This window comes from Brachybacterium sp. ACRRE (genome assembly GCF_022346485.1).
In the GTDB taxonomy this organism is placed as follows: Bacteria; Actinomycetota; Actinomycetes; order Actinomycetales; family Dermabacteraceae; genus Brachybacterium; species Brachybacterium halotolerans.
In genome coordinates this window covers 1-40,669 of sequence record NZ_JAKRMO010000040.1, presented here as the reverse complement: position 1 = coordinate 40,669, position 40,669 = coordinate 1, and the positions used below count along the sequence as shown (strand labels likewise).

Here is a 40,669-nt window from a genome sequence, read left to right as displayed (position 1 = left end):
GAGCGCATCTTGACGGATTCCTCCGCCGACAACCCGACCCCTGCACCCGGCACCTCGTCGGCCGCGGCCCCCGCGCCCGCGGCCGACGAGGTGCCGGGTGCAGGGGTCGGGTTCTCGGCGGAGGAATCCGTCATGATGCGCTCCTTCCGATGTGCGGCCTCCTGGGGAGACCGTTGCGCGTGGTCGTAGTGCGCGGCGCGAGGCGCGTGGTGCGGGGCAGCCGGTGCGGCTGCAGCGCCACGATCTCGCGAGAGGTGAGTTGTCGTCCTCAAAAGGGGCTGTTGACGACGACAACTCACCTCTCGCGAGTGATGGAGACCCGACGGGATCAGAAGAAGCCGAGCTCGGTCTCGGAGTAGGAGACCAGGAGGTTCTTGGTCTGCTGGTAGTGGTCGAGCATCATCAGATGGTTCTCGCGGCCGATGCCCGACGACTTGTACCCGCCGAAGGCGCTGTGCGCGGGATAGCTGTGGTAGTTGTTCACCCACACGCGACCGGCCTGGATGGCGCGGCCCGCCCGGTAGACGATGTTCTGGCTGCGCGACCAGAGACCCGCGCCGAGCCCGTAGAGGGTGTCGTTGGCGATCGAGATCGCGTCGTCGTAGTCCGTGAACGAGGTCAGGGCCAGCACGGGGCCGAAGATCTCCTCCTGGAAGATGCGCATCGAGTTGTCGCCCTCGAAGACCGTCGGCGTGACGTAGTAGCCGCCGGACAGGTCCCCGCCGAGGTCGGCGCGCTCGCCGCCGGTGAGGATCTTCGCGCCCTCCTGCTTCCCGATGTCGATGTAGGACAGGATCTTCTCGAGCTGGTCGTTGCTGGCCTGCGCGCCGATCTGGGTGTCCGTGTCCAGGGGGTTCCCCTGCTTCGTGGCCTTCACGCGCTCGAGGCCGTCGGCCACGAACGAGTCGTAGATGCCCTTCTGCACGAGCGCGCGCGACGGGCAGGTGCAGACCTCGCCCTGGTTCAGCGAGAACATCGCGAAGCCCTCGAGGGCCTTCGAGTAGTAGGCGTCCTTCTCGCTCGCGACGTCGTCGAAGAACAGGTTCGGGCTCTTGCCGCCCAGCTCGAGGGTCACCGGGATGAGGTTCTGCGAGGCGTACTGCATGATCAGACGCCCGGTCGTGGTCTCGCCCGTGAACGCGATCTTCGCGATCCGGCTGTTGGAGGCGAGCGGCTTGCCCGCCTCGGCGCCGAAGCCGTTGATGATGTTCAGGACGCCCTCGGGCAGCAGGTCCCCGATGAGGTCGATGAGCACCATGATCGAGGCCGGGGTCTGCTCGGCGGGCTTGAGGGCGATGCAGTTGCCGGCCGCGAGGGCCGGGGCGAGCTTCCACGTCGCCATGAGCAGCGGGAAGTTCCAGGGGATGATCTGGCCGACCACGCCCAGGGGCTCGTGGAAGTGGTACGCGACGGTGTCGTCGTCGATCTGGGAGAGCGTGCCCTCCTGGGCGCGGATCGCGCCCGCGAAGTAGCGGAAGTGATCGACCGCGAGCGGCAGGTCCGCGTTCAGGCACTCCCGGATGGGCTTGCCGTTGTCCCAGGTCTCGGCGACCGCGAGGGTCTCGAGGTTCTCCTCGATGCGATCGGCGATCCTGTTGAGGATGACGGCGCGCTCGGCGACCGACGTCTTCCCCCAGGCGGGGGCGGCCTTGTGCGCCGCGTCGAGCGCGAGCTCGACGTCCTCGGCGGTCGAGCGGGCCACCTCGCAGAACACCTCGCCCGTCACCGGGGTCGGATTCTCGAAGTACTCGCCCTTGACCGGGGGCACCCACGTGCCGCCGATGTAGTTGTCGTAGCGGGAGGCGAAGGAGACCTTCGCCCCGTCGGTCCCGGGTCGTGCATAGACGGTCATGACTCTCCTCGTCGAGATCGGTTCCATCGGTGGTCGCGCCCGGGGAGCACATCGCATCCTCGGGACGTGACCGGCATCACCACTCTACGGCCCCGGAGCGCCTGGCGGGGAGGCGGATTCTCGCCAGGCGAGAGCACACGGACCGCAGGTCCGCGGCGGACGAAGGGAGCCGCGTCACGCCGCGCGGCGGCGGGTGTGCACGCGCGGCGCAGGATCGCTAGACTCGTGCGCGACCCCTCGTGCGGTGTCACCTCACTGAACTCCCCCAGGGCTTGACGGCAGCAAGGGCAGGTGGGCTCTGGCAGGTGCGCGAGGGGTCCTCTCATGCCCGGAGCCGGTGCGTGGCACGGCGTCCCGACGCACGGCGGATGCGGCGGCGACCGGGGGGTGTGGAGAGGTTCGGCGACGACGCCGGGCGCGCTCCACGGAGGTCTCGATTGCGCAACGGGACGCGGAAGTGCGCACCCTCAGGGGAGTCGTGCGTCACACTCGTGCGTGCTGCACATCCCCTGCCCCCTCCTCAGGAGCCTCCTCGCATGAGTGATTTCATCGCCTGGCTGTCCGGAAACATCCAGGGCGCGCCGTTCATCATCCTGTGCCTGGGTGCAGGTCTCTACTTCACCGCGAGGACCCTGCTCCTCCAGGTCGTCAACATCCCCGACATGCTGCGGCAGATCATCAGGGGCGAGAAGTCGGAGAGCGGCGTCTCCTCCTTCCAGTCGCTGATGATCTCTCTCGCCGGCCGCGTGGGCACCGGCAACATCGCGGGCGTCGCGACGGCCATCGCCTTCGGCGGGCCGGGCGCGGTGTTCTGGATGTGGGCGATGGCCTTCCTGGGGTCGGCGACCTCCTTCATCGAGTGCACGCTCGGCCAGATCTTCAAGGAGCGCGACCGCGACACCGGCGAGTACCGCGGCGGCCCCGCGTTCTACATCGAGAAGGCCTACAAGCACACCGGCGCCAAGGGCATCTCCCTGGTCTACGCGATCGTCTTCTCGCTCGTCACCGTGCTGGCCATGAGCTTCTTCCTCCCGGGCGTGCAGGCCAACGGCATCTCCGTCTCCGCCTTCGGCGCCTGGGGCCTCCCGCAGTGGATCTCGACCGTCGTGATCCTGGTGCTGCTGATGCTCATCGTGGTCGGCGGCGTCAAGCGCATCGCCACCTTCGCGGGCCTCGTGGTGCCCGTGATGGCGGTCATCTACATCCTCGCGGCGATCGTCGTGATGTTCGTGAACGCCGACCAGATCGTGCCCGTCTTCTCCGAGATCTTCTCCTCCGCCTTCGGCATGGACTCGGTCTACGGCGCGATCGTGGGCCTCGCCGTCCAGTGGGGCGTCAAGCGCGGCCTGTACTCGAACGAGGCCGGCCAGGGCACGGGCCCGCACGCCGCTGCCGCCGCGGAGGTCTCCCACCCCGCCAAGCAGGGCTTCGTGCAGGCCTTCGCCGTCTACGTCGACACCCTGTTCGTGTGCTCCGCGACCGCCTTCATGATCCTGTCCACCGGCATGTACCGCGTGTACTCCGATGCGGTCGAGGATCCCTCGCAGATCCTCACCCAGGGTCCCGGCGGTCTGGCCGACGACGTCCCCGTGGGTCCCGGCTTCGCGCAGGCGGGCTTCGACACCTTCCTGCCGGGCGTCGGCGCCTCGTTCATCGCGCTGTCGCTGTTCTTCTTCGCCTTCACCACGATCGTGGCGTACTACTACATGGCCGAGACCAACCTGACCTACCTCATGCGCTGGGTGCCGAGCCACCAGGTGCGCCGCGCGCTGGTGTGGGTGCTCCGCGTCCTCATGATCATCGCCGTGGCGATCGGCGGCCTGGCCACGACCACCGGCAACGCGTGGGCGCTCGGCGACATCGGCGTGGGCGCGATGGCCTGGCTGAACATCATCGCGATCCTGGTGCTGCAGGTGCCCGCGATGAAGGCGCTCAAGGACTACCGGCGCCAGAAGCGCGATGGCCTGGATCCGCAGTTCGACCCGCGACCACTGGGCATCCGCAACGCCGAGTTCTGGGAGGAGCGGGCCGACGCCCGTGCCGCGGGCGGCGACGGCGGTCGGCCCAAGGTCGACGCGCTCGACTGACCCTGCCGCTCCGCCGCAGCAGGTCGGACGCCGACGTCCGACCAGCGGGAGCGCGTACCGTGGCGCATCACCGCGAACACCCGCGACCGACGCCGGGAGGCACCGATGCGCATCGAGGCACGCACCCCACTGGACCATGGCGTCGACGAGGTCCTCGCCTGGCACGAACGGCCCGGCGCTCTTGTCCGGCTCACGCCGCCCGGCACAGCCAGGATCGAGGATCCCGACGCGGGCGGGCTCGAGGTCGGCCGACGGGTCGCCGTGCGGCTCGGCCCTCCGCTGCTGCCGACGGGGCTCAGCCCCCGCTGGGAGCTGCGGCACGCCTCCCGCGAGGATCGCGGGAGCGGCGCGACGGCCGTCCACTCCTTCGTCGATGCCCAGGTCACCGGGCACTTCCGCACGTGGCGGCACCAGCACGAGATCGCCGGGACCGGGCCCGGCAGCTCGGAGATCCGCGACCGCATCGACCTCGAGCTGCCGGGCGGTATCGGCAGCACCGGCGAGGCGGCCGGAGGCGGCGGCGCCGGCGAGGCGAGCGGGGTCGGCGGCCTCCCGGCGCGCGAGGCCCGTCGGACGATCGAGCGCATGCTCGCCTTCCGCGGCGCGCAGCTGCGCGAGGACCTCGCCTTCCACGCCCGCTATGCCGGCTCCCCGCGGCTGGTGGTCGCGATCGCCGGGGCGTCCGGTCTGATCGGCACGCAGCTCGTCGCGCTGCTGCGCACCGGCGGCCACCGGGTGATCCGCATGGTCCGCGGCCGCGCCGAGGGACCCGACGAGATCCCCTGGGACCCCGAGCACGGCGAGCTCGACCCCGCCGACCTCGAGGGCGTCGACGCCGTCGTGAACCTCGCCGGCCGGCCCATCTCCACGCGTTTCACCGCGCGCGCCGAGCGCGAGATCCTCACGTCCCGTGTGCGCGGCGGCGACCTCATCGCGCGCACGCTCGCGCGCATGCAGGACGGATCGGACGGTGCATCGGCCGGCCCCAGGGTCCTCGTGCAGGCCAGCGCGATCGGCGCCTACGGTGCCCAGCGGCCGGGCGAGGTGCTCACCGAGGACGACGCCTTCGGCGACGACGTCCTCGCCCGCGTCTGCGAAGAATGGGAGGCCAGCAGCGCCCCCGCGGCGCGGGCGGGCGTGCGCGTGGTGCACCTGCGCACGGGCATCGTGCTCTCCGACGGGGGAGGGGCCCTGCTCCCCCAGATCCCCATGTTCCTCGCCGGGATCGGCGGTCGGCTCGCGGCACCGGACGCCGTGCTCTCCTGGATCACCCTGGACGACATGGCCCGCGCCTATGCCCACGCCCTGTGCGCGGACGAGCTCGAGGGGCCCGTGAACGCGGTCGCCCCCGCGCCCGTCACCTCGCGGGAGTTCGCCCGGACGCTCGGACGCGTGCTGCACCGGCCTGCGCTCGTGCCGGTCCCCGGCTTCGGGCCCGCCCTGCTGCTCGGGAGCGAGGGGGCGAAGGAACTCGTACGGGCCGACCAGGACGTCGACGCGTCGCGCCTGCTGGGAAGCGGGTTCGACCCCGCCCACACGGAGCTCGAGCAGGCCCTGCGGCACGTGCTGCGTCGGCCGATGGTCTGAGGGCGAGACCGTCGTCGCCCCTGGCCCCATGCTTCCGCATGATCCGCGGCCCCGCGCGGCCCGGCACGATGGAGGGCATGCAGGACGAGGGGATGCACGCCGAGGGGCCCGAGGACAGGGAGCCGGCCGTCGAAGGGACGGACGGCGCGACGGAGAGCGACGCGACCGAGGGCGACGAGGAGTTCGGGGCGCACCGCACCACGCGCTTCGGCGCCGACGTGCGCTACGAGGGCCGACGCGACGGCCACGAGTACGTCGCCGAGGTGCGCCACCGCACCCTGGACACCGAGGCCGTCATCCTCATCGACGGCGTGCGCCACGTCCCGAAGGCCGAGAAGGCGCTCGCGAAGGCCGACCGCGCGGAGGACGTCACCACGGCGGACGGCCTCGCGCTGAAGCTCGACGACGGCTTCTTCCGCACCACGATCACCGTGCGCAGGCCCACCGCGAGCGGGACGATGAAGGACCGCGAGAAGCTCGTCGTGCGCACCACGACGCTCGGCGGCGCCGGTGAGGTGGACGTGGTCCGCGCGGACGAGATCGTCGGCGCGCCGCTGGTGCCCGCCGAGGGATCGCCCTCCGCCGCCCGCGAGGCCCGCAAGGCCGATCATCCCGTGCGCTTCGGCCTGATCGCCGCCGGCGCCCAGGCCGCGCGCTATCTGGTGCCCCTGCTGGGACTCGGAGCGCTCTTCTCAGGACTGCTCGATCCGGTCAAGCGCTGGATCGGCCGACTCGTCGAGCCCGTCGTCACCTGGATCGACGAGGCGACCCGCGGCATCCGCACCTGGATCGGCGAGGTCACGCGTCCCGTGCGGGAACTCGTCGACGCGCTCCTCGAGCCGATCCGTCGGTTCCTCGGCTGGCTCTGGAACCTGCTGTTCGGATGGATCCCGGACATCCATCTGGGCATCGACGTGCCGGACTGGATCGTCGACTACCTGGTGCCCGTCCTCGTCGTCGTGGTCGTCTTCGTGGTCACGATCGGCACGATCCGCGACCGCAGGGAGCGCCTGGAGAAGGCGCGGCGCGGAGAGGATCCGACGCGGCCGGAGTCGGAGGACGCGCCCGATGGCGGCACCGACGAGCGCGACGAGGGCGACGATCCCGACGCCGAAGGGAATGACGGTGCCGACGCCGACGGGGCCGATGTCCACGGGGACCGCGAGCGCGACGTGCGCGACGACGAGGTTCGCCGCTGAGGGAGCCCCGGAAGGACGGCGGCCGGGCAGGAGCCGGGCGGTTCGGCGCGGGTCAGGCCGTCGCCTGGTGCACGTAGCACCAGCGCCAGGTCTCACCGGGCTCGGCGGACTGCATGACCGGGTGGCTCGTGTCGTGGAAGTGCGCGGTCGCGTGCTGGCCGGGGGAGCTGTCGCAGCAGCCGACCTCCCCGCACTCCAGGCACTGGCGCAGGGCCACGGTGGTGGTGCCCTCCTCGCGGCAGCGCCGGCAGAAGGCGCGCTCCGGGGCGGGCGTGCCGACGGCGGGATAGCGCCGCAGGTCCTCGCACCAGCCGCCCTCGCCGCTGCCGGTCGCGACGATGTCCTCGCGGGCCTCGGTGCCGGAGTCCAGCAGCGACTCCTCGAAGTCGAGCATGCCCAGCACCTCGCGGACCACGTGCGAGGGCACCTTGCCCTTCGAGCGGATCTCGAGCACCCGGGCCCGCTCGGCCGCGAGCATCCGGGTGCGGATGCGAGTGAAGGCGTCGCTCGGGCTCTCCTGGCCCACCTGCGTGGACAGCCGCTCCCAGGCGGCGAAGGTGCGCTGGTCCTGCCGGTCGCGGATCATCTGCACGACCGCGGGATCGTCCTGCTCCTCGCACGAGGCGAGCACGGTATTGCCGGCGTCGGCTGCCTTCTGCAGCAGGGTCGCGCGGGCGAGGGCGTCGGCCGCCGGATCGTTCGGGACCACGCGCAGCACGCGGGTGAGCCACGGCAGGGTCAGGCCCTGCAGGTAGAGCGTGCCCAGCACGGCCACGAGCGCGATCAGCACGAGCACGTCGTGGTGCGGCACGGACGCGGGGATCACGAACACGGCGGCGATGGTGACGACGCCGCGCATTCCGGCCCAGCCCGTCACGACCACGTTCGGCCAGGGCGGCCTGCGGTCCGCGGGCACCCACAGCGTCATCACCAGGCGGCTCGCGCACATCCAGGCGAGCCGGGTGAGGATCACGACCACGAGGGCCGCCGCGCACACGCCCAGCACGAAGCCCCAGCTCAGGGAGTGGCTGACGCCCGCGATGATCTGTGAGAACTGCAGACCGATCAGCAGGAACACCGCGTGCTCGAGGAGGAACGCGATCGAGGTCCAGGTGGCGTTCTCCGTGAGGCGCGAGGTCGAGGTCTGCACGAGCGGCGCCTTGTGGCCGATGAGCAGGCCGGCGACGACCACGGCGATCACGCCGGAGGCGTGCAGCTCCTCGCCCAGCAGGTACGCGGCGAAGGGGACGACGAAGGAGATGCCGGTGTCCACGGCCGGGTCGTGCACCCAGCGCCGCACGGTGAGCACCGCGAACGCGACAGCGAGGCCGACGATCACGCCGCCTCCCGCGGCGATCAGGAAGTCCAGGCCGATCGAGCCGACCGCGACCGTGCCGGCGATCGCCGCGACCGCGGCACGCAGCGCCACCAGGGCGGTGGCGTCGTTGAGCAGGGACTCGCCCTCGAGCACGGTGACGATCTGCCGCGGCAGGCCGATGCGCCGCGCCACCGCGCTCGCCGAGACCGCGTCGGGCGGGGCGACGACGGCGCCGACGGCGAGGGCGACCGGCCAGGGGACGTCGGGCATGAGCAGGTGCACGGTCGCGCCCACGGTCACGGTCGTGACCACCACCAGGGCGATCGACAGCATGGCGACGGTGCGCAGGTTCGCCCGGATGTCCACGAGGGAGGTCTTCAGCGCCGAGGAGTAGAGCAGCGGCGGCAGCAGACCCAGCAGCACGAGCTCGGGGGTCAGGCGCACCGCCGGCACGAAGGGGAGGTAGGAGGCGATCACGCCGATGACGATGAGGACCATCGGCGCGGGCAGCCGCAGGCGGTCCGCGATCGCGGAGCCCGCCAGGACGGTCACCACCAGCAGGACGATGAACAGGACGATGTGCACGTGCGCATTCTCCTCCAGGGACTGCGCGCACGACCCGACGGGGCGCCGGGCCGACGCATCGGCCCGGCGCGTCGGCCCACCGCCCCGGGGCGGTCCCTCGGGCTCAGATGTCCTCGGCGTCCTCCGCGGCACGCTGCGGGAGGAAGCGCAGCAGGCCCATCGCCAGCAGGATCAGCACCACGTTGATCGCGAGCGCGGCCTCGAGACCGTGGGCGAAACCCAGCACCGGGGACGCGGCGCCCGAGGCGATCGCGAAGAAGAGCGAGCCCAGCGTCGAGACGCCCAGGGCGGTGGAGATCTGCTGCACCGAGGTCAGGGCGCCGGAGGCCGAGCCGGCCTCCGCATCGGAGACGCCGGTGATGATGATCGAGAACGTCGGCCCCATCGCGATGCCGATGCCGATCCCGGCGATCAGCATCATCGGCGTCAGCAGCCAGGCGTCGACCGCCGTGCCCTGGGCCGCGATGCCGAGCAGCGTGAGCAGCTGGCCGAGCGCCGCGATCACCATGCCGATCGCCATCGTGCGGCGCGTGCCGCCGAGCTTCGCCGCCGCGGCCATGCCCAGCATCATCCCGAGCGCCTCGGAGATGGTGACGATCGAGGTGAGCAGCGGGCTCATCCCGAGCCCCATCTGCAGGAACAGGGCCGTGATCATGCCGATCGCCCCCGTGCCGCCGAAGAACACGAGCATGATCGCGAGGCCGGCGAGGAAGGTGCGGTTGCGGAACAGGCTGGGCTCGACCAGGGCGTCGCGGCCGGCGCGCGAGCGCCGACGCTGCTGGACGAGGAAGACGCCGAGCAGCGCCACGCCGCCCGCGAGCACGACGAGGGTCCAGGCCGGCCAACCGAGCTCCCGGCCCTCGACCAGCGGGTAGACGATCGCCGCCATCCCGGCCGCGCTGAGCACGGCGCCCGTCCAGTCCAGGCTGAGGGAGCGGGTGGAGGACTCGCGCGGGAGCAGGCGCAGGCCCGCGACGATCGCGAGCACGCAGGGGATCACGTTGACCGCGAACAGGGAGCGCCAGCTGAGGCCGAAGGGATCGAGGTCCATGAGGACGCCCGCGAGGATCGGGCCGCCGATGCCGGCGACCATCATCATCGGACCGAACAGGCCGAAGGCCTTCGCCGCGTGCTCCCCGGGGAACAGAGTGCGGATCATGCCCATGCCCTGCGGGAGCATGAGCGCGCCGAGCAGGCCCTGGAGCACGCGTCCCAGGATGAGCACCCAGGCGACGGGAGAGCAGGCCGACAGCAGCGAGCCGAGCGTGAAGCCGACCATGCCGATCAGGAACAGGCGGCGCTTGCCGAACATGTCGCCGAGGCGCCCGCCGATCAGCAGGCCGGAGGCCATGGACAGGGTGTAGGCGGCGGCCGTCCACTGCAGCAGGGCGGGGCCGCCGTCGAGGTCGGCCAGCAGCGCCGGGCCGCCGATGGACGTGATGAGGGCGTCGAGCCCGTCGAGCATCTCCGCCACCAGGATCACGACGAGGGCGAGCCAGGACGAGCGGGGGATCGGGGGAGCGGAGGAGGGCGGTGCGGCGACCGCAGGATCGGTGAGGGGCGAAGTGGTCATGAGGGGCTCCTGGAAGGGGTGGGGTCGGCCATTGGAGAACGCTGTTCTTCCGTAGCCGAACACTGTTCGGAAAAGACGAACAGTGTTCTACTCCTGAACGGTGTTCGGCGCAAGGGGTAGGGTCGGCCCCATGGATCGCCGTCAGTTCCCGCTCCCGCCGCGGACCCCCGGCCCGCCGCCGAGGCCGCCGCGTCCGCCCAGGTCGCGGCGGGTCCTGGACGCCGAGCAGATCATCGATGTGACCCTGCGCATCATCGACGTGGACGGGACCGACGCGGTGACCATGCGCCGACTCGCCTCCGACCTGGGCGTGACCGCTTCGAGCCTCTACCAGCACGTGCGCAGCCGGGAGGACCTGCTGGCCCTCGCCCACGGCCGGGTCAGCGAGGAGGTGGGGCCCGTGCCCGACACCGGTGATCTCCGCGCGGACCTCCACGAGCACTATCTGCGCATGCACCGGGTGCTCACCGCCCACGGGGACATCGCGCGCCTGGACTTCGCGGCGGTGCCCTCGGGGATCGGCGACTTCGAGGATCTCGAGGTGCTGCTGGGGCGGCTGCTCGACGCGGGCATCGGGTCCCGTCGGGCGATGTGGGCGGTGGATCGCCTGCTCCTCTACACGGCGGCCGACGTCTACGAGAACTGGCTCTTCCGCACCCGCACAGCGCCCGAGATGGAGGCCTGGACCACACGCGTCCGCGCGCATCTGGAGAGCGGCGGGGAGAACCCGTTCCCGCGCGTCACGTCCCTGATGGGGACGATGGCCGAGGGTGACGTCGAGGAGCGCTACCTGCTGGGCCTCGACCTCCTGCTGGAGGGTCTGCTGCCGTAGGGCCGGGGCCGACGGCCGGGGCCCGGGCCGACGGGCGGGGCCCGCGGGTCCTCCCCATGGCACCGTCGCCCACAGCGGTCCCGTGGGTCCCACCGCCCCGTTAGCCTTGTCGGGTGGTCACCGCTCTGTACCGTCGCTACCGCCCTGAGTCCTTCGCCGAGGTCATCGGCCAGGACCACGTCACCGTGCCGCTCATGCGCGCCATGCGCAACGGCCGGGTGGGCCATGCCTACCTGTTCTCGGGGCCGCGCGGCTGCGGCAAGACGACATCGGCCCGCATCCTCGCGCGCTGCCTGAACTGCGAGCAGGGGCCGACGGACACGCCGTGCGGCGAGTGCGACTCGTGCCGCGACCTCGCGCGCAACGGCCCCGGCAGCCTCGACGTGGTCGAGATCGACGCCGCGAGCCACGGCGGTGTGGACGACGCCCGCGAGCTGCGCGAGCGCGCGACCTTCGCGCCCGCGCGCGACCGGTACAAGGTCTTCATCATCGACGAGGCGCACATGGTGACCTCGGCCGGGTTCAACGCGCTGCTGAAGCTCGTCGAGGAGCCGCCCGAGCACGTGAAGTTCGTGTTCGCGACCACCGAGCCGGACAAGGTCATCGGCACCATCCGCTCGCGCACCCACCACTACCCGTTCCGGCTGATCCCGCCGCAGATCCTCACCCCGTACCTCGAGCAGGTCTGCGCGGCCGAGGGCGTGCAGGTCGGCGAGGGCGTGCTGCCGCTCGTGGTGCGCGCGGGCGGCGGCTCCGCGCGCGACACCATGTCGGTGCTCGACCAGCTGATGGCCGGCGCCGGCGAGGACGGCGTGGACTACGAGACGGCGATCAGCCTGCTCGGCTTCACCGACACCTCGCTGCTGGACGAGGCGATCACCGCGATCGGCCAGCGCGACGCCGGGACCCTCTACCGGGCGATCGAGCGGGTCCTGGAGACCGGCCACGAGCCGCGCCGCTTCGTCGAGGACCTCCTGGAGCGACTGCGCGACCTCATCGTGCTCGCGGCGGTCCCGGAGCGCGGCCATGAGCTGCTGCCCGAGGTCCCCGACGCCGAGCTCGAGCGCATGCGCGAGCAGGTCGGTTGGTTCCCCGTCGCCGACCTCTCCCTCAGCGGCGATCTCGTGAACCAGGCGCTCAGCACCATGTCCGGTGCGACCAGTCCGCGTCTGCACCTCGAGCTGCTCGCGGCGCGGCTGCTGCTGCGCGGCCAGCAGGTCGCCGCGGTCCCCGTCGCCGGTGCCGCCCCCGGCGGTGCGCCGGGCGGAGCCGGAGGTTCCGGCCCCGGAGCCCCCGGGTCGGGTGCTGCCGGTGCGGGAGCGACCGGCAGAGCGCCCGCGGGCCGCAGCGGGGCCGCTGCGGCGCGCGCCGCGCTGCCGAACGCGGGCGGGAGCGCGCAGGCCGGCGAGGAACAGGGCCGCGGCGCACAGGGCGGCGGGACGCAGGCCGGTTCCGGTCGCGAGGAGGCCCGCAGGATCGCCCAGCAGCACTCCGCCTCGGGGCAGGGTCGCAGCGCGAGCGCGGCGTCGGCCGCGCCTGCTCCGGCCGCTGCCCCTGCTCCGGGACCTGAGTCCTCGCGTCCGGGCGCGGAGGAGCCGGCGCGTCAGACGGTGGACGAGCCGTCGTCCGCACGGTCCGCGCAGCCCGCGCCCGCGGCCGCGCCGACCGCGCAGGGGGCGGAGAAGACCCAGCCCGAGTCCGGCGCATCCGCCGGTGCTGTGGGCGAGCAGTCCGCGCCCGCGGCTGACGACGACTGGGGCCCGGTCGCGGCGATCCCCGGGAGCGCGACGACTGACACCCGACCCGTCGAGGCGTCCGGGTCGGACGCACCGGAGCCGGAGGCGGCGCCCGCGCAGCCGTCCGCTCCTGCCCAGGGCGCTGACGGCCAGCCCGACCAGGCGGCGCAGCCCGCATCCGGCGGTGGTGCGCAGGAGGTCCGCGAGCACTGGTCGGCGATCCTCGAGGAGCTGCAGCAGATCCGTCGGCCCTCGTGGGCGCTCGTCTCCCAGCACGCGCACGTCGCCGACCTGAGCGGGGGGAGGCTGACGATCTCCTTCCGCTCCGGCGGCCTGCTCAGCGCGTTCGGGCGCGGCACCGGTGCGGAGAACCTTGCGCAGGCGGTGCGGAAGATCATGCACCAGGACGTCACCGTGGAGGCGGTGCTCGACGAGAATCCCTCGGACGACGGCCCGGCCGGCGGCGACGGCCCCGCCGGTGGCAGCGGGCCGGGCGGCGCGCCCAGTGGTCCCGACGCGGGAGCGTCGGGCGCATCCGCCGCCCCGGCTCCGCGGGGTGCGCAGGGCGAGGCGCAGAACGTTCCTCGCGGCGCGGATGCGCCCGGCCGGCAGGATCCGCGATCGCAGGGGTCCCCGGCGCGCCCGCAGGCGTCGTCGCAGACCTCCGCCCAGTTCTCGCTGCAGTCCGCGTCGCAGAATCGTCCCGCCGCCGAAGCCGGTGGCCGGGCGCCGCGTGGCGGAACCGCCCCGTGGGGCGACGCGGCGCCGCATGACGACTTCCCGCCGGAGCCCGACGACGACCCCTATCCGCCCGAGCCGGAGGACTCCTACCCGCCGGACCCGCGGGATTCCTTCGCGCCCGGCCCTGCCGATCGGCCTGTGGCGCGGCCCGCCTCGGCACGGGGGACCGCGGCGCCCGGGACGCCGGGGTCCGAGACCACGAGGACGTCATCAGCCCCGTCGGGCGGTTCCCCTGCGCAGGGGAGTGCTGACGCGCAGGACACGTCAGTGCCGGACGCGACCGCGCAAGACGCCGCGGAGACCAGCCCCGCGCAGACCGGTGAGGTGCTCGAGGTCCATGACGAGGGCCGTGACACGCTCTCCGGTGACGTCCCGCGCACCCACGGGCAGGCCGCGCTGAAGAAGGCGATCGAGTCCGGGCGCCCCGTCCGCTCCCTCCCGCCCGTCGGTGGGCAGAGCGACAGCGCGAGCGATGCCAGCGGTGGCGACAACATCGGTGGCGACGACGTCGCCGGTGGCATCAGCGGCAGCGGCAGCGGCATCAGCGACAGCGGGGACGTCGCGCAGCCCCCGGAGGTCGGAGACGCTTCCGCTCCGGATCCCGAGCCGGTCCCTGCGCCGTCTGCGCCTTCGGCATCGTCTGACGCGGACTGGTCGTCGGCCCTGTCCTCGGTCGCCCCTCCCGCCGGGTCCGCGACCTCCGCGGCCCCGGCTCCTTCGGCGGCGTCGGCCTCGTCGGCGTCCGCCCCGCCGTCCGCGGCGTCCGCGGCGTCGGCCGCACCGGCCTCCGCGCCGTCGGCCCCCGCCCCGTCCGCACAGTCCGCCGCATCGGCGTCCTCGGCAGCTCCCGCCCCGGCGACCCGCTCGACGGGCGCCGCGCTCGCGCGCGAGGCCGTGCTCGCCTCCCGCAGTCAGCCGGTGCAGCGCCGCGGCTCCGCCGCCGAGGCGCCGCCCGAGCCCGATGCGCAGGACGAGGACCCGACGGGCGGCGCCACCTGGTACGACGAGGACGTGGACGCCGGGCAGGTCGCCACGCGCAGCGGACGCGAGATCGCCGAGACCGTGCTGGGCGGGAAGGTTCTGGAGATCATCGACGAGACCCGGTGAGGCGCGCCGCTACTCCTCGAGCAGCGAGAACAGGTCCGTGCGCAGCGTGGACGGATCCTTCGTCTCCGCGGGGTTGGACACGTAGAGCTCCCAGATCGGGAAGCGCGACTGCTCGCCCGCCTCGCCGACCGCCTCCATGAACGCGCCCCACGCGTCGCCCAGTGCGCCGTAGCCGCCCAGATGGCTGAGCATCGCCACGCGACCCGTGGGCAGGCTCGAGGCCTGTGCGGTGAAGCCGCTCGGCAGCTCGAGCGGGCTCTCGAGCAGGCCGTCGACGGGGAAGCCGACCTCGAGGTCGGCCGTGTCCACGGGGAAGCGGTGGTGCAGGGCGAACGCGGCGCCCGTCGGGTGGATCCCGCGCTCCGCGAGCGCGCCTGCGAGATGCGAGAACACGCCGTCCATCAGCTGCGGCAGCTTGAACACGGGGAAGTCCTCGCGAGAGACCACCACGGTGCGCACCACGGGCGCCTCCGCGATGCGCAGCTCGGTCACCGGGGCGTCGGCGTCGTACGGGGCGGGCAGGGACATCGCGGCTCCTTCGTCGATCCTGCGCCCACGGTAGCCGCGTGATCGGCCCCTCGCGAACGCGGGGCGCGCATGCTCTGGGACGTCGGCCCCCTCGCCTAGAGTGGCAGGGTGTACGAAGGCATCGTCCAGGACCTGATCGACCAGCTCGGCAAGCTGCCCGGGATCGGTCCCAAATCCGCGCAGCGCATCGCGTTCCATCTCCTGGACGCCGACGAGCAGTCCGTGCGCGCGCTCGCCGACGTGCTCATCCGCGTCAAGGAGACCGTGCGCTTCTGCGAGATCTGCGGCAACGTCTCGGCCGAGGAGCGCTGCCGGATCTGCACCGACCCGCGCCGCAGCGACGCCGTGATCTGCGTGGTCGAGGAGTCCAAGGACATCGTCGCCATCGAGCGGATCCGCGAGTTCAAGGGCCGCTACCACGTGCTCGGCGGCGCGATCGACCCGATCGGCGGCGTCGGCCCCAACGACCTGCGCATCGCCGAGCTCATGAAGCGCCTGGGCAGCGGCGAGACCGAGGAGGTCATCCTCGCCCTGGACCCGAACGTGGAGGGCGAGGCCACCAGCGCCTACCTCTCGCGCCTGCTCGGCTCCATGGACATCACCGTCACCCGCCTCGCCTCCGGGCTGCCCGTCGGCGGCGACCTCGACTACGCCGACGAGCTCACCCTGGGGCGCGCCTTCCTGGGGCGCCAGAGCGTGTGAGGGCGCAGCGATGACCCAGCCGCCCTCGCATCCCCCGCACCCCTCGTATTCCTCACCTGCATCGCACCCTGCGCCGCTTCCCGTGTCGCATCCCGCGCCGGATCCCGCCGGCGCCCCGAACGCCTCCTGGTCCTCCACGGCCGGTGGCCGTCCGCCGCTGCTGCGCCTGCCCGAGCCGCGCCGCGTGCCGCCGACGGACCCCGCGTCCGTGCTGCCCGAGGAGTACCTGCTGGACTCCCGGCGCGACCTGCTGCGGCGCCTGATCCGGCGCAGCTGGGCGGCGGCCCTCGTGCTCTGGCCCCTGTGGCTGTGCCTGGTCGCGCTCTACGTGCTGGGCACCTCGCCCACCTTCTGGCTGCTCTCGCTGCTCGCCGCGATCGCGGACTCCTCCCTGCTGCGCCAGACCACCGTGATGATGGGCTTCAGCGGCGGCGGGCTCCTGTTCGCCTTCCTCGGGCTGCCCCTGCTGGCGACCGCGCTCTCCCTGCTGCTGCTCTCGGCCTCCGCGGCATGGGCGGGCAGGATCCGTCCCCGCGAACTGCTGGACGAGACGGCCTTCCAGCGGGCGGTCTCCCTGCGCGCCGCGCTGCCGCTGCTCGCCCCCGCGTACGCGGTGATCGCCCTGCTGGTCCTCGCCGTGATGGTGCAGGCGCCGCTGCAGTGGAGAGGACTCAGCGCGGGTGCCCTCAGCTCGCTGGCCATGGGGATCGGCCTGTGCCTGATCGCCCAGACCATCCTGCGGCGCGTGCTCTCCGCGCCCCGTCTGCTGGGCGTGCCCTCGCCCGGGGAGCTCGAGCGCACGGTCATGATCGGGCCGCGCGAGGAGCGACGCGAGGCCGCCGGGCGCCTGCGCGCGCAGGATCGCCGCCATCTCCCGCCCCACCGCGAGGAGTTCGGGCCCGCATCGGTGCTGCGCGCCCTGCGCGTGACCGCGCGCGGCTGGTGCCTGTGGGTGGTCCCCGCCGGGCTGGGGCTCGCATGGATCGTCTTCGCGATCACCGACGTGGTCGTGCTGTTCTCCCGCCTGAGCTCGGTCAGCAGCTGGCAGCAGCAGGCGCCCGCGCAGCTTCCGTGGCAGCTGCTCGTGATCTCCGTCCCGCTGGGAGCCCTCACCGCGCTGGGATTGGGCCTCGCTCCGTTCGCGGCGATCCGCACCAGCCGTTCCCTGCGCGGTCGCGTCACCGACCTGCGCACCCATCCGGTCTGGTCGGACCGGGTGGCCGTGAACCCGTGGGAGGGCGCCGTCGCGACCCGCACGGGCCTCGCGCAGGCAGGGGTGGTGCTGATCGCGGTGGTCGTGCTGGGCATGACGCTGGCCCTCGCGGGCGCGCTCACCGCCGTGGGATGGGTGTGGCTCGTGCTCGACGTGCTCGTGCTGGTCCCGTTCGTCGGCGTCGCGGGCACCTGGGCCATGCGCCGCCACCTGCGCTACGTGGTCTACGGGCGGGCCGGGGCGTACATGCGCCGGCGCACCCCGTGGGCCATGGTCGCCCCGCTGTTCGGCACGCGCGCCGACCGTGCGGACGACCCCGTGGTGATCGCCGAGATCCGTCGACGCCGGCGCGCCGAGGTCGGCGAGTACGGCCTCGAGCCCGTCGGCCCCGATCCGGACGGGACGGCGGGACACTCCGGGTCGGGCGGGTCCGGTGGCGCTGGGAGCGCGGGGCCGACGGGCTCCGGGGCGACCGGCGCACCGGGAGTGGGCGACGCACCCGTCGGCCTCCCGGACTTCGGCGCCGACGACGGTGCCCCGACGCCCGGTGGCGGCCGGAGGCAGGCCCCCGGGCACGCCATCCCGGGCTCGACCACCGAGCTGCGCGAGCGCTGAGCGCGGGCCGGGTGCGGGCAGCGACGTCGGCCCGATCGCCCGACCTGCCGATCAGGCGATGCGTTCGCCGCGTCCCATGCGGCGCTGGGGCGTCGCCAGGCGCCGCACCGTGAAGGCGAGTCCGCCGGTTCCGGCGAGCACCCACATGCCCAGGCCCATCGGCCAGACGGGATGATCCTGCGGGCTGCCCAGATCCGTCGGGTAGCCGGGCGACTCGTCGTCGTAGCACTCGTTGAAGTTCGAGGGATGCGTGGGATCGGCGGCGTAGCGGATGCCCAGCGAGATCGTGCTCAGCAGGTCGAACGACGCGGGATCCATGCCCGAGCGATCGAGGTCGAGCGACGGCGCCATGTCTGCCACGAGCACCATCGGGTTCGGCCACATGAGCACGAGCGGGATATCCGTGCGCACCACGTCGCGCTGCTGCTGGCGGGTGACGCACTGGCCGACCTGGTCGCTCTCGGCGTCGTAGGACTGCTCGTAGATGGTGACCTCGCGATGCTGGACGAGCAGCACCGAGCTCGCGCCCCAGATGATCGGCAGCACGAAGGTGGTGCCGAGCACCACCAGATAGGCGAGGACCACGGAGCCCAGCTGCCTCGAGGCGAGCGCGGACAACCCGATGCCGACGGCGGTGATGCACAGGGCGATCGCCGCGATCATCGCGAGCACGCGCAGCACGTACAGCGGGGAGATCTGGCCGATCAGCGCCGCGGGCAGCAGTGCCGGCAGCGCGGCGGCGACGAAGGCCAGACCCGTCGCCCAGCCGGCCGCGAGCTTGCCCAGCGCGATCTCCATGGGCGTGAGCAGCGAGACCTGCAGGATCGCGAGGGTCCCGGTGCTGCGCTCGCCGTTGATCGCGCCGGCGCTCAGCGCGGGCAGCACGAGCATCATCGCGAACACGAGGAACAGCACGATCAGCGAGTAGACGACCCGCGAGACCCCCTCCATGTCCCCGAAGGCCTGCGTGTTCAGCCAGAACGCGCCCAGCACGAGCGCGCTCGTGCCGGTGAGCACCACGAACCACACCGCGAGCGCGACGTACCAGCGCACGGAGCGCACCTTCTGGCGCAGCTCGAGCCCGGCCATCAGCGCGACGCCGCGCGGGGTGGCCGCCCAGGCGGAGCGGCGCGGGCGCACGCCGGGATCGGGCGGAGGGGCCGACGACGGCTGGGACGGCGGCTGGGATGGCGGCTGGGACGAGGACTGGGACGGCGGCTGGGACGAGGGCTGGTGCGCGGGAGGCGGGGCCATGGTGCTCACAGGGATCCCTCCCGTCGCGCGGCATCTGTGCGCAGATAGGCGGCCTCGAGACGGCCGGTGGTGGGGGAGAAGCCGACGACCTGCGCGTCCTGGGCGACCAGGTCGCGCAGCAGCCGCGCGGCGGTCGCCTCGTCGGGCAGGGCCATGAGCGCCTCGGCGTGGCCGCTCGTGGTCCGCTCGCCCTCGCGCACCTCGGTGCCGTGGACGTTCAGGGCCGTCAGCGCCGCGCGCAGCGCACCGGCCGAGAGCCCCTCGATGCGCCAGGTGCGGGGCCGGTGGGCGAGGTCGCGCAGGCTCGAGGAGTCCACGACCTCCCCGCGGTCCATGAGCACCACGGAGTCGGCCATCTCCTCGAGCTCGGAGAGGATGTGGCTCGAGATCAGCACGCACGCCCCGGCCTCCGCACGGGAGCGCAGCACGTCGCGCAGGCGGCGCCGGGCGGCCGGGTCGAGCCCCGATGCCGGCTCGTCGAGGATCAGCACGCGCGGCTCGTGGATGAGCGCCCGGGCCAGTCCCAGGCGCTGCTTCTGCCCGCGGGAGAGCACGTGGGCGCGCTGCTCGGCCAGGGACCGCAGGTCGAGCTCGTCCAGCAGGCGCTCGATGCGTCCGCGGGCGACCTCGCGCGGCAGGAAGTACGAGGAGGCGATGACCTCGAGGACCTCCCGCACGCGCAGCGAGTCCCAGGCGCCGAACTGGTCGGGCATCCAGCCCACCATCGCCTTCACGGCCGTCGGGTTCTGCGCCGGGTCGACGCCGCCGATGCGGATGTGGCCGGCGTCGGGCGCGAGCAGCGCCGCGAGCATGAGCATGAGCGTGGACTTGCCGCACCCGTTGGGGCCGACCAGTGCGGTCACCGATCCCACCTGCGCGGTGAAGCTCAGCCCGCGCACCGCGTGCACGGCCCCGAAGGACCGCGAGACGCCCGCCGCGATGATCGCCGGCGGGACGGCCGAGGCGTCGCCCGGCTGCTGCGGCGACGACGGCGCGGCCGGGTGCTGCGGGTCCGAGGGAAGGGAGCGGTCGTGGGCCGACGGGACGGCGCCCTCAGGGCCTGACGGGATGGTGCCGTCGGGGCCCGACGGGATGGTGCCGGAGGCCGGCGGCTGACGCACGGGATCGTCGGTCGGCGGCGGGGAGTCGTCGGTCGGCGGCTCGAACGAGGGCAATGAGGTGCTCACGCCTTCGATCCAAGCAGGTGGGGAGACCGCCGTCACGGGGATCCTGCGAATTCGGAGGGCACGAGCAGGGGAGGTGCTGGGGAGGAAGCGTGAAGGAGGCGCGGCGGACGCGCGCGGCGGCAGCGGCGGGCCGACGGGCTGGTGGGCTGGCGGTGGACGGTGGGCCGTCGTCGTCGCCGTCGTCCTCCGCTGGCGCCGCTGGCGCCGCTGCGGCGGGCGATGCGGGCGGTCCGTGTCGCGCACGGGCCGAGGGTGAGGAGCCGTGGCGATATCGCCACGGCTCCTCACCCTCGGCCCGTCCAGGACAGACATCCCGCGAGCAGTGTGCCGTGAGCCGAGCTCCGTCCTCCGTGAGCCGTGGGTGCAGGGATGGACCGAGGTGGCCGACGGCCGGACGCGTGTGAGCCCCTCGGCCGTGCAGTCCGGGTGGTCAGCGGCAGCGGCACCGCTTGTGACGCCTGGGTACGCTGGGCGCGTGACCTCGCAGACCAGCGCCAGCACCCCGTCGGACGCCGCCTCGACCCGCCCGGCCGGCTCGTCGACCCGCCCGTCGACCTCGATCTACGACCACGGTTTCGCGCGGGTCGCGGCGGTGACGCTGCCGGTCGCGCTCGCGGATCCCGCGACCAACGCCCGGCGCCACCTGGAGGCGCTCGCGGATCTCGACGAGCAGAAGGTCGCGGTGGCGGTGTTCCCCGAGCTGAGCCTCACCGGCTACTCGCTCGACGACCTGGTGCTGCAGGATCCGCTGCTGGACGCGGTGGAGGAGGCCATCGACACCCTGGTCCGGGCGAGCGAGGATCTTCTGCCGGTGATCATCGTCGGCGCCCCGTTGCGCGTGCGCTCGCGTGTCATGAACTGCGCCGTCGTCATCCACCACGGCGAGGTCCTCGGGGCGGCGCCGAAGTCGAACCTCCCCACCTATCGGGAGTTCTACGAGCGGCGATGGTTCGCTCCCGGTGATGACGTCGACGAGATGATCACCGTGGCCGGTCGGCACGTGTTCAGCGTGACCCCGCACCGGATCTACCCGGCGGACGACATCCGCGGGCTCACGATCCACGTGGAGATCTGCGAGGACATGTGGGTGCCGGTCCCTCCGTCCTCGATGGCAGCGCTCGAGGGAGCCACGGTGCTCGTGAACCTCTCGGGGTCGCCGATCACCATCGGTCGCGCCGAGGACCGCAAGCTCCTCGCCCGCAGCGCCTCGGCCCGCTGCCAGGCCGCCTACGTCTACGCGGCTGCCGGAGAAGGGGAGTCCACGACGGACCTCGCGTGGGACGGGCAGACGTTCGTCTACGAGTGCGGTGATCTGCTGGGGGAGTCCGAGCGCTTCCCGCAGGGCACGAGCGCCACGATCGTGGACGTCGACCTCGACCGGATCATCGCCGAGCGCCGACGCCAGGGGACCTTCGACGACAATCGTCGGACCCTCGAGGAGAGCCTTCCCGCCTACGACAGGTACGACTTCTCGCTGTTCGGCACCCTCGTCGGCTTCCCCGACGACGACCCGCGGGCGTACGGTCCCGGCCAGCAGCTGGTCTGGAACTCGGTCGGGGGCGACCCCGGCGACGGGCGGGTCTCCCGCCCCGAGCGACCCGCCACCGGCCCCGTCCGTCGGCCCCTGCACCGCTTCCCCTTCGTGCCCGACGACCCCTCGCGCCTCGCCCAGGACTGCTTTGAGGCCTACAGCATCCAGGTCGCGGGGCTCGTCCAGCGCCTGCGGGCGATCGGCGGCGACAAGGCCGGCGGCACCAAGCCGGTCATCGGCGTCTCCGGCGGCCTGGACTCCACGCACGCGCTCATCGTGTGCGCGCGGGCGATGGACCTGCTGGGCCGCGATCGCTCCGAGATCCTCGCGTACACCATGCCGGGCTTCGCGACCACCGAGCGCACCCGCTCCAACGCCGAGCTGCTGGCCGAGGCCCTCGGCGCGAGCTTCGAGACGATCGACATCCGCCCCGCGTGCACCCAGATGCTGAAGGACATGGGCCATCCCGCGGGCGACGGCGAGCCCGTGTACGACGTGACCTTCGAGAACGTCCAGGCCGGCATGCGCTACGACTACCTGTTCCGCCTGGCCAACCACCACGGGGGGATCGTGGTGGGCACCGGCGACCTCTCGGAGCTGGCCCTGGGCTGGTGCACCTACGGGGTGGGCGACCAGATGAGCCACTACACGGTGAACTCGGGCGTCCCCAAAACCCTCATGCAGCACCTCATCCGGTGGGTCATCCGCGAGGGCATCTTCGACGAGCACACCGGCGAGGTCCTGCAGGCGGTGCTCGACACCGAGATCACCCCCGAGCTGATCCCGCACGCGGAGGGCCAGAAGGCGCAGTCCACCGAGGACTCCATCGGCCCCTACGCCCTCCACGACTTCACGCTCTACCACATGCTGCGCCGCGGCTACGGCCCCGGGAAGATCGCCTACCTGGCCCACCAGGCCTGGGGGGACGTGGAGGCGGGCGAGTGGCCCGTCGGCTATCCCGAGGAGGACCGCCGCGCCTATACGCGGGCGGAGATCAAGCACTGGCTGACGGTGTTCGTCCGCCGCTTCTTCAGCAACCAGTTCAAGCGCTCCGCGGTGCCCAACGGCCCGAAGGTCCTCGCGGGCGGCTCGCTGTCCCCGCGCGGCGACTGGCGGATGCCCTCGGACGTGAGCGGCCGCGCCTGGCTCGCCGAGCTCGAACGGGACGTCCCCGGGGACTGACGGCGGGTGGCCTGGCCGGGTCGTCGCGTTCTGTGCGCCACATTCGGTGCCTCTCGTCGTTCCGCTTTAATGCGAACGATTATCGTGAGCGTGTCAGCCGGTGCCGCGCGCACCGCCCTCGCCCCTGAGAAGGACACCCCATGAAGCGTCGCTCCCTGCTCCTCGCCCTCCCCGCGGCCCTGGCCGCGACCACTCTCGCCGCCTGCTCGAGCGGGAACGACTCCGGCTCCGGCTCGGGAGCCGGCTCCGACTCGGGATCGGGGTCCGACGGAGGAGGCAGCGACGCCGCCGTCGCGCTCGTCGCCTCGACGAACGTCTGGGGAGACATCGCCTCGCAGGTCGGCGGGGACCTCGTCGAGGTGACCTCATTGATCACCGACCCGGAGGCCGACCCCCACGAGTACGAGGCCTCGACCCGCAACCAGCTCGCCCTGAAGAAGGCCCGGATCGTCCTCGAGAACGGCGGCGGCTACGACGACTTCGTCGCGCGCATGCTCTCCTCCGCCGGGAACTCGTCGGCCACCGTGCTCGACGCCGTCACCATCTCCGGCTACAAGGCCGAGAAGGGCGAGGAGCTCAACGAGCACGTCTGGTACGACTTCCCGACCGTCCGCAAGGTCATCGACGAGCTCGTCACCGCCCTCAGCGCCGCCCACCCCGAGGGCAAGGCCGACTTCGAGGCCAACGGCACGAAGCTCGCGAGCGCGATCGAAGACCTCGAGGACCGCGAGAAGGACCTCTCCTCGAGCGCGAAGGGCAAGGGCGTCGCCATCACCGAGCCCGTCCCGCTGTACATGCTCGAGGCCGTCGGTCTCACCAACCGCACCCCGAAGGAGTTCAGCGAGGCCATCGAGGAGGGCGACGACGTCTCCGCCTCGGTGCTCAAGGAGACCCTCGACCTGTTCGCCGACCACGAGGTCGACCTCCTCGCCTACAACGAGCAGACCGCGGGACCGCAGACCGAGCAGGTCAAGAAGGCCGCCGAGGACGCGGACGTGCCCGTCGTCGGCGTCACCGAGACCCTGCCCGACGGCAAGGACTACGTCGCCTGGATGAGCTCGAACCTCGACGCGCTCGAGGACGCGCTGGGCAAGTGACGGACGGCAACGACCCCGCCGCGCCGCCCCTGCTCACCCTGCGCGGGGCGACCAAGCGCTTCGGCGACCGCGTGCTGTGGCAGGACGTCGACCTCGACGTGCGCCGCGGCGAGGTCATCGCCGTGCTCGGCGCGAACGGCTCGGGCAAGTCCACGCTGCTGCGCGCGATCCTCGGTCTCGAGCCGCTGAGCGCGGGCAGCATCCGACTGCTCGGCCGCGAGGTGGGGCGCGGGAGCCGACGCATCGGGCTCGTGCCGCAGCAGCGCCTGGCCGACGACGGACTCCCCCTGCGCGGCCGTGACCTGGTGCGCCTCGGGCTCGACGGCGACCGCTGGGGTCTGCCCCTGCCGCGCCGCGCGGCCCGCGAGCGGGTCGACGAGCTGCTCGCCGCCGTCGGCGCGAGCCGCTATGCCGACGCCCCCGTCTCCCGCCTCTCCGGCGGCGAGCAGCAGCGCCTGCGGATCGCGCAGGCCCTCGCGGCCGACCCCGACCTGCTGCTGTGCGACGAACCGCTGCTCTCCCTCGACCTCCCGCACCAGCGGATGGTCGCCCGCCTCGTCGACGACGCCCGCACCCGCCTCGACCTGGGGGTCCTCTTCGTGACCCACGACGTGAACCCGATCCTGGACATCGTGGACCGCGTCCTCTACATCGCCGGGTCGCGCTTCCGCATCGGCACCCCCGACGAGGTGCTGCGCTCGGACGTCCTCAGCGACCTCTACGGCGTCCAGGTCGACGTGCTGCGCCTGCACGGCCGCGTCCTCGTCGCGGGCGTCCCCGACCACCAGCACCATGACGACGACGCCGTGCTCGCCCCGCGCGCGGCCGACGACCACGCACAGGCGGGAGGCGCCCGATGAGCGACCAGCTCTCCCAGGTGCTCTCCCAGGTCGTCGACTTCTCCGACTACGCGGAGCTGCTGCCACTGCTGCGCAACACGATCATCGCCTGCGTCGCCCTCGGGGTGGTGGGCGGTCTGATCGGCGTGTTCGTGATGATGCGGGACATGGCCTTCGCCGTCCACGGCATCAGCGAGCTGTCCTTCGCCGGCGCCTCCGTGGGGCTGCTGCTCGGCGCGGGCGTGGTGCCCGGCTCGCTCATCGGCTCGATGCTCGCCGCGCTCGTGATCGGCGTGCTGGGATCACGGGCGCGCGACCGCAACTCCGCGACCGCCGTGCTCATGCCCTTCGGACTGGGACTCGGCATCCTCAGCCTCTCCCTCTACTCCGGGCGCGCCTCGAACAAGTTCGGCCTGCTCACCGGGCAGATCGTCGCCATCGACAACCCCCAGATCACCTCGCTGCTGGTGATCTGCGCGCTCGTCGCCGCAGGGCTGCTGGTGATCTGGCGGCCGCTGCTGTTCGCCTCCACGGACCCCGTCACCGCCCAGGCCCGCGGCGTGCCCACGCGCGCGCTCTCGGTCGTGTTCATGGTGCTGCTGGGAGCGGCCGTCGCCGTCTCCGTGCAGATCGTCGGCGCGCTGCTCGTGCTCTCGCTGCTGGTCACCCCGGCGGCGGCCGCCATGCGTCTGAGCGCCTCACCCGTGCGGGTCACGCTGCTGTCGGTCGCCTTCGCGCTCGCCGCCTCCGTGGGCGGCGTGCTGCTGGCCGCGGGCAGCTCCGTGCCGATCAGCCCCTTCATCACCACGATCTCCTTCGTGATCTACGGGGTGTGCCGCCTGGTCTCCGGGGCGCGCGGCCGGGGGTGAGGGCGCTCGGTCCTGGGGCTGGGCGACGGCGGAGGAGGGAGGGGAGATCGCAGGCATCCAGCCGCGCGATCTCCGGGGTCTTCGATGCGTGCGTGCACTTCGCGTAGTCATAGGTCGGGTCACCTCATATATGACACGTCACCCGACCTCCTGCTACGCGAAGTGCACGGGATCCTCGCGGACCTCCGCCCGCCGCGGCCGGGCCCTCACAGCTCCCAGCGGTGCTCGCCCGGCCCGACCTCGAGGCGGCGGCCGTCCGGCAGATGCACGAGCGCCCGGGAGCCATCGGGCACGGTGAGGTGGACCGTCACTCGGGGGATGCCCAGGTCGAAGGCCCCATCCGCGTCGCCGCGCTGGTCCTCGTCGGCCCCCTGCTCCCAGCCCGCTCGGATCCCGCGGTGCTCGACCGCGAGGCGGTCGATGCCCGGGACGAGGACGGGTCGCAGCTCGAAGGTCGCCCAGTCCGGAGCGGTCCTGTGCAGGCCCACCAGGTCGCGGGCCACGAAGTCCACGCCGGCGCCCATGAAGTAGTGCGCGCGGGAGCGCACGGGCTCGACCCACATCTCCAACAGGGTGCGATGGCCCGCGAGGCGCCAGCTCTCCCAGCTGGGCGGCGCGGGGTTGCGGGCGACCGCGAGCGCCAGGTCCGCGCGCCCCGCCTGCACGAGCACTCCGCCCAGGTGGGCCATGCCCAGGCAGCCGGCGTCGTGGTGGTCGCCGCGCATATGGATGTCCTCGATCAGATGCGCGCGGACCTCGTCGACGTGGCCGGCGGGGACGATCCCGGAGGCCAGGGCCAAGATCTGCGGGGTCTGGCGGAAACCCGGGTCCGTGGTGGCGCCCGGGCCCGCGGGGGCGCCCGGGTCCGACGGGGCCGAGGTCCCGGCGCCGTCGTCGGCGAGGTGCCCGTGCAGCGGCGCCGAGGCGAAGAGCGAGCGCTCGGCGTCGAAGAAGACGCGCAGCACGTGGGCGGCGAGCTCGTCGCGGGCGCGCGCATAGCGCTCGCGATGGATGCTGCGGCCCGCGCGCGCGATCACGTCCAGGGCCCGGTGCAGCAGCAGGGAGGACTCCAGGCGCACGTCCTCGGGCGGCGGGCCGTCGGCCCCGGGGGAGAGGTAGTCGCCCAGGATCCCGACCGCGAGGCCGTCCGCGTCGAGCCGTCCCAGCTCGAAGTCCAGATAGTCCTCGACGGCCTCGCCGTGGATCGGCCACAGGTCCAGGCCGTACTCGCCCTCGAGCGCGTCCACGAGCACCGGATACAGCGTCGTCCACTCGGGCGCGGGCGCGCACTGGCCGTCGCCGTAGCCCCATCCGGCCGACGGCACGATCACGGGCAGCGAGCCGTCCTCGCGCTGCGCGTCGAGGAAGTCGTCGAGCCAGCTGGTGAGGAAGCGTCGCAGGTCGAAGCGGGTGAGCAGCGCCGGCAGTGCCACCTGGGCATCGCCCGTCCAGCCGTTCTTCTCGTAGGTCGGGGTGTCCGTGAGCACCCAGTGCAGGTTCGCGCGCACGGTCGCGACGAAGGCCTCCTCGAGCCACGCGAGGGTCGGGTCAGAGCTGTCCGTCCCGCCGACGAGCGGCACGTCGGCCCAGGCAGCGCGGCCCAGGATCTCGGCGTCCCGGCCCGGCACGGCGCCCCGCACCTCGACGTACCGGAACCCCTTGTACGTGTGGTGGGACTCGAAGGGCCGGCCCTCGAGCGCCACGTCGTCGCGCTGGAAGCGGCCGGTGGGGATGAAGGCGTTCTCGGCGATCACGGAGCCGTCGTCCGCGAGGCGCTCGCCGTGGACGAGGGTGACCTCGAGGTGCGCGTCTGTGAGCGGCTCGAGACGGGTCCAGCCGGCGACGACGCGCCCCAGATCGCCGACGAAGCGTCCGTCGCCGAGGTCCGTCCAGGTGGGCAGCAGGGTCTCCTGCACGAGGATCGGCTCGGCCATCGCCTCGCGCAGCGGCAGCCCGGTGGTCGGGATCTCGCGGGCGGCGCGCGGACGTGGCAGTGCGGCCGACGGGCCGGGGTCGGGAGCGAGCACCGTGACGGGCGCCCACGTCCCGGTGCCGCGGGTGTCGTGGGAGTCGGAGTCCTCGGAGTCCTCGAAGCCTGGCTCCCGCCAGCCATGGGGCTCGAGGGCCTCGTCCCAGGTCTCGCCCTCGTACAGGCTGTCGAAGCGCAGGCCGCCGGTCGCGCAGCGCCAGGTCTCGTCGGTGGGCAGCACCTGCTCGCTGCCGTCCTCGCAGGTCACGTGGAGCTCGGCGGTCAGGCGCGGGGCGGCGCGCCAGGGCGCCTCAGACCACATCCAGACCTCGGGCGAATGCAGGTCGAAGAAGCCTCGCCCGAGCTCCGCGGCGAGGCAGACGCGCATCGACCCCGCCGTCTGCGCGGTCACGTCCCAGCTCACCGCGCGGGCGGCGATGGAGGCGTTCGTGAGTCCCGGGGCGAGACGCTGCTCGCTCGCCGGATGGCCGTTCACCCAGGCCAGTACGGTGCCGAGCCCGGAGATGTGCAGCGTCGCCCGGGAGACGGGGGAGGGCAGCTCCCATGCGCGGCGGAAGATCGGGGCCGCGTGCGGATCCGCGACCCCCGGAGAGGCGGTGATCCAGGCGGCCCGCCAGGCATCGGGCAGCGGGATCCGCGGGCGGAGGGTCTCGAGGCCGCGAGCGGGGCCGGTGTCGGTGCCGGGCCCGTGCTCGGCGGGCGGCGGGGAGGTCGGTGGGGACGGCGTCGTCATCACGCGCTTCAGCGTAGTGCGCGCCGCCGTGCAGCGGAGCCGCCGCCCTCCAGGGACGTCGGCCCGCGAGCAGGTCAGCTGCCGGCGCCGGGCGCGAGGGTCATGATCTCGGCGCCGTCCGCGGTGATCGCGATCGTGTGCTCGGTGTGGGCGGTGCGCGCGCCGGTCACGCTGCGCAGGGTCCAGCCGTCCTCGGGATCGGTGACCAGCTCGGCGGTGTCGACCATGATCCAGGGCTCGAGCGCGAGCAGCATGCCGGGGCGCAGACGCAGCCCGCGACCGGGGCGTCCGTCGTTGGCGACGTGCGGGTCCTGGTGCATCGTGGTGCCGATGCCGTGGCCGCCGAAGTCCATGTTGATCGGGTACCCGGCGCCCGAGAGCACCCGGCCGATGGCGTGCGAGACGTCGCCCAGCCGCGCATCCGGGCCGGCGGCCTCGATGCCGGCCGCGAGTGCCCGCCGGGTGGTCTCGATGAGGGCGGTGTCCTCCGGGTCGCGCTCCCGGCCGATCACGAAGCTGATCGCGGCGTCGGACGCGATGCCGTCGAGGATCACGGCGAGGTCGAGGGTGAGCAGGTCGCCGTCGGCGAGCACCTGATCGCGGGGCATCCCGTGCAGCACGGCGTCGTTCACCGACGTGCAGATCCAGTGGCCGAAGGGGCCGTCGCCGAAGGAGGGCGCGTAGTCGACGTAGCAGGACTTCGCGCCGGCCTCGAGGATCATCTCCTTCGTCCACTCGTCGATCTCCAGCAGGTTCGTCCCCACCTGGGTGCGCTCGCGCATGGTCTGGAGGATGCGGCCGACGAGCGCCCCCGTCGCGCGGGCGCGGGTGATCTCGGAGGGGCTGAGGATCTCGATCATGGGGGCCTTCCTGGGCGGGGCGGGTGCGGTGCGGCGGAGCGGGGCGATGCAGGGCCGACGGCCCGCAGCCTGCGGCGTGTCGGGCGGCGGCGGGGCGACGACGGGGCGATGCCTGGCGACGCGGAGCGGCAACAATCTATCCGTCCGGCGGCCCGTCCATCAGGGCGAGGCCGTGCGAGTCGGGCCACGTGCGGGGCTCTTCCGCGGAGCGCGCGGGCCAGCCCCCACAGGTTCTGCACAGTCCTCGCATGACGCCTGCACCACGAGCGCTCGCAGAATCGGACACCGTGGCGGAAGATGGACGTGGCGCCCGCGCGCGTCCCGCGCGACCCGCGCGAATCGCCCTCGCGCGGTGAGCGACGCCCGCGCCGGGCTCACCGGCATCCTGCGCACAGCGCCCCGACATCGACGCGACCACGAGACGTGACCACGGAAGAGGCCCCATGGACCTGCTGCACATGCTGATGGACCCCACGCAGCTGCTGGAGCGCTTCGGCGCCGCCTTCTGGTGGGTCGCCCACGCGATCGTCTTCATCGAGTGCGGCCTGTTCTTCCCGATCCTGCCCGGCGACTCCCTGCTCTTCGCCGTCGGCATGTTCTCCCACGGCGGCGGACTCGGCGTCCCGCTCGCGCTGTCCCTGCTGACCCTGTGCGTCGCCGCATTCGCCGGCAACGTCGTGGGATACGAGATCGGCCGCGGCCTGGGCGGGAAGCTCTACGAGCGCGACGGCCGCTTCCTCAAGCGCCGCTACTTCGACCGCACCATCGAGTTCTTCGACCGCTACGGTCGGCGCGCCCTCGTGCTGGGCCGCTTCGTGCCGATCGTGCGCACCTTCATCACCGTCGTCGCGGGCGTCGGCCAGATGCAGCGGCGCATCTTCTACACCTGGTCCGCCGTCGGCGCCGTGCTCTGGGTCGTGCTCATCACGATGCTCGGCTACGCGCTGGGCAGCGTGACCTTCATCCGCGAGAACCTCGAGGTCGCCGTGCTGGCCCTCGTGTTCATCTCCGTGGTGCCGATGCTCATCGAGGCCCTGCGCAAGCGGGCCAAGGGGAAGAGGACTGCTGCCGCCTCGGCGTCGGCGCAGTCGCCCGACCGCCCGGGCGAGGACCAGTTGGTCTGAGGGCTGCGGACCGGCCGGTCCGACGGTCACTCCTCGACGGATGTCCCCGTCTCCAGCGCGCCGCGCCGCGCGACCTCGCCGAGCCACGCGAGACTCGGCTTGGGCCGGCGCTCGAAGGTCTGCGGGTCCCAGCCGACCAGCCCGAACGTCGGCCGATACCCGCTCGCCCACTCATAGTTGTCCAGCAGCGACCAGTGCAGGTAGCCGCGCACGTCGATGCCGTCGGCGATCGCCCGGTGCACGCCCTCGAGCGCGCCGCGCGTGTAGTCGATGCGGCGGGCGTCGTCGGCGGTCGCGATGCCGTTCTCGGTGATCATCAGCGGCACGTGGCCGCTGAGCTCCCAGGCGCTGCGCAGTCCCAGCTCCGCCGCCGGCGGGAAGTACTCCCAGCCGGTCAGCGTGGTCTCGACCCCGTCGGCGACCGGGAGCGGACCCTCCGGGCCGATGAAGGTGCGGGTGTAGGCCTGCACGCCCAGGAAGTCGTCTCCCGCGGAGTTCTCGAGGTACCAGAAGTCGCGCGGATGCCCGTACTCCTGCAGGGCCTGCGCGCTGCCCTCCTCGTCGCTCGCGTGGAAGGCCTGGGTGGCGATCGTCCAGCCGGACTGCACGCCCGGCAGCGCGGAGAGCACCTCGCGGGAGCGGCGGTGGGAGGCCAGCAGCTGATCGGCCACGTGCAGGTCGGGGAAGGGCAGGCCGTGCGCGACGAGATTCTTCGCGTCCTCGCCGCCCGCGAGCATTGCCGCGATGTTCGGCTCGTTGATCGTGCACACCACGCGCACCCCGTCGAGGATCCCGAGCACGCTCTCGGTGTAACGGGCGAACAGCTCGGGGGCGTCGTCGGCCCGCCAGAAGCCGTCGCGCTCGAACCAGCGCGGCACCGTGAAGTGCATGAGGGTGACGATGGGCTCGACGCCGTGGTCGAGGCAGGTCTGGATCATCCGCCGGTAGTGGGCGAGCTCGGCACGGGAGACCACGCCGCGCTCGGGCTCGATGCGCGCCCACTCGATGCTGAACCGGTAGGCGTTCAGTCCCGCGTCCGCGAGCAGCGCGATGTCCTCGGCGAAGCGGTGGTAGCTGTCCGCCGCGTCGTTGCTGGGCTCCACGACCGGTGAGCCGGGCCGGTGCTCGAGCTCCCACCAGTTCGAGTTCACGTTGTTGCCCTCGATCTGGTGGGCGGCGGTCGCGGCGCCCCAGCGGAAGCCGTCGGGGAAGCGGAGGGTGGACATGGGGCTCCTTCGTGGTGGGTCGTCTCAGGCGCTGAGCGCCCGGCGGGGATCGGGGATCGCGTCGAGCAGACGGATCGTGTACTCGTCGCGCGGCGCGCGCATGACCTGGGCCGTCGGGCCGTCCTCGGCGATCCGGCCCTCGTGCAGCACGATGATCTCGTCGGTCACGAGGCGGGCGCTGAGCAGGTCGTGCGTGATGTACAGCAGGGAGACGCCGGTGGACTCCCGCAGCTCCCGCAGCAGCGAGAGCACCCCGGCGCGCAGGGACACGTCGAGCATCGATACGGGCTCGTCGGCGATGATCACGCGGGGGTCGCAGGCGAGCGCCCGGGCGATCACGACCCGCTGGCGCTGCCCGCCCGAGAGCTGGTGGGGGAGCTTGGTCAGGTACTGCTCGACCGGCGTCAGACCCACCGTCTCCAGCAGCTCGCGCACCCGGCGCCGCACGCCGTCGCGGCGCACGTCGGTGAGGTTTGCGACGGCCCGCGAGAGCGTGTACTCGACCGTGCTCAGCGGGTTCAGGGCCGCGTACGGATCCTGGAAGACCATCTGCACGGTGCGGCGGAGGTCCCGCAGCCTGCGCCTGGGCAGGTCTCCCACGGACACGTCGCCGATCTCGATCGTGCCCTCGGTGGGGCGCTCGATCCCGGTGATGAGCTTCGCGAGGGTGGACTTGCCGCTGCCGGACTGGCCGACGAGCGCGGTCGCCCCGCCCGGTGCGAGCGTGAAGGAGACGTCCTGGACGGCCCGCACGGGCGGCAGGCCGCGGCGATGAGGCGCATAGGACTTGCTCACGCCGCGCACGCGCAGCTCGGGCCCTGCCGATTCCGCCGACGGGGCCGGTGCCGCCGACGCGGCGGGCGCTCGGTGCGTCGGCCGCGGGGAGCGGTCCCGCTCCGAGTCCCCGCCGCCCGGCTCCCCGGGCAGCACCGCGCGGTCCTCGAGCCCGGGCAGGCTCACGACCTCGGCGCGCGGGTCCGCGTAGTGGGAGAGCAGCATGCGCGTGTACTCGTGCCGGGGGCGGGTGAGAATGTCGGTGCTCGAGGCGTCCTCGACGATCCGGCCGTCGTGCATGACGAGCACGCGGTGCGCCGATTCGAGCACCACGCCCAGGTCGTGGCTGATGAGGATCGCCGTGAACCCCTCGCTCGCCTGCAGCTCGCGGATCGTGTCCATGACGGCGTGCTGGACCAGCACGTCGAGCGCCGTCGTGGGCTCGTCGAACACCATGAGCCGCGGTTCCAGCGAGAGCGCGAGCGCGATCGTCACGCGCTGGCGCATGCCGCCGGAGAGCTGGTCGGGATAGCGGTCCAGCACGTCGGGCCCCAGGGACACCTTGCCCACGAGCTCCGCCGCGCGCTCGTCGCGCCGTGCCCGGGGCACGTGCCCGTGGGCCGTGAAGACGTCGTGGAAGTGCTTGCGGATCGTCCGCACAGGGTTCAGCGCGTTCATGCCGGACTGCAGCACCATCGCGAAGCCGCCCTGGCGCTGGGCGCGCAGCGTCTCATGGTCCATGGTGGCGATGTCGCGGCCCGCGAAGAGGATGCGCCCGCCCTCGATCCGCGCGGGCGCCGAGGCGAGCCCCGTGATCGCGAAGCCGAGCGTGGATTTGCCGGATCCGGATTCGCCGACGAGCCCGACGAACTCCCCGCGGGCGACCTCGAGGCTCACCTCGCGCACCGCGTGGGTGGGGGCGGCGCCGACGGGCTCGTAGACGACGGAGAGGTCCTGGACCACGAGGATCGGCTCGTCGGCCGCGGGGTCCTGTGCGGGGGAGGTCTGGGTGCTGGTCATCGTCCGGTGCTCCCTTCCCGCAGCCGCGGGTTGCTGATGCCGTCCACGCCGAAGTTGATGAGCGTGAGCGAGGTGGCCATGAGGGCGATGCACAGACCGGGGGCGAACAGCAGCGCCCACTGCCCGGTGAGCAGCGCATTGGAGTTCTGCGCCCAATAGATCATCGTTCCCCAGCTGACCACCGAGGAGTCCCCGAGACCCAGGAACTCGAGCCCGGCCTCGGCGAGGATCGCGGCGGTCGCCGCCCCGAAGAAGGAGCCCGTGATCAGGGACGTCATGTTGGGGAGGATCTCGCGGAAGATGATCCGGCCCGCCCGCTCGCCGGAGAACCGGGCGGACTGCACGAAGTCCCGCGAGCGCAGGGTCGCGGTCTGGCTGCGCAGCACGCGCGCGCCCCACGCCCAGCCGGTGATCGCGATGACCACGATGATCACCGAGATGCCGCCGTTGCTGAGATAGGTCGCGACCACGATCATCAGCGGCATCCCCGGGATCACCAGGAACAGGTTGACGAGGAAGTTGATCGCGTCGGCCGCGAAGCCCGTCAGGTATCCCCAGGTGAGACCCACGATCACGGCGATCAGGGTGGAGATGAAGCCGGCGCCGAAGCCCACCAGCACGCTGATGCGGGCGCCGAAGATCAGTTGGCTGAGCACGTCCTCCCCGGCGGCCGTGGTGCCCAGCCAGTGCTGGAGCGAGGCGTCCTGGCTGCGGTCGAAGGAGTTGTCGGTGGGGCCGTAGGGGGCGAGCAGGGGCGCGAGCAGCGCCACCAGCAGCAGCAGGCCGATGACGACCAGGCCGATGCGGGCCTTGCGGTTGCCCCAGACGGTGCGGGCCGACGACGCCAGGGCGCGCAGTCCCGGGTGGATCCGCCGCTCGCTCGCGGGGACGCCGTTCCGGGGCGCGCCGGTCGCGGGGGCTGCGCCTGGTGCGGTCTCTGGTCTGCGGTTCATCGCCTGGTCCTTGGGTCGAGGGCGCCGTAGAGGATGTCCACGAGCAGGTTCGCCACCAGCACGCTCACGGTGATCATGAGGAAGAGCGCCTGCATGAGCGGGTAGTCCTGGCCGATCACGGCGTTGAACAGCAGGAACCCGATGCCGGGGTAGCCGAAGACCTGCTCGACGAGGATCGAGCCGCCGACGACCCCGCCCAGCGCCATCCCGAAGCCCGTGAGGTTGGGCAGGATCGCGTTGCGGGCGGCGTAGCGCAGGGCGACGGTGCGCCCGCCGATGCCGTTGGCCTCGGCGAACGTCACGTAGTCCTCGCCGAGCGTGTTGATCATGGCGTTGCGCATGCCGATGATCCAGCCGCCCAGCGACGTCACCAGCAGGGTGAGCGCCGGCAGCGCCGCGTGGTAGAGCGCGTCGACGACGAAGGAGCCGCTCAGCTGCGGGGTGGTGGTCGCCGAGTACGCGCCTGAGGTCGGGAACAGGTGTGCGATGTACCCGAGGAAGAACAGCAGCAGCAGCGAGGTCCAGAAGTAGGGGAAGGTGTTGATGAAGCTGCCGCCCACTGTGGGCAGGGCGTCCATCCAGGTGCCCCGCTTCCACGCGGCCATCACGCCCAGCAGCGTGCCCAGCACGAAGGCCAGCACGGTCACCGCGCCCACCAGGATCAGCGTGTAGGGCAGGGCGCGGCCGATGAGCCCGCTCACCGGCTCCGGGTAGAACGCGTAGGACACGCCGAAGTCGAGGTGCACGACCTGCCCCAGGTACGCCCAGTACTGGGCGAGCAGGCTGCCGTTCGGCACTCCCAGCTGGGCCTCGACGGCCGCTCGGGTCTCCTCGGAGACCGGGCCGTTCTGGGCGAGCCGGGCGATCGCGGCGTCGGCCGGGGAGCCGGGCATCAGGCGCGGCAGCAGGAAGTTCAGGGTCACCGCCGCCCACAGGGTGAGGGCGAACAGGCCGAGCTTGTTCAGCACGTATCTCATGACGCGCTCTCCTTCCCCGCGCGGCGCAGCCGGGTGAGCACCTTCAGGGGCGAGGAGCCGTACGTCTGCGGCGCGGTGTACGGGTCCTCGGCGTCGGGCCAGCCGGTGAATCGGCCGTCGTTGTACAGCCCCCAGAGGCCGCCGTAGTAGAGGGAGACGATCGGGATCTTCTCGTAGAAGGCCTGCTCGAGGCCGTGGATGATCTCGGTCTGCTCGTCCTCGTCGACGCTCTCGCGGTAGCGGCGCAGCAGGTCGTCGACCTCGTCGTCGCGGAAGCGGATGCGGTTGTTCTGGCTGGTCTTCCCGACGGGCTGGTAGTACTCGCTCGAGAGCAGGTTCGCGTACCCCTGGTAGGCGTCCGAGCCGTTCGAGGAGCCGACCGCGAGAGTGAAGTCGCCGTCGGAGAGCGCGGCCTCGTAGGCGGCGGCCTGCGGCGCGGAGATGGTGACCTCGATGCCGATCTTCCCCAGCTGGCGCTGCACCTCCTGCACCGCCCGCAGCCAGTCGGTGTACCCGTTGGCGGTGGTGATCGCGATGGTGAACGGGTCGCCGTCCTTCGTGCGCATGACGGACCCGTCGTGCCGGAAGCCGGCCTTCTCGAAGGAGGCGATCGCGGCCTTCGTGTCCTGGGCGATGATCCCCTTGGCGGGGATCGACGGATCCAGGAGGTCCTCCTGATTGGGCAGCAGCAGGCCGGTCTGGCCGGCCTCGTCCATGTAGCCCTCCGCGGCCGCCTGGCCCACGGCGTCGCCGTCGATCGCGAGCGCGAGTCCGCGGCGCACGTCGAGGTCGTCGAACGGCGCCCTGTCGTGGTTCGGGTGCAGCCCGATGATCCCGCCCGGCGGGAACCAGTGCCGGTTGTGCGCGTTGGCCGCACCCCAGGTGGCGTCCACGTCGCTCATGAACGAGTAGCACCAGTCGTACCCCTTGGTGACCACGTCGAGCTCGCCGGTCGCGGCGGGGAACACGATGTGCTCGACGTCCACGTCGTCGGCCGCCCAGTGGCCCGCGAAGCGGTCCATCGAGTACTGGAGCGGGGTGAAGCTCGCGAGGGTGAAGGGGCCCGAGCCGACGGGCTGCTCGTTGCGCCAGGTGGTGGGGTCCTCGACGTCGGCCCAGATGTGCTCGGGCACGATGAGGGTCGCGCCGAGGATGCCGACCGCGGGGGAGTCCGCGCCCTTCAGGGTGAAGCGGATCCGCTGGCCGTCGGCCTCCAGGGAGTCGAGGTGCCCCCAGACGCCCTTGAGGTCGTTGGCGGGGAACTCCTTGAGCATGCGGAAGGTGAACAGGACGTCGTCGGCCGTGAGCGGAGTGCCGTCGGACCAGGTCGCGCCCTCGCGCAGCGTCATCGTCACCGACGACGGGTCGCTCTGGTCCCAGTCGGCGGCGAGCCACGGGTCCATCGAGCCGTCGAGCGGGTTCAGCAGGATCAGCGGCTCGTAGATCAGGCCGACGCTCGTGCGGGCGTTCGCCTGGTACGGGTTGAAGTTCGCGGTGAACGTCGGGTTGCCCTTGTCGCCTGCGATCTGCAGGGTGTCCGCGCCGATGGTCGGGTCCGGGCGGCTGCGCACCTGCAGGCTGCAGCCCGAGGCGGCGCCCGCGAGGAGTGCGGCGGAGGCCCCGGTCAGCAGGGTGCGACGGCCGACGCGCGGGGTGTTCGTGGAAGGCACGGGACTCGATCCTGACGTCGTTGTGCAAGAGGTCTCCGGCCCGTTCCGCGCGGGTCTGCTGGGGCGGTCGTCCAAGGGGCGGTCGTCCATGGGGCTCGCCCAGGGGTCCTGCGCAGGGGTCTCGCTCGGGGTCGATCGCCCGGGGGAGCGCGGCGGGTGCGCAGGCTCGGGCGGCCGGAGGATTGTGAGTGTATGCGCATACATCGGTGGGCGCAAGAGGTGTTCGAGCGCGTGTTCGGCGCGGATCCGGCACGTGTTCGGCGCGAATTCGACGCGGGCCCGGCGCGGCTCTGCCGCGGGTTGGGCGCGGGTGCTCGAGCCCGGTGAGCGCCGGCGCTCGAGCGGGCGGACGGGGTGCGGGGGGTCGCGACGCGCGCTCGACGGCCGTGCGTCGCGGACTGTTTTAAGGTATGTTAAATCCATGGTGGAACCCGTGGTCGATCAGCGCACCCAGGCACCCGTTCCTCGGACAGGGGAAGGGCGTCCGGACGGTGCGCGCGCTGACGGATCGCGCGGGCCCGGCCCCGCCCGTCGGCCCCGCGGCCCCTGGCGCACCCTGCGCCTGCTGGGCCCGGCCTTCGTCGCCGCGGTCGCCTACGTGGACCCCGGGAACATCGCCGCGAACGTCACCGCCGGTGCCCGCCACGGCTACCTGCTGCTGTGGGTGCTCGTGGTCGCGAACCTCATGGCGATGCTCGTCCAGTACCTCTCGGCGAAGCTCGGCGCGGTCACCGGCCGCACCCTCGCCGACCACCTCGGGGCGACCCTGGGGCGGCGCTCGCGCCTGCTGTTCTGGCTGCAGGCGCAGGCCATGGCGATCGCCACCGACATCGCCGAGGTCGTCGGCGGGGCGATCGCCCTGCGCATCCTCTTCGGGCTCCCGCTGCTGGTGGGCGGCGTCATCGTCGGCGCCGTCTCCATGGCCCTGCTCGCCGTGCAGTCCCGCTTCGGCCAGCGGCCCTTCGAGCACGTGATCATCGGGCTGCTGGGCGTGATCACCATCGGCTTCCTCGCCGGGCTCGTCGTCGCCCCGCCTGATCCGGTCGCTCTGGCCGACGGGCTGATCCCGCGCTTCGACGGCGGCGGCACCGTGCTGCTCGCGGCCTCCATGCTGGGCGCGACCGTCATGCCCCACGCGATCTACCTGCACGCCGGGCTCGTGCGCGACCGTCATGGCACCGATCGCTCTCCGGGGCGGATCGCCCGCGTGGTCCGCGCTTCGCGCTGGGACGTGGTGCTCTCTCTGTGTCTCGCGGGCACCGTGAACATCGCGATGCTGGTCCTGGCCGCCGAGGCGCTCCCCGGGATCCCCGGCACCGACACCATCGAGGGCGCGCAGGCCGCGATCGCCGCCGCCTCCGGGCCCGTGGTCGGCGTGCTCTTCGGGATCGGCCTGCTCGCCTCCGGCCTCGCCTCCTCCTCCGTGGGCGCCTACGCGGGCAGCGAGATCATGCGCGGCCTGCTGCACCGGCGGATCCCGCTCGTGCTCTCCCGCCTGCTCACGCTGCTGCCGGCGCTGCTCGTCCTCGCGATCGGCGCCGAGCCCACCGCGGCCCTCGTGCTCAGCCAGGTCGTGCTCAGCCTCTGCCTGCCCTTCGCGCTGGTGCCGCTCGTGACCCTCACCGGCAGGCGCGCCCTGATGGGAAGCTTCGCGAACTCGCGGCCGGTCACCGTGATCGCCTGGATCGTCGTCGCGCTCATCATCGCCCTGAACCTCGCGCTCGTCCCGATGTCCTTCGCGGGCGGGTGAGCAGGGACGTCCCCATGGTCGCGGGCGTCCCCGGCGATACGATGCCGGGGTGAATCCCGACGAGCTCAGTCCCGTGGCCCAGGACTACCTCAAGGTGATCTGGTCGCGCACCGAATGGGGCGCCCCGCCGATCACCACCGGCGAGCTCGCCCAGCGCTTCGGCACCTCCGCCGCCAACGTCACCGAGACCCTCAAGCGCCTGGACGCCCAGGGGCTCGTGGCCCGCATCCCCTACAAGCCCGTCGAGCTCACCGAGGCCGGCGTGCAGTGCGCGATCGCGATGGTGCGCCGCCACCGCCTGCTGGAGACCTACCTCGTGGAGGCCCTCGGCTACGACTGGGACGAGGTGCACGACGAGGCCGAGCGCCTCGAGCACGCCGTCAGCGACACCTTCATCGCCCGCATCGACGCGATCCTCGAGCATCCGACGGCGGACCCCCACGGCGACCCCATCCCCGATGCCGACCACCGCTGGGCACACCCCGAGGACGCGCGGCGCCTCGCGAGCGTCACCGGCAGCGGCCGCTTCCGGGTCCTCGTGGTGTCCGACGCCGACCCCGAGGTGCTGCGCACCGCCCGCGAGCTGGGGCTCGTGCCGGGCGTGGAGCTCGACGTCGACGCGGGGGAGAGCGGCGCGGCGGGCGCGGGTCCGCTGGTGCGGGTGCTCGGGCGCGAGGGCGTCGAGGTGCCCGGGAGCGTCGCCGAGGGAATGCTCGTGCGGCCGATCGTCTGAGGGCGCGGGCGTCGGAGGCGCCTCGGTTCGAGGGAACGACGGGCCGACGGGCCCGCCGGGTCGAGAGGCCGACGGGCGCTCAGCGCCCGAGCGGCCCGCAGCTCTCGCGCAGCAGCACGTCGACGGGGAGCTGCAGGTCCTGTCCGGGGGCGTCCGCGTCGGCCATCCGGCGCAGCAGCGTCTGGACCGCCTGGACGCCGACGTCCGTCATCGGCTGGCGCACGGTGGTGAGCGCCGGCTGCGACCAGCGCGCGTCCTCGATGCCGTCGAACCCGGTGACCACGCAGTCGTCCGGGACCCCGATGCCTGCTTCCGACAGCGCCGTGAGTGCCCCGAGCGCACTCTGATCGTTCGCGGCGATCACCGCGCCCGGGCGGATCTCCGCGAGGGCTCGGCGCATCTCGCGCGCCCCGCCCTCGGTCGTGAAGTCGGTGGACGCGATGCGCCAGGACTCGCCGCTGCCGTCGACCTCTCGGCGGAAGCCCTCCTCGCGCTCGACCCCGTCGGGCGAATCAGCGGGCCCGCCCAGGTAGAGCACGGGGCCCGACGGTTTGCGCGCGAGCACGTGGCGGGTCACCGCCGCCATCCCGCCCGCGTTGTCCACGCGCACCGAATCGGCCGTCCCGGCGGCACGGCCCGCGACCACCACGAGCGGCACGCGCTGCGCCGAGCGGGCGATGAGGTCGTCGGGCACGGTGCGGGAGATGACGATGATCCCGTCGACCCGGCCCTCGAGGTCGTCGAGCACCACGCTCCGGCTGAGGTCGGGGCCGGAGGCGACCAGGAGCGCGTAGCCGCTGCTCCAGGCGCTGATCTCGCAGCCGCGCACGAGCTGCTCGAAGTAGTGGTTGCGCTCGGGGTCCACGAAGCTGCGGTCCATGTCGTCGATGAACTCCACGGCGTGCTCCTCCGCGGAGCCCGGCGGCGCGATCGGAGGGGCGTCGTGGCCGGGGATCAGCAGGCCCAGCACGCCGGTGCGCCGACCGGCGAGCCCCCGGGCGCTCGCGTTGGGGACGTAGCCGAGCTCGTCGATCGCGGCGAGCACCCGCTCGCGCGTGGACTCGGTGACCTTCTGCGGGCTGCGGAGCACGCGCGAGACCGTCGCGATCGAGACCCCCGCGCGCGTCGCGACGTCGTAGACGGTCGGCGGCTTCCTGGGTGGCACGGGGAACCTCCAGGCGTCGGGCGGAGGGCTCGACGGGGTCGGGGACGGGGCGGACGTGAC

At 72.7% G+C, this 40,669-nt stretch carries 28 protein-coding genes and 1 other RNA gene; 15 read left to right on the top strand and 14 right to left on the bottom strand.

Annotated elements, in window-relative coordinates; genetic code table 11:
• Nucleotides 1–328: 328 nt before the first annotated feature.
• Entirely contained in the window at nt 329–1,852 is a 1,524-nt protein-coding gene (locus tag MHY49_RS12345) for an aldehyde dehydrogenase family protein (protein WP_239204493.1), read from the bottom strand.
• Nucleotides 1,853–2,080: 228 nt separating this feature from the next.
• Between MHY49_RS12345 and ffs the strand changes: the two genes are divergently transcribed.
• From ffs to MHY49_RS12325, 4 genes are all read left to right on the top strand, one after another.
• Nucleotides 2,081–2,177: signal recognition particle sRNA small type (gene ffs / locus MHY49_RS12340), an RNA gene on the top strand.
• A 211-nt stretch (nt 2,178–2,388) separates the two neighbouring features.
• A complete protein-coding gene (locus MHY49_RS12335) occupies nt 2,389–3,939 on the top strand; it encodes a sodium:alanine symporter family protein (RefSeq protein WP_239204491.1) in 1,551 nt (516 codons plus the stop codon).
• Nucleotides 3,940–4,044: 105 nt separating this feature from the next.
• Nucleotides 4,045–5,526 carry a TIGR01777 family oxidoreductase gene (locus tag MHY49_RS12330; RefSeq protein WP_239204489.1) on the top strand — a complete coding sequence of 494 codons (1,482 nt, stop codon included), beginning with the start codon at nt 4,045–4,047 and terminating at the stop codon, nt 5,524–5,526.
• 38 nt (nt 5,527–5,564) lie between these two features.
• Nucleotides 5,565–6,725: a hypothetical protein gene (locus tag MHY49_RS12325; protein WP_239204487.1), complete on the top strand. Its 1,161-nt coding sequence runs from the start codon at nt 5,565–5,567 to the stop codon at nt 6,723–6,725.
• Between the two features lie 52 nt (nt 6,726–6,777).
• Here the strand turns inward: MHY49_RS12325 and MHY49_RS12320 are convergent, their stop codons facing one another.
• Nucleotides 6,778–8,628 carry a Na+/H+ antiporter gene (locus MHY49_RS12320; protein WP_239204485.1) on the bottom strand — a complete coding sequence of 617 codons (1,851 nt, stop codon included), beginning with the start codon at nt 8,626–8,628 and terminating at the stop codon, nt 6,778–6,780.
• 103 nt (nt 8,629–8,731) lie between these two features.
• A complete protein-coding gene (locus MHY49_RS12315; RefSeq protein ID WP_239204483.1) occupies nt 8,732–10,201 on the bottom strand; it encodes an MFS transporter in 1,470 nt (489 codons plus the stop codon).
• A 130-nt stretch (nt 10,202–10,331) separates the two neighbouring features.
• Between MHY49_RS12315 and MHY49_RS12310 the strand changes: the two genes are divergently transcribed.
• Nucleotides 10,332–11,033 (top strand): TetR/AcrR family transcriptional regulator C-terminal domain-containing protein, encoded by a 702-nt coding sequence (locus MHY49_RS12310; protein WP_239204482.1) that lies wholly within the window; start codon nt 10,332–10,334, stop codon nt 11,031–11,033.
• Between the two features lie 113 nt (nt 11,034–11,146).
• Nucleotides 11,147–14,617, top strand: coding sequence for a DNA polymerase III subunit gamma and tau (locus MHY49_RS12305; RefSeq protein WP_239204481.1), 3,471 nt, complete (start codon nt 11,147–11,149; stop codon nt 14,615–14,617).
• Between the two features lie 9 nt (nt 14,618–14,626).
• Here MHY49_RS12305 and MHY49_RS12300 read toward each other — a convergent pair whose 3' ends face one another.
• Complete coding sequence (locus tag MHY49_RS12300; protein ID WP_239204480.1) at nt 14,627–15,145, bottom strand: GyrI-like domain-containing protein; 519 nt, start codon at nt 15,143–15,145, stop codon at nt 14,627–14,629.
• A 108-nt stretch (nt 15,146–15,253) separates the two neighbouring features.
• Between MHY49_RS12300 and recR the strand changes: the two genes are divergently transcribed.
• Entirely contained in the window at nt 15,254–15,847 is a 594-nt protein-coding gene (gene recR / locus MHY49_RS12295; protein ID WP_152352523.1) for a recombination mediator RecR, read from the top strand.
• A gap of 82 nt (nt 15,848–15,929) precedes the next feature.
• Nucleotides 15,930–17,675, top strand: a complete 1,746-nt coding sequence (locus tag MHY49_RS12290) for a hypothetical protein (protein ID WP_239204479.1) — start codon at nt 15,930–15,932, stop codon at nt 17,673–17,675.
• Nucleotides 17,676–17,726: 51 nt separating this feature from the next.
• Here the strand turns inward: MHY49_RS12290 and MHY49_RS12285 are convergent, their stop codons facing one another.
• Nucleotides 17,727–18,929, bottom strand: a complete 1,203-nt coding sequence (locus tag MHY49_RS12285) for an ABC transporter permease (protein ID WP_239204497.1) — start codon at nt 18,927–18,929, stop codon at nt 17,727–17,729.
• A gap of 5 nt (nt 18,930–18,934) precedes the next feature.
• A complete protein-coding gene (locus MHY49_RS12280) occupies nt 18,935–20,116 on the bottom strand; it encodes an ABC transporter ATP-binding protein (protein WP_239204478.1) in 1,182 nt (393 codons plus the stop codon).
• Nucleotides 20,117–20,675: 559 nt separating this feature from the next.
• On the opposite strand from MHY49_RS12280, the gene MHY49_RS12275 reads away from it, so the two are divergent.
• The 4 genes from MHY49_RS12275 (at nt 20,676) to MHY49_RS12260 (ending at nt 25,634) form a co-directional block, all read left to right on the top strand.
• Nucleotides 20,676–22,829, top strand: coding sequence for an NAD(+) synthase (locus MHY49_RS12275; RefSeq protein WP_239204495.1), 2,154 nt, complete (start codon nt 20,676–20,678; stop codon nt 22,827–22,829).
• 140 nt (nt 22,830–22,969) lie between these two features.
• Nucleotides 22,970–23,926: a metal ABC transporter solute-binding protein, Zn/Mn family gene (locus tag MHY49_RS12270; RefSeq protein WP_239204477.1), complete on the top strand. Its 957-nt coding sequence runs from the start codon at nt 22,970–22,972 to the stop codon at nt 23,924–23,926.
• The gene (locus tag MHY49_RS12265) at nt 23,923–24,786 is read left to right on the top strand and encodes an ATP-binding cassette domain-containing protein (protein ID WP_239204476.1); all 864 of its coding nucleotides are present in this window, start codon (nt 23,923–23,925) and stop codon (nt 24,784–24,786) included. Before MHY49_RS12270 ends, MHY49_RS12265 begins: the two co-directional genes overlap by 4 nt.
• Nucleotides 24,783–25,634, top strand: a complete 852-nt coding sequence (locus MHY49_RS12260; protein ID WP_239204474.1) for a metal ABC transporter permease — start codon at nt 24,783–24,785, stop codon at nt 25,632–25,634. The genes MHY49_RS12265 and MHY49_RS12260 overlap by 4 nt, the downstream gene beginning before the upstream one ends.
• Before the next feature lie 206 nt (nt 25,635–25,840).
• On the opposite strand, the gene MHY49_RS12255 is transcribed toward MHY49_RS12260, so the two are convergent.
• On the bottom strand, nt 25,841–28,357 hold the full coding sequence (locus tag MHY49_RS12255; protein ID WP_239204472.1) for a family 78 glycoside hydrolase catalytic domain: 2,517 nt from the start codon (nt 28,355–28,357) through the stop codon (nt 25,841–25,843).
• 74 nt (nt 28,358–28,431) lie between these two features.
• Nucleotides 28,432–29,217 carry a type I methionyl aminopeptidase gene (map, locus tag MHY49_RS12250; protein ID WP_239204470.1) on the bottom strand — a complete coding sequence of 262 codons (786 nt, stop codon included), beginning with the start codon at nt 29,215–29,217 and terminating at the stop codon, nt 28,432–28,434.
• A gap of 443 nt (nt 29,218–29,660) precedes the next feature.
• Between map and MHY49_RS12245 the strand changes: the two genes are divergently transcribed.
• On the top strand, nt 29,661–30,341 hold the full coding sequence (locus MHY49_RS12245) for a DedA family protein (protein ID WP_228359472.1): 681 nt from the start codon (nt 29,661–29,663) through the stop codon (nt 30,339–30,341).
• Between the two features lie 26 nt (nt 30,342–30,367).
• On the opposite strand, the gene MHY49_RS12240 is transcribed toward MHY49_RS12245, so the two are convergent.
• From MHY49_RS12240 to MHY49_RS12220, 5 genes are read right to left on the bottom strand one after another with little or no spacing between them, the layout of a single operon-like run.
• Entirely contained in the window at nt 30,368–31,567 is a 1,200-nt protein-coding gene (locus tag MHY49_RS12240) for a glycoside hydrolase family 1 protein (RefSeq protein WP_239204469.1), read from the bottom strand.
• A 24-nt stretch (nt 31,568–31,591) separates the two neighbouring features.
• Nucleotides 31,592–33,361, bottom strand: coding sequence for an ABC transporter ATP-binding protein (locus MHY49_RS12235; RefSeq protein WP_239204468.1), 1,770 nt, complete (start codon nt 33,359–33,361; stop codon nt 31,592–31,594).
• Nucleotides 33,358–34,314 (bottom strand): ABC transporter permease, encoded by a 957-nt coding sequence (locus MHY49_RS12230; RefSeq protein ID WP_239204467.1) that lies wholly within the window; start codon nt 34,312–34,314, stop codon nt 33,358–33,360. The genes MHY49_RS12235 and MHY49_RS12230 overlap by 4 nt, the downstream gene beginning before the upstream one ends.
• Nucleotides 34,311–35,291 (bottom strand): ABC transporter permease, encoded by a 981-nt coding sequence (locus tag MHY49_RS12225; RefSeq protein ID WP_239204466.1) that lies wholly within the window; start codon nt 35,289–35,291, stop codon nt 34,311–34,313. The genes MHY49_RS12230 and MHY49_RS12225 overlap by 4 nt, the downstream gene beginning before the upstream one ends.
• The gene (locus tag MHY49_RS12220) at nt 35,288–36,961 is read right to left on the bottom strand and encodes an ABC transporter substrate-binding protein (protein WP_239204465.1); all 1,674 of its coding nucleotides are present in this window, start codon (nt 36,959–36,961) and stop codon (nt 35,288–35,290) included. Before MHY49_RS12220 ends, MHY49_RS12225 begins: the two co-directional genes overlap by 4 nt.
• A gap of 421 nt (nt 36,962–37,382) precedes the next feature.
• Between MHY49_RS12220 and MHY49_RS12215 the strand changes: the two genes are divergently transcribed.
• Nucleotides 37,383–38,711 (top strand): Nramp family divalent metal transporter, encoded by a 1,329-nt coding sequence (locus MHY49_RS12215; protein WP_239204464.1) that lies wholly within the window; start codon nt 37,383–37,385, stop codon nt 38,709–38,711.
• Between the two features lie 49 nt (nt 38,712–38,760).
• Entirely contained in the window at nt 38,761–39,444 is a 684-nt protein-coding gene (locus tag MHY49_RS12210) for a metal-dependent transcriptional regulator (protein ID WP_239204463.1), read from the top strand.
• A gap of 79 nt (nt 39,445–39,523) precedes the next feature.
• Here the strand turns inward: MHY49_RS12210 and MHY49_RS12205 are convergent, their stop codons facing one another.
• On the bottom strand, nt 39,524–40,609 hold the full coding sequence (locus MHY49_RS12205) for a LacI family DNA-binding transcriptional regulator (protein ID WP_239204461.1): 1,086 nt from the start codon (nt 40,607–40,609) through the stop codon (nt 39,524–39,526).
• Nucleotides 40,610–40,669 lie beyond the last annotated feature (60 nt).

Coding starts and splice junctions, on each gene's coding strand:
- MHY49_RS12215 (WP_239204464.1), top strand. CDS start 37,383: ATGGTGGAACCCGTGGTCGATCAGCGCACCCAGGCACCCGTTCCTCGG.
- map (WP_239204470.1), bottom strand. CDS start 29,217: ATGATCGAGATCCTCAGCCCCTCCGAGATCACCCGCGCCCGCGCGACG.
- MHY49_RS12335 (WP_239204491.1), top strand. CDS start 2,389: ATGAGTGATTTCATCGCCTGGCTGTCCGGAAACATCCAGGGCGCGCCG.
- MHY49_RS12285 (WP_239204497.1), bottom strand. CDS start 18,929: ATGGCCCCGCCTCCCGCGCACCAGCCCTCGTCCCAGCCGCCGTCCCAG.
- MHY49_RS12325 (WP_239204487.1), top strand. CDS start 5,565: ATGATCCGCGGCCCCGCGCGGCCCGGCACGATGGAGGGCATGCAGGAC.
- MHY49_RS12260 (WP_239204474.1), top strand. CDS start 24,783: ATGAGCGACCAGCTCTCCCAGGTGCTCTCCCAGGTCGTCGACTTCTCC.
- MHY49_RS12330 (WP_239204489.1), top strand. CDS start 4,045: ATGCGCATCGAGGCACGCACCCCACTGGACCATGGCGTCGACGAGGTC.
- MHY49_RS12240 (WP_239204469.1), bottom strand. CDS start 31,567: ATGTCCACCCTCCGCTTCCCCGACGGCTTCCGCTGGGGCGCCGCGACC.
- MHY49_RS12230 (WP_239204467.1), bottom strand. CDS start 34,314: ATGAACCGCAGACCAGAGACCGCACCAGGCGCAGCCCCCGCGACCGGC.
- MHY49_RS12235 (WP_239204468.1), bottom strand. CDS start 33,361: ATGACCAGCACCCAGACCTCCCCCGCACAGGACCCCGCGGCCGACGAG.
- MHY49_RS12300 (WP_239204480.1), bottom strand. CDS start 15,145: ATGTCCCTGCCCGCCCCGTACGACGCCGACGCCCCGGTGACCGAGCTG.
- MHY49_RS12225 (WP_239204466.1), bottom strand. CDS start 35,291: ATGAGATACGTGCTGAACAAGCTCGGCCTGTTCGCCCTCACCCTGTGG.
- MHY49_RS12315 (WP_239204483.1), bottom strand. CDS start 10,201: ATGACCACTTCGCCCCTCACCGATCCTGCGGTCGCCGCACCGCCCTCC.
- MHY49_RS12255 (WP_239204472.1), bottom strand. CDS start 28,357: ATGACGACGCCGTCCCCACCGACCTCCCCGCCGCCCGCCGAGCACGGG.
- MHY49_RS12310 (WP_239204482.1), top strand. CDS start 10,332: ATGGATCGCCGTCAGTTCCCGCTCCCGCCGCGGACCCCCGGCCCGCCG.
- MHY49_RS12245 (WP_228359472.1), top strand. CDS start 29,661: ATGGACCTGCTGCACATGCTGATGGACCCCACGCAGCTGCTGGAGCGC.
- MHY49_RS12270 (WP_239204477.1), top strand. CDS start 22,970: ATGAAGCGTCGCTCCCTGCTCCTCGCCCTCCCCGCGGCCCTGGCCGCG.
- MHY49_RS12345 (WP_239204493.1), bottom strand. CDS start 1,852: ATGACCGTCTATGCACGACCCGGGACCGACGGGGCGAAGGTCTCCTTC.